This is a genomic window from Streptococcus sp. 3167 (assembly GCF_013277175.1).
Classification (GTDB): Bacteria; Bacillota; Bacilli; order Lactobacillales; family Streptococcaceae; genus Streptococcus; species Streptococcus pseudopneumoniae.
The window spans coordinates 1-49,182 of the sequence record NZ_VMML01000011.1 but is presented as its reverse complement, the minus strand read 5'-3'; the positions used below and the strand labels follow the sequence as shown (position 1 = coordinate 49,182).

The window sequence follows — 49,182 nt, the reverse complement described above, 5'->3', positions numbered from 1 at the left end:
ACGAAGTCAGTAACCATACCTACGGCAAGGTGAAGTTGACGCGGTTTGAAGAGATTTTCGAAGAGTATAAAGGTGTACCGAGATGAACATCTCTTCATCAATGTCTCTGGTCGTGGAGACAAGGACGTAGCTGCGATTGCAGACTACCTAGAAGCTAAAAAATAAAAGATGGAAAAATTACAGTCCTTTCTCTCACAGAGAGCTTGTGGTTGCTGAAAACAAGCAGAGAAAACTGTAAGGTTGGGTCCATCTGAAACGAGAGAAGAAAACATCATTCTCAAGGGAGTGCCCTTTATCGCACAGCCTGTTACAGAATCTTTCTAAGACAGGAATGAGAGATAGGAGAAATCCTATAATTGAGGTGGCACCGCGAATTTCGTCCTCACGCAAGTTATTTTGCGTGGGGATTTTTCATACAGTCGCCACGGACTAGAAGTAGAACTGAAAGGGAAATTACAATGGAACGAATCATTCATGGAGATGTCTTATCACCAATCTTAGCTTATATGCGCTTAAAGGGACAACACAAGGTTATCTTAGAGAGTATTCCGAGAGACAAGGAAACAGCTCGTTTTTCTATCTTAGCCTATAATCCTGTTTTTGAGATTAAGTTTGAAAATGGAGTTCTTTACCAAAATGGGAAAATGATTGATCAGGATCCCTTGGATTTCCTTTATGAAGTGACTCATAAGAGCCAGCACCATTCAGAGCTCCCTTTTGGTGGTGGAGCTATTGGTTTTGTTGGTTACGATATGATTTCGCTTTATGAAGAAATTGGTCAAATTCCTGAAGATACAATTGGAACGCCAGACATGCATTTCTTCGTCTATGAGAGTTACATTGTCTTTGACCACAAGAAGGAAAAAATTCATGTCATCGAGGATGCTCTCTATAGTGAGCGCAGTCAAGAGGCCTTGGAAAAATCCTTGAACCAAGTGCTTGAGGAATTACGCATTCCTGCTCCAAATGAATTTGAAGACTTGGATCTATCTCCGTTAGACTTCAAACCGCATATCGCTCCACATAAGTTTGAGGGAATGGTAGAAACAGCTCGTGACTTGATTCGTAACGGAGATATGTTCCAATGTGTACTCAGCCAGCGTTTCTCAGCAGAAGTTACTGGAAATCCATTTGACTTCTACAGAAATCTCCGCGTGACTAATCCTTCTAATTACCTTTATTTCTATGATTTTGGGGATTATCAAATCATCGGAGCTAGTCCAGAAAGTTTAGTTTCTGTCAAAAATGGCATCGTGACAACCAATCCGATTGCAGGGACGCGACCAAGAGGGGCTACGGATGAAGAAGACAAGACCTTGGCGACTGACCTCCTCTCTGATGAGAAGGAAACAGCAGAACATCGAATGTTGGTAGACTTGGGGCGTAACGATATTGGCCGCATCTCTGAAACGGCCAGTGTCCAAGTTACTAAGTATATGAAGGTGGAGCTCTTCCGCTATGTTATGCATTTGACCAGCGTGGTCAAGGGACGTTTGCTTCCAGAACTCACTGCTATGGATGCCTTGAAATCAACACTTCCTGCTGGAACAGTTTCTGGAGCACCAAAGATTCGAGCTATGAGACGCATCTATGAACTGGAAACAGAAAAACGGGGCGTATACGCGGGAGCAATCGGCTACTTGTCTGCGACGGGTGATATGGATTTGGCCATTGCCATCCGAACCATGATTCTCAAAAATCAAAGAGCCTATGTGCAGGCTGGGGCAGGGATTGTCTACGACTCTATCGCCCAAAACGAATACCAAGAAACCATTAACAAAGCAAAATCTATGACTAGAATTGGAGAACTAAGACCATGATTTTATTGATTGACAACTATGATTCTTTTACCTATAACTTGGCCCAATACATTGGGAATTTTGCAGAAGTTCAGGTTCTGAGAAATGATGATTCCAAGCTGTATGAAGAAGCTGAAAAAGCAGATGGTCTGGTCTTTTCTCCTGGTCCTGGTTGGCCAGTTGATGCTGGAAAGATGGAAGACATGATTTGTGATTTTGCAGGCAAGAAGCCGATTCTAGGGATTTGTTTGGGTCACCAAGCCATTGCAGAAGTCTTTGGTGGTAAGCTAGGTTTGGCTCCAAAAGTCATGCATGGGAAACAGAGCAATATCAACTTTGAAGCGCCATCTGTTTTGTATCAAGGTATTGAGGATGGCCGTGCGGTCATGCGTTATCACAGTATTTTGATTGAGGAAATGCCAGAAGACTTTGAAGTGACAGCTCGTTCGACTGATGACCAAGCCATCATGGGGATTCAACATAAAAACCTACCGATTTATGGCTTCCAGTACCATCCAGAGAGCATTGGAACGCCAGACGGCTTGTCTTCTATTCGGAATTTTATCGAGAAGGTTGTAAAGTGAGGAAACTAGGATGAAAGAGATTATTGAAAAACTAGCAAAATTTGAAAATTTATCAGGTGTGGAAATGATGGATGTCATTGAGCGTATCGTAACTGGGCGTGTAACTGAAGCGCAGATTGCTTCTCTCCTCTTAGCTCTTAAGATGAAGGGGGAAACACCTGAAGAACGCACAGCCATTGCCCAAGTCATGAGAGGACATGCCCAGCATATTCCAACTGAGATTCATGATGCCATGGACAACTGTGGTACAGGTGGGGACAAGTCTTTCAGTTTTAATATTTCCACAACTGCAGCCTTTGTCTTGGCTGGTGGCGGTATTCACATGGCCAAGCATGGTAACCGCTCGATTTCTTCTAAATCTGGCTCCGCAGATGTCCTCGAAGCCTTGGGAATCAATCTTGACCTCAAACCAGCTGAACTAGGTAAGGTCTTTGATAAAACTGGAATCGTCTTTCTCTTCGCTAAAAATATGCACCCAGCTATGAAATACATCATGCCAGCTCGTTTGGAATTGGGAATTCCAACGATTATGAATTTGACTGGTCCACTGATTCATCCAATGGCTTTAGAAACACAGCTTCTTGGAATTAGTCGTCCAGAACTCCTAGAAAGTACAGCTCAGGTTTTGAAAAATATGGGTCGCAAACGTGCCATCGTGGTTGCTGGACCAGAAGGGTTGGATGAAGCTGGCTTGAACGGAACAACCAAGATTGCACTTCTTGAAAATGGCGAAATCAGTTTGTCAAGCTTTACTCCAGAGGATTTGGGAATGGAAGGCTATGCTATGGAAGATATTCGTGGTGGGAATGCTCAGGAAAATGCAGAAATTTTGCTCAGCGTTCTGAAAAACGAAGCAAGTCCATTCTTGGAAACGACAGTCTTGAATGCTGGTCTTGGTTTCTATGCTAATGGTAAGATTGATAGCATCAAGGAAGGAGTTGCCTTGGCCCGTCAAGTGATTGCTAGAGGCAAGGCCCTTGAAAAACTCAGACTGTTACAGGAGTACCAAAAATGAGTCAGGAATTTTTAGCACGAATCTTAGAGCAGAAGGCGCGTGAGGTGGAGCAGATGAAGCTGGAGCAAATCCAGCCTCTGCGCCAGACCTATCGCTTGGCAGAATTTTTGAAGAATCATCAGGACCGCTTGCAGGTAATCGCTGAGGTCAAGAAAGCTAGCCCTAGTTTGGGAGATATCAATCTCGATGTGGATATTGTGCAACAGGCCCAGACTTATGAAGCAAATGGTGCAGTTATGATTTCTGTTTTGACAGATGAGGTTTTCTTTAAAGGTCATTTGGATTATCTAAGGGAGATTTCCAGTCAGGTAAACATTCCGACGCTCAACAAGGACTTTATCATCGATGAAAAGCAAATCATCCGCGCTCGCAATGCAGGTGCGACAGTCATCTTGCTCATTGTGGCAGCCTTGTCAGAAGAACGTCTTAAGGAACTTTATGACTACGCGACGGAACTTGGTCTGGAAGTCTTAGTGGAAACCCACAATCTAGCTGAACTAGAAGTGGCTCACAGACTTGGTGCCCAGATTATCGGGGTCAATAATCGCAATTTGACTACCTTTGAAGTCGACTTGCAGACCAGTGTAGACTTGTCCCAACACTTTAAGGAAGGACGTTATTACATTTCTGAATCTGCTATTTTCACAGGGCAGGATGCGGAACGACTAGCGCCATACTTTAACGGAATTTTAGTAGGGACAGCTCTCATGCAGGCAGAAGATGTAGCCCAGAGAACCAAGGAGTTGCAGATTGACAAAGGTTAAAATTTGTGGACTATCGACCAAAGAAGCGGTGGAAACAGCCGTTTCAGCAGGAGCCGATTATATCGGTTTTGTCTTTGCACCTAGTAAAAGACAGGTGACTTTAGAAGAGGCAGCTGTGCTGGCAAAGCTTATTCCTGCGGATGTGAAAAAGGTTGGTGTATTTGTTTCACCAAGTCGGGCAGAACTGCTAGAAGCGATTGACAAAGTTGGCTTGGACTTGGTTCAAGTTCACGGTCAGGTGGCAGATGATTTATTTGAGAATTTGCCTTGTGCCAGTATTCAGGCTGTGCAGGTAGATGGAAATGGGCATGTCCCCAATTCTCAGGCAGATTATCTACTCTTTGATGCCCCTGTGGCAGGAAGTGGCCAGACCTTTGACTGGGCTCAACTGGATACGACTGGATTAACTCAGTCTTTCTTTATCGCAGGTGGGCTTAATGAAGACAATGTAGTAAAAGCAATTCAACACTTTACTCCCTATGCAGTAGATGTATCAAGCGGAGTGGAGACAGATGGACAAAAAGATCATGAAAAGATTAGAAGATTTATAGAGAGGGTAAAGCATGGCATATCAGGAACCAAATAAAGATGGATTTTACGGAAAATTCGGCGGACGTTTTGTCCCAGAAATATTGATGACAGCAGTTTTGGAGTTGGAGAAGGCCTACCGTGAAAGTCAGGCAGACCCAAGTTTCCAAGAGGAATTAAACCAGCTTTTGCGCCAGTACGTAGGACGTGAAACTCCTCTTTATTACGCAAAAAACTTGACCCAGCATATCGGCGGAGCCAAGATTTATCTCAAACGGGAAGACCTTAACCATACAGGAGCCCACAAGATTAACAATGCCTTAGGACAAGTTTGGCTTGCCAAACGCATGGGTAAAAAGAAAATTATCGCAGAAACGGGTGCTGGTCAGCACGGTGTGGCAACTGCAACTGCTGCGGCCCTCTTTAACATGGAATGTACCATCTACATGGGTGAGGAAGATGTCAAACGCCAAGCCCTCAATGTCTTCCGCATGGAGCTTTTGGGAGCCAAGGTCGAGGCTGTAACAGATGGTTCGCGCGTGCTCAAGGATGCGGTCAATGCAGCCCTTCGTTCATGGGTGGCTAATATCGACGATACCCACTATATCCTTGGTTCTGCCTTGGGGCCTCATCCATTTCCAGAAATCGTTCGTGACTTCCAAAGTGTCATCGGTCGCGAAGCTAAACAACAGTATCGCGATATGACAGGTCAAAATCTGCCCGATGCCCTAGTAGCCTGTGTTGGTGGTGGATCTAATGCTATTGGGCTCTTCCATCCCTTTGTAGAAGATGAGTCTGTAGCTATGTATGGAGCTGAAGCGGCTGGACTTGGTGTGGATACAGAGCACCACGCAGCTACCTTGACCAAGGGTCGTCCAGGTGTCCTTCACGGTTCCCTCATGGATGTGCTCCAAGATGCCCATGGTCAAATTCTTGAAGCCTTCTCTATCTCAGCAGGTTTGGACTATCCTGGTATCGGTCCAGAGCATTCTCACTACCACGATATTAAACGTGCCAGCTATGTCCCTGTAACAGACGAAGAAGCCTTGGAAGGATTCCAACTCTTGTCTCGTGTGGAAGGGATTATCCCAGCCTTGGAATCGAGTCATGCTATCGCCTTTGCGGTGAAATTGGCCAAAGAACTTGGACCAGACAAGTCTATGATTGTCTGTCTATCAGGTCGTGGGGACAAGGATGTGGTTCAAGTCAAGGACCGCTTGGAAGCAGATGCAGCAAAGAAGGGAGAAGCTCATGCCTAAGACACTAACAGAAAAATTAAACGCTATAAAAGCAGCTGGAAAAGGAATTTTCGTTCCCTATATCATGGCTGGAGACCATGAGAAAGGTTTGGATGGACTTGGGGAAACAATTCACTTTTTAGAAGATTTAGGTGTCTCTGCAATTGAAGTGGGCATTCCCTTTTCAGATCCTGTTGCAGATGGACCTGTTATCGAAGAAGCTGGCCTGCGCAGTTTAGCCCACGGGACCTCTACCCAGGCTTTGGTTGAAACCTTGAAAACAATTGAAACAGAGGTTCCACTGGTCATCATGACCTACTTCAACCCCCTCTTTCAGTACGGTGTGGAGAATTTTGTCAAAGATCTGGCTGATACAGCTGTGAAGGGCTTGATTATCCCAGACCTGCCTCATGAGCATGCCAACTTTGTAGAACCATTTTTGGCAGATACAGACATCGCCTTGATTCCTCTAGTTAGTTTGACGACAGGGCTTGAGCGTCAGAAAGAGTTGATTGATGGGGCAGAAGGATTCGTCTATGCGGTTGCCATCAATGGGGTGACAGGGAAATCAGGCAATTACCGCGCAGATTTGGACAAGCACTTGGCACAACTTCATCAAGTGGCCGATATCCCAGTCTTGACAGGATTTGGCGTATCTAGTCAAGCTGATGTAGAACGCTTCAATGCGGTATCGGATGGTGTTATTGTCGGTTCGAAAATTGTAAAAGCCCTCCACCAAGGAGAGCCGATTCAGGACTTTATCAAACAAGCAGTAGCTTACCAAAAATAATCACACAAGCAGCAAGTAAGAGGAAAGGCACAAAAGGAAGTCTTTCCTTTTTCTTTTGCAGGAGAAAAGCTGGTTTTAGATATCATTTGCTAAATTACTCTAATATATAACTTTAAGAAAAAGCTAATTATTGTAGTAATTTCTTTAAGAAAATGATATAATTCATTAAAAAGTATTCGGAGGAGGAAGAATTATGTTGAATCAGGATCTCTTTGATTCGCTTGAGGCACAAAAAATTGTAGATACTTTGATGAAAGGGCAAAAAGATTATGTAGATGAACGTCTAGAAAAAAGAGAGACAATGAAAGTGTCGAATGGTTATGCATGGACGCGACCTAATCATATTGATAATGCATTTGCATCAGCAGATTTGTTTGAGTATAAATTACAATTAGCAGGACAGACTTGGGGATATTTAGAATTTGAAACAAATACAGAAAAATATGGGAAAGTATTGTTAATTATAAAGGGTAAGAAGCGACTTACGAGCCAATTTCCTTTGGTACAAAAAAATAAGAGTGGCTACTTATTTGAATATGCTCGGATGAATACACTTTATCTTAATCAACATTCTTCCTACAAAAATGATGAAGATAGTCATTCTTTTCCAATTCAGATGGAGTTAGTTTCTGATGAAATGATTCAAGAAATTGAACAAGCTACCAAAAATTCGAATATCGAAAAATTTATGATTTTAACTTATGAGGCGGACTCAGAAAACAATATTATATCTGTAGATGTTGTTATGCCTGATGCACGAACTGGTCAGTTACACTTGATTCAGGATTTGTCTGAGTATATTCAATCAAGTTCGTACCATTTCGAAGAAGCTAAATATCAAAATATTCCTAATTTTTCAGAATTATCGGAAACAGAAGATTTTGAAATTATTCCAAGAATAGAAAAACAAGAAGGTCAAAAGTAGTAAGGAGTATGTAAATGTTTAATGGTCGGGTATTGAAAGAATTACGGCTGTTAAATGGTTTAAGTAGAGCAGAATTGGCTCAGAGAATTAATTTAACGGAACAAGCCATTTGGCAGTTTGAGTCCAACGAAACGAAACCTAAATTATCAACCAAAATGCATTTGGCCAACCAATTTCATGTTGATTTAACTTATTTTGAACAGGAAGAAGAGAGCATTCGATTTGATTCTTCTGTAATTGCCTTTAGAAATGCAGATCTAGCAACACGGAAAACAATAGATATTCAAACTATGTATTTACATAAGGTAGATAGTTTGATTGATTATTTTGAAAGTTTTGTAATTATACCTAATATTACAATTCATGACCTAAGTAATGTAGTGAGTGAATCTTATCATAAGGAAGAATCTATTGAGGAATTGGCTCTTTATGCCAGGGAAAAATTAGGTATTTCAAAAGATAATCATGATTTGCTTTATAAATTAGAACGTTCAGGCATCTATATCGTGGAACGATTAATTAATGGTCAAGCTGATGCTTATAGCGCATGGTCAAAATTGGGAAGACCTTATATTGTGTTGGGGACGAATAAATCATCTGTACGTCGAAATTTTGACTTAGCTCATGAGCTAGGACATATTCTTTTACACAAATGTAAAGATATGAATGAAGATGGCGATCGTTTGGAGCAAGAAGCAAATTATTTTGCATCATGTTTTTTATTGCCAAAAGAAGAGTTTTTAGTCAAATTTGAAGAGAAGGTTGGCAAGCGTGTCAGCAATCCTGATAGTTATATTTTATTGAAGTCGGATTTGAATGTTTCGATACAGGCTTTAGAGTATCGAGCTTTTAAGTTAGGATTATTGACTCCAAAGCAACATTCTTACTTTTATCGTCAAATTGCGCAAAAAGGTTACAAAATGATTGAACCTTTGGATGATCAAATTTTTGTAAAAAAACCAAGCAAAGTAAAGAGTATCCTGGACGTCGTTTTGAGTAATCATCTAGTCAGTCTAGCGACTATAATGTCTAAACAAAGTATTCGTTTACAGTTTATAAGCGAAATATTTTCAGTCGAAATGAAATTTTTTGATCAGTATCAAGAAGATAAAAGAACAGATCGATTTGATAACATCATTCCTTTGTACAAAAGAAATAATTTATAATTCAACTGTGAAATAATTTCATGAAGGACATATGGCAAAAATTGGACTTTATCAAACAAGCAGTAGCTTACCAAAAATAATCACACAAGCAGCGAACAAGAGGAAAGGCACGAAAGGAAGTCTTTCCTTTTTCTTTTGCAGGAGAAAGGCTAGAATTCCTGTTGCAGAAGCAAACTGAATCAAGATGAGTAATTCAGTCACACTAAAGACGAGAGTACAAGAAGCTAAAAAGAGAAAATCCCCTGCGCCCATGCGAATATCGATAAAATGAGCCAAAATTCCAAGAACAAGGAAGAAAATCATGACCAGATTCCAGCCAGAGGAAGCCATGAGGATTAGGTGGAAAGTCATCCAGACCAGTAAGGGATATTCCTGATGGCGAAAGTCGTAGATACCCAAGGTCAAACCAGCGGTGATTAGGATGACTTGTCCCAAGGAGAGCCATCCCCAAGAGTAAAGCAGAAATATGAGTCCTAAGCCTAGTTCCAAAAGGGTATACCAGACAGGATAAGGAGCCTTGCAGTAGCGACAGCGAAAGCGATTGAAGACCTGCGAGAGAATCGGAATTAAATCTAAGGGACGCAAGCGAGTCTGACAGGAATCGCAGTGACTAGCCGGTCGGATAATGGATTGCTCTGGAAAGCGGTCAATGACCAAACCAAGAAAGGAAGCGAGAATGCTCCCAACAAGAAAAAAATAAAAATCAATCATACTTATCTATTCGTAAAAAATGGGAGAAGTAGTATAATGGAGAAACATAGATAAGATGGGGAGGAAAAGATGACAATTCGTTTTGAAGAAAAGGTGAGCCCAGAAAACGCTCAGCTCGTATGCCAATGGTCCAACTCCCTAGGCAAATCATTTCAAGAACAATGGATGGGAACAATGATTCCTTTTCCCTTGACAATTCAAGTCTTGCAAGAGTTGGAAGGAATCTTTTCAATCTTTGATGGACACGAGTTTGTCGGGCTTATCCAGAAAATCAGGCTAGAAGACAGCAATCTTCATATTGGAAGATTCTTTATCAACCCCCAGAAACAGGGGCAGGGCTTAGGTAGGCAGGCTTTAAGGAAATTTGTTAGTTTGGCCTTTGAAAATGAAGATATAGACAGTATTTCTTTAAATGTCCTCGAAGCAAATCAAAGAGCTCAGAATCTTTACCAAAAAGAAGGATTTGAAATCGTTCAAATGGTTGAAGCACCTGTACGGAAATATATTATGAAAAAGAGGAGATAGAAAGCAAACAAAGTCTTTTCCTGTGGTTGGTAGATTCCTATATATGAAATTGATGGGATTTTAGAAAGCCGATTGGAGTGATTTTATTCATGATGGGAAAAAGGGTCTGGACAAAAATGATTGAGAAATAGTTGCTAAAAAAGCGTTTGCATGATACTATATATTGAAAGGAGGTGATAAGATGGTAGAACAAAGAAAATCAATTACCATGAAAGATGTTGCTTTAGAAGCAGGAGTTAGTGTTGGAACAGTTTCACGTGTGATTAATAAAGAAAAAGGCATTAAAGAAGTAACCTTGAAAAAAGTGGAGCAAGCGATTAAAACTTTGAATTACATTCCAGATTACTATGCTAGAGGAATGAAAAAAAATCGAACAGAAACGATTGCAATCATTGTACCAAGTATCTGGCATCCCTTCTTTTCAGAATTTGCTATGCATGTGGAAAATGAAGTCTATAAGAGAAATAACAAATTACTCTTATGTTCTATCAATGGTACAAATAGAGAGCAAGACTATCTGGAGATGTTGCGTCATAATAAAGTTGATGGAGTGGTTGCCATTACCTATAGTCCAATTGAACATTACTTGACGTCAGGAATTCCCTTTGTTAGTATTGACCGCACATACTCAGATATTGCCATTCCTTGTGTTTCATCAGATAATGATGCAGGTGGAAGAGAAGCAGCTAAACAATTAATTAGTAAAGGATGTCAGCATTTAGCCTTTGTGGGCGGACATAATACAACCATTAATGAAACCAAACGTCGTAGAATTTCCTTTGAAAAGTATGTCCAAGAGCATAAAATACCTCTTAGTATTTTTGATTTGGATGAGACAGTTACTGACTATCATGGAAAGCTAGAGAGTTTCTTGGAAGACAATCATTCTATAGATGGAATTTTTACAATTAACGACTTTGCAGCTTTAGATGTTATTGATATACTAGAAAAAAATGGTAAACGTATTCCTCATGATGTCCAAATTATTGGATACGATGGAATTAAAATGGCTGGAGATAGAGATTATCTACTTTCAACTATTGAACAACCATTGGAAGAAATGGCAAAAGAAGCGGTTCGGATTTTGTTTGATATTATTGATGGAAAGACTGTTAATTTGCAGACAATCCTACCAGTGAAATTTGTTGAAGGAAAAACAACAAAAAATGAAAATAAGTCTTGACAGAAAACGCTAACAATGTTAGAATGAATTCAGATAAAAAAAGATTTATTTTTTTAAAACAAAAATGAAACGTTTCAAAAACAAAACAAATAGACAGCGCCAAGCGTTATCTTTTTCGACCAAAAATGAAACGTTTCAAAAAAGGAGGTTGCTATGAATAGCAAAGCGAAGCAAGTTTCTCTTTGGGAAAGAATCAAGAAACAAAAACTCTTGTTATTGATGACTGTCCCTGGTTTAGTTTTAACCTTTATCTTTAAATACATTCCTATGTACGGGGTTTTAATCGCATTTAAAGATTCCAATCCCTTAAAAGGAATTTTAGGGAGTGATTGGATTGGTTTTTCTGAGTTTACAAAATTCATATCCTCTCCCAACTTTGGTATCTTGTTAGCCAATACTTTAAAATTAAGTATCTATGGTTTATTGCTTGGCTTTTTACCACCAATCATTCTTGCTATTATGCTCAATCAACTCTTGAGTGAAAAAGTTAAAAAACGAATTCAGCTCATTTTATACGCACCAAACTTTATCTCAGTCGTTGTTATCGTTGGTATGATTTTCCTTTTCTTTTCAGTGGGAGGACCAATTAACAATTTTCTCTCTATGTTTGGAATGAAGGCTGACTTCTTGACAAATCCAGACTTCTTTAGACCTTTATACATCTTTAGTGGTATCTGGCAAGGAATGGGGTGGGCTTCAACGCTCTACACGGCAACGTTGGTAAATGTAGATCCAGCCTTAGTAGAAGCAGCACGACTGGATGGAGCCAATATCTTCCAACGAATCTGGCACATTGATATTCCAGCTCTTAAGCCTATTATGGTTATCCAATTTGTTTTAGCTGCAGGTGGAATCATGAATGTCGGATATGAAAAAGCATTCCTGATGCAGACATCGTTGAACTTGCCAACTTCTGAAATTATCTCTACATATGTCTATAAAGTTGGTCTTGTATCAGGAGACTATTCTTACTCAACAGCGGTTGGTTTGTTTAATGCAGTGATTAACGTAGTATTGCTAGTCGCGGTTAACCAAATCGTTAAACGCGTGAATAATGGTGAAGGAATTTAAGGAGGGAAGCATGAAAAATTCGATTATGGATACAAAATTTGATAGACGTATCTTACTCTTAAATAAAATCATTATTGTCTTTATCGTTTTGATAACCTTACTTCCTTTACTTTATATCGTCGTAGCATCCTTTATGGATCCTAAGGTTCTGGTTAGTAGAGGGATTAGCTTTAATCCAGCCGATTGGACGGTAGAAGGTTACCAGCGTGTATTCAGTGACCAATCTATTCTAAGAGGTTTTATCAATTCTCTACTATACTCTTTTGGCTTTGCGGCTTTAACAGTCTTGCTATCTGTGTTTACAGCTTATCCTCTTTCTAAGAAAGACTTGGTAGGGCGCCGTTGGATTAACTACTTCTTGATTGTAACCATGTTCTTTGGTGGTGGTTTAGTCCCAACTTACTTGCTGGTAAAAGATTTGGGCATGCTGAATACTCCATGGGCTATCATTGTTCCAGGTGCTGTCAATGTTTGGAATATTATTCTTGCTAGGGCTTATTTCCAAGGATTGCCTGAAGAATTAGTTGAAGCAGCGGTCATTGATGGTGCAAATGATTTACAGATTTTCTTCAAAATCATGCTTCCTCTTGCAAAACCAATTATGTTTGTTCTCTTCCTCTATGCTTTTGTCGGCCAGTGGAACTCATACTTTGATGCAATGATTTATATCAAGGATCCAAACTTGGAACCATTGCAACTAGTACTTCGTAAAATTCTCATTCAGAGCCAACCAGGTCAAGACATGATTGGAGCACAAGCGGCTATGAATGAAATGAAACGTTTAGCTGAATTGATTAAATACGCAACTATTGTCATTTCCAGCTTGCCATTGATTGTTATGTATCCATTCTTCCAAAAATACTTTGATAAAGGAATTATGGCTGGTTCACTTAAAGGATAAAAAAAGAAAAAATAAAAGGAGTTTTCTCATGAAATTCAAAACATTCTCAAAATCAGCAGTTTTGTTGACAGCTAGTTTAGCAGTACTTGCAGCCTGTGGCTCAAAAAATACAGCTTCAAGTCCAGATTATAAGTTGGAAGGTGTAACATTCCCGCTTCAAGAAAAGAAAACATTGAAGTTTATGACAGCCAGTTCACCGTTATCTCCTAAAGACCCAAATGAAAAGTTAATTTTGCAACGTTTGGAGAAGGAAACTGGCGTTCATATTGACTGGACCAACTACCAATCCGACTTTGCAGAAAAACGTAACTTGGATATTTCTAGTGGTGATTTACCAGATGCTATCCACAACGACGGAGCTTCAGATGTGGACTTGATGAACTGGGCTAAAAAAGGTGTTATTATTCCAGTTGAAGATTTGATTGATAAATACATGCCAAATCTTAAGAAAATTTTGGATGAGAAACCAGAGTACAAGGCCTTGATGACAGCACCTGATGGGCACATTTACTCATTCCCATGGATTGAAGAGCTTGGAGATGGTAAAGAGTCTATTCAAAGCGTCAACGATATGGCTTGGATTAACAAAGATTGGCTTAAGAAACTTGGTCTTGAAATGCCAAAAACTACTGATGATTTGATTAAAGTCCTAGAAGCTTTCAAAAACGGGGATCCAAATGGAAATGGAGAGGCTGATGAAATTCCATTTTCATTTATTAGTGGTAACGGAAACGAAGATTTTAAATTCCTATTTGCTGCATTTGGTATAGGGGATAACGATGATCATTTAGTAGTAGGAAATGATGGCAAAGTTGATTTCACAGCAGATAACGATAACTATAAAGAAGGTGTCAAATTTATCCGTCAATTGCAAGAAAAAGGCTTGATTGATAAAGAAGCTTTCGAACATGATTGGAATAGTTACATTGCTAAAGGTCATGATCAGAAATTTGGTGTTTACTTTACATGGGATAAGAATAATGTTACTGGAAGTAACGAAAGTTATGATGTTTTACCAGTACTTGCTGGACCAAGTGGTCAAAAACACGTAGCTCGTACAAACGGTATGGGATTTGCACGTGACAAGATGGTTATTACCAGTGTAAACAAAAACCTAGAATTGACAGCTAAATGGATTGATGCACAATACGCTCCACTCCAATCTGTGCAAAATAACTGGGGAACTTACGGAGATGACAAGCAACAAAATATCTTTGAATTTGACCAAGCAACTAACAGCCTCAAACACTTACCACTAAACGGAACTGCACCAGCAGAACTTCGTCAAAAGACTGAAGTAGGAGGACCACTAGCTATCCTAGATTCATACTATGGTAAAGTGACAACTATGCCAGATGATGCCAAATGGCGTTTGGATCTTATCAAAGAATATTATGTTCCTTACATGAGCAATGACAATAACTATCCAAGAGTCTTTATGACACAGGAAGATCTGGATAAGATTGCCCACATCGAGGCAGATATGAATGACTATATCTACCGCAAGCGCGCTGAATGGATTGTAAATGGCAATATTGATGCTGAGTGGGATGATTACAAGAAAGAACTTGAAAAATACGGACTTTCAGATTACCTCGCTATTAAACAAAAATACTACGACCAATACCAAGCAAACAAAAACTAGAGGTTGATTATGGGAGATAAGAAATACACAGTAGAAAAAGCCAATCGTTTTATAGCAGAAAATAAACATCTCGTAAATACTCAATATAAGCCTGAAGAACATTTTTCAGCTGAGATTGGTTGGATCAATGATCCAAATGGATTTGTCTATTTTCGTGGAGAATACCATCTCTTTTATCAATTCTATCCTTATGATAGTGTTTGGGGGCCTATGCACTGGGGACATGCTAAAAGTAAGGACTTGATGACTTGGGAGCACTTGCCGGTGGCACTTGCTCCTGACCAAGATTATGACCGCAATGGATGTTTCTCAGGTTCTGCCATTGTCAAGGATGATCGCCTCTGGCTCATGTATACTGGGCATATCGAAGAAGAAACAGGTGTTCGTCAAGTGCAAAATATAGCATTTTCAGACGACGGGATTCACTTTGAAAAGATTGAACAAAATCCAGTTGCAACTGGAGCAGACTTGCCAGATGAGTTGATTGCTGCTGATTTTCGTGATCCAAAACTCTTTGAAAAAGATGGACGCTATTACTCCGTAGTAGCTGCCAAACACAAGGATAATGTGGGCTGTATCGTTCTACTAGGGTCCGATAACCTAGTAGAATGGCAGTTCGAATCCATCTTTTTAAAAGGGGTAGAACACCAAGGCTTCATGTGGGAATGCCCAGATTACTTCGAGTTAGAGGGGAAAGATTGCCTTATTATGTCACCCATGCGTTATCAGCGTGAGGGAGACTCATATCATAACATCAACTCATCGGTTTTGTTCACGGGTAAGGTAGATTGGGGAGAAAAACGTTTTATCCCAGAATCAGTTCAAGAAATTGATCATGGCCAAGACTTCTATGCGCCTCAAACATTGTTGGACGATCAAAATCGTCGTATCCTGATTGCTTGGATGCAGACATGGGGGCGTACCCTTCCAACCCATGACCAAGAACACAAATGGGCATGTGCCATGACTTTACCTAGAATTCTAAGATTGGAAGATGGCAAACTAAGACAATTCCCTGTTAAAAAAGGCCAATATCAAATCCAAATAGATAAAGATTGTCATTACCGCTTAGGAAATGATACAGATTATCTTGAATTTGGTTATGTCAGTAATGCGCAGCAAGTTTACATTGATCGTAGCCATCTTGTTCAAAAAATTCTAGGTGAAGAAGAACAGGATACAAGCCGACGGTATGTAGATATTGAAGCTAAAGAATTGGATGTTATTTTAGATAAAAATTCCATCGAGATTTTTGTTAATCAAGGCAAAGCAAGCTTGACTGCAACTTATTACTTAACAGTGCCAGCTGAGCTATCACGAATCGATTAAAAATAAAGTTATTTCTCCTAAAGAAAAAGTTCTCTTTCTAAAATAGTGGAAAGAGGACTTTTTGTGTTTTGGGTATATAAGCTTAGTTTATGGTATTTGTAAAATTGGTGTTGGATTATGATTTAAACTAGTTTTCTAAAGAATTTGAAAAAAATTTTATTTAAGCAAAAAAAACCTTGGTTCCAAGGCTTTTCCTGTTGTATGTAGATGCCCCCTACAGGGATCGAACCTGTGACCCACGGATTAAGAGTCCGCTGCTCTGCCAGCTGAGCTAAGGAGGCAAAGAAAAAAGCTGTATTGGTGCCGAAACTTCACGGTTTGTATTGAACCCGCGCAATTAAGCAGGTGGGCAACTCGCTCTAACTGAAGCTGTTTCCGTGTGAGACGGCCTACATGCTGTTAGAAGACTTTTGTTTCCCTAATAATACAAAAAATAGTCGGTCAACACTTAAGTGTGAAGTCGTACACCACAGCGTTTCTATACTTATATGATACCACTTTTTCAAAAAAAATCAAGAGGAAAGTGCAATTTTTTGAAAAGGATTTCAGATTTTTCGCAAACGGTCGATAGCTTCCTTTCTTTGAGCCAAGGCCCGTTCATATTTACCAGTATCTTCTGCTTGGAAATAGTGATGATTACGAATTTTTTCTGGCAGATAGTCTTGCTTGACCCAATTTCCAGGATAGTTGTGTGGATAGAGATAGTCTTGGGCATTGCCAAGTTCCTTGCTTCCACTGTAGTGCCCATCACGCAGGTGTCGCGGAATAGGCAAGTGCCCTGATGTTTTGAGGTCAGCAAGTGCCTTATCCATAGCTACATAGGCTGAGTTGGATTTTGGAGAAAGGGCCAAATCAATCACGACATTGGCAATGAGAATGCGGGCTTCTGGGAACCCAATCTTCTGGGCAGCATCCAGAGCAGTCACGGTATGAATCTGGGCCTCAGGATTGGCTAAGCCAATATCTTCATAGGCGATAACAGTCAAGCGACGAGCGAGACTAGGCAGATCCCCAGCCTCAATCAAGCGGGCAGCATAGTGGAGACTGGCATCCACATCTGAGCCACGGATAGACTTTTGCAGGGCAGATAGAACATCATAGTGACCGTCTCCATCCTTGTCCATAGTGATGTAGCTTCTCTGAAGACTATTTTCCATGATGTCTAAGGTGATGTGGCGAATGCCCTTGTCATTCTCAGGGGTAGAGAGAACAGCCAAGTCCAGTGAGTTAAAGGCAGAGCGAAGGTCTCCGTTTGTAGAGGTTGCGATGAAATCCAGCGCATCCTCATCTAGTTCTATTGGAAAATCAAAACCACGTTCAGGGTTACTTAGAGCTATCTGCAGGGCCTCTTTGACGTCTTGGTTAGACAGAGGTTCCAACTCGAAAATTTGAACACGGCTACGAATGGCAGGAGTGACAGAGAAGAAAGGATTTTCAGTCGTTGCTCCAATCATGATGACCAGTCCACTTTCCAAGAGAGGCAAGAGGAAGTCTTGCTTGGTCTTATCTAGTCGATGAATTTCGTCTAGCAATAGGACGAGACCACCAGAAAATTTAGCTTCTTCCGAGATTTCTTGCAGTCGCTTTTTACTATCAACTGTCGCATTGAAAGTTCGAAAGGCATACTTGGTCGTTCCAGCGATGGCAGAGGCAATACTGGTTTTGCCGATTCCCGGAGGGCCATATAGAATCATGGAGGACAGGCGGTTGGCTTCCACCATGCGGCGGATGATTTTTCCAGGTCCGACCAGATGCTCCTGACCGATGACCTGGTCGATGGTTTTAGGGCGCATGCGAAGCGCGAGATTGTCTGGCATAGCAGTCCTTTCTAGCGTGGATTTGAGTAGAATGACTGATCTACTATATCCATTCTAGCCTATTAGTTGTGATATTTCAATGGTTTTGTAATAATCAGGGAGTGAGATAGAATCTTTTTTACTATTTAATTTAATGAGGAGAGGTATCAGCATGAGAGATTTGATTTTCTTTAAAGCTCAAAATAGGATAGTTGAGCCTAAAGAAGTGGAAGTGCTGACTTGAGAAATAATATTGCTGAATGTCATTGTATGAACTATAATGAAAAGAGAGGTGATAAGCAATGGAAATGATGGAACTACCAAGTCAGGAAATTTTGATTTTTACAAAACAAATTCGTCATTGGATTCTTAGTGATCAAGTTATTTCAGGGAAAAGAAAACTTTTCTTCCGGGAAGATACTCCAAAAGAGATTTTAGATTTGTACGAAAACATTAAATCTAAACTTGATTTTGCTTACCAAGAAGTTCATTCTAATAATGGGTTGAAAAAATATGAAAAATAGAATAATTGATGTTTTTGAAGTAGTAAATCGCCTCCTTGTAATAACTGTTGAAAATCCTGATTTTGAATACTTGAGAGTTAATCATACTCAATGAAAATCAAAGAGCAAACTAGGAAACTAGCCGCAGGCTGTACTTGAGTACGGTAAGGCGACGTTGACGTGGTTTGAAGAGATTTTCGAAGAGTATCAGTTTGTAAAAATTGGAGATAAAAAATATAGAGTACGCAGTGTTCCTATGATTCATTCAACTCCGCCTCAATCTGTCTTAGATCGAGATACTTTTACAATTGACTATACAGATGATGAATTGCTCGATAAAGAAGCAGTTTTTACTACTCATTAGAAAAATAGGTATGAATAAATTGGCTTCCCTTAGAACCACATCTAAGGGTTTTTATGTATAATAGAATAATAAGTATCACTCCTTTACAATACGTGTAACACGTGTTATAATGGTGTTGTCAGGAGGTAAAAGCGCTATGCCTATGACACAAAAAGAGATGGTTAAACTCCTTACGGCCCATGGTTGGATAAAGACTAGAGGCGGTAAAGGCTCCCATATTAAAATCGAGAAGCAAGGGGAAAGACCTATCACAATCCTTCATGGTGAGCTGAATAAGTACACTGAAAGAGGGATAAGAAAGCAAGCTGGGTTGTAAAATTCAGCCCCTGCTTTTTGATATGGAGGTAGTGAAATGTTAGTTACGTATCCAGCTTTATTTTATTATGACGACACAGACGGAACAGAAGCGACTTATTTTGTCCATTTCCCAGATTTTGAATACTCAGCTACACAAGGAGAGGGGATTTCTGAGGCTTTGGCTATGGGGTCGGAGTGGCTAGGGATAACTGTTGCAGATTTGATAGAGAGTGATGGAGAGTTACCTCAGCCATCAGATATCAATAGCTTGTCTTTAATTGATAATGATCCTTTTAAAGATGATGAAGATTTCGTGTCAACCTATGACCTTGATAAATCTTTTATTTCTATGGTATCTGTTGATGTATCAGAATACCTAGGAAGTCAGGAACCCATTAAAAAGACTTTGACCATACCAAAATGGGCAGATAAGTTGGGACGAGAAATGGGACTTAACTTTTCTCAGACTTTGACAGACGCTATTGCAGATAAGAAAGTTCAAGCCTAAGATTAAGCGTGGTATCGTGGTAATAGTCAATAAAAAAGCACGTCCACTTGTGCTAGTTACTCGCCTATTGATTTTATAGATTTATTAGCCCTTTCGCGGGCTTTTTATATTGATTTTTATGAGAAATGAAGAAATCAGACTTTTAAGAAAATCACTGATACCAAGGGTTTAAATGAGGTAATATGGTATAATTAGGACATAAAATAATTTTGTGGTAAGATGGTAGTATCTATTTTAGCATATTTCCGAGCAATCGGGGCGATTAAAGAGTCGCATAGAAAGAGGACAAAATGGCAACATACGGATTTTTAGATGTTTTAGAGGAAGAGTTGGACAAGAACTTTCCCTTTGACTTTGAGATTAGCTGGGACAAACGCAACCATGCGGTAGAAGTGAGTTTTCTATTGGAAGCGCAAAATGCTGCAGGTGTGGAGATGGTGGATGAAGACGGAGAGGTTTCATCAGATGACATTCTTTTTGAGGAAGCGGTCCTTTTCTACAATCCTGCCAAGTCAACAGTCAATGAGGAAGACTATTTGACTGTTATTCCTTACCTGCCTAAAAAAGGATTTTCCCGTGAATTTTTAGCTTATTTTGCCCTTTTCCTTAAAGATACTGCTGAGGTTGGGCTAGATACCCTCATGGACTTTTTGGAAGATCCAGAAGCAGAGGAATTTGTTATGGAATGGAATCAAGAAGTCTTTGAAGAAGGAAAAGTTGGCTTGGAAGAGGGAGAATTTTATCCTTATCCAAGATACTAGGAGTTGGTTGGAGGTGTTATGAAGAAAATTGGGACTTATTTGGTTTATGTGCTAGCTGTTGTCTTTATTATGCTAGCTTTTGCTTGTGGAACAATCGCATTTGCAGAGTTGGGGTATTCCGCAGTTTTAGCCTTTACTTTTGGTTATGCCTTCGCTCTTCTAAGCATGTATTTAATCTTTATTCTTCATGAACTGGGTCATGCTTTTTGTGGCTACTTGACAGGCTATCGGCTGGTGGCTTTTGGATTAGGACATTTTATTTTGACCAAAAAGTCAGGCAGGTTTCATCTTAGTAGAACAGCCATTCTGAAAAATGTTGGTGCTCAATACATTGGTTTAAAAGAGGATGAAAGCGATCAAAGAATCATCCTGATGCTTTCAGGAGGCTTGATGGTTCATCTCGGCTTGATATTATTGGCGATAGTGTTTGGATTTTTGACAAGAAGCTGGTATTTTGCAGGGACTTGGATTTTTCTTAATTTATCTTTCTTCCTAAATAACATTTTGCCAGTCGACATCACCGATGGAGCAAAAATTTGGGAATTACTACAACACCCTGAAAATACCAAATACGCCTACCTGGTATTGAGACATTCTGCTCAAACTTTGCTGGCTCCTCAAGAATATGATTTGAAAGACTTTGTTCAAGCAGTTCCTGAGGATGCACGAGGGAGTTTTGCGGATGGTGTATTAGGTATGCAAGGTGAAGTTTCCATTTTGGAAGGGAAGGAAGAAGTAGCTAAACAGCAGTTTCAAGCATTACTTGAGAGGACAACTACTCCGATGATGCAGACAGTTGCCCAACTATCCCTGCTTCATATCGCCTTGTTGGAAGGAGATTTTGAGCAAGCGGAGCAATATGCTAGTATTCGACAGGTCAAATCGTTTCTGTCTCTCAAACTGTCCAATCTTCAAGTGATACAAGCCTGGTATCAATTAAAGGTGAAGAAAGATGTAGATCGAACTCGTAAGGCTCTCAAGATTGCTAGACAGAAAATGGATAGTAGTCGAATGTTGAGGGACGAGAAACGCTATTATGAAAACTTGTTAGCAGAGCTGGAAAAGGAAATGTTAGAAGGAACTGAAGATGGAACTAGAAATTTCTGATTTCCAAGGTTGCAAGATTGCCCTCTTTTGTGGGGATAAGCTACTGACGATTTTGCGTGATGACAAGGACGATATCCCTTGTCCCAACATGTGGGAGTTGCCAGGTGGTGGCCGTGAAGGGGACGAAAGCCCTTTTGAATGCGCTCGGCGTGAAGTTTATGAGGAACTGGGAATTCATTTAGATGAAGACTGTCTGCTTTGGAGCAAGATTTATCCTAGCGTAATTTTTAAAGGCAAGAAATCGGTCTTTATGGTTGGTCAGCTAAGACAAGAACAATTTGACAATATCATCTTCGGAGATGAAGGACAGGGCTATCAGCTGATGAATGTTGAGGAATTTCTTAGTTCCAGTCAAGTTGTGCCTCAGTTGCAAGAGAGATTAAAAGATTATTTAAAAGTAAGTGATTAGAAAGGATGGTTCAGTTACATTTCTAAACTGAACCCGCCCTAAACACTGTGCCAAAAAGATAAACTTCTCTTAGACACAAACGTCTTCAGAGAGTTTCCTATTTTGGCTTTGTGTTTTACGGGCTTGGTATCTTAATAATGGAAACATGGCAAGAGTTAAAAGTTACAGTGAAGCGTGAGGGAGAGGAGTTGGTTTCCAATCTCTTGATTGAGCTGGGAGCGCAAGGGGTAGCAATTGAAGACAGCATGGACTATGTGGGAAATGTGGACCGATTCGGTGAAATTTTCCCAGAGGTGGAGCAACAGGAAGAAATCGTAGTGACCGCCTACTACCCTGAAACGGTTGATGTAGCAGCAGTTGAAGCGGATTTGCAGGCTCGTCTGGCAGAATTGACCGACTTTATGGACCTAGGAGAAGTCAAGATGGGCACGACTGCCTTGGCTGAGGAAGACTGGGCTGACAACTGGAAGAAGTATTATGAACCGGCACGCATCACCCATGACCTGACCATCGTACCGTCATGGACGGACTATGAGGCAACAGCAGGAGAAAAGATTATCAAGCTGGATCCTGGTATGGCCTTTGGGACAGGGACCCACCCAACAACCAAGATGAGCCTCTTTGCCTTGGAACAGGTTCTTCGTGGTGGCGAAACAGTGCTAGATGTAGGGACTGGTTCAGGGGTTCTTTCTATTGCAAGCTCACTCCTAGGTGCCAAGGAGATTTTCGCCTATGACTTGGATGATGTGGCGGTTCGTGTGGCTCAGGAAAATATTGAGCTCAACACTGGTATGGAAAATATCCATGTAGCAGCAGGAGACTTGCTTAAGGGAGTTGAGATTGAAGCAGATGTCATCGTGGCTAATATCTTGGCGGATATTCTCATTCATCTGACGGAGGATGCTTATCGCTTGGTAAAGGATGAAGGCTACCTCATCATGAGTGGCATTATCAAGGACAAGTGGGACATGGTGCGCGAGTCGGCTGAGTCAGCTGGATTTTTCCTTGAAACCCACATGGTTCAAGGGGAATGGAATGCCTGTGTCTTTAAGAAAACCAAGGATATTTCAGGTGTGATTGGAGGCTAGCATGCAGCAGTATTTTGTCAAGGGGAGTGCAGTCTCTCCTGTCACCATCGAGGACAAGGAAACCAGCAAGCATATGTTTCAGGTTATGCGCCTGAAAGAAGATGATGAAGTGACCTTGGTCTTTGATGATGGCATAAAACGTTTGGCGTGCGTGCTGGATGTGGAAGCCCGTCAGTTTGAGTTGGTCCAAGAATTAGCTGACAATGTGGAATTACCAATCCAAGTGACCATCGCATCTGGATTTCCCAAGGGAGACAAGCTGGAGTTCATCGCTCAAAAAGTAACCGAACTGGGTGCTAGCCAAATCTGGGCCTTTCCTGCCGACTGGTCAGTTACCAAGTGGGATGGCAAGAAATTGGGTAAAAAGGTTGAAAAATTAGAAAAAATTGCCCTTGGAGCAGCAGAACAAAGCAAGCGTAATGTTGTTCCAAGTATCAAGCTTTTCGAGAAAAAAGCCGATTTTCTAGCTCAGTTGGACCAGTTTGACTCTATCATAGTAGCTTATGAAGAGTCTGCTAAAGACGGTGAAGCCACTGCTCTCTTGCAAGCAGTCTCTGGTCTTGAAAAAGGAGCCAAATTGCTCTTTATATTTGGACCAGAAGGCGGTCTGTCACCTGCAGAAATTGAGAGTTTCGAAGCTAAGGGAGCAGTATTGGCAGGACTTGGCCCTCGTATCTTGCGAGCAGAAACAGCACCGCTTTACGCCTTATCAGCCCTTAGTGTTTTAGTAGAATTAGAGAAATAAGAGGAAGAAAATGGAACAAAAACACCGTTCAGAATTTCCAGAGAAGGAACTCTGGGACTTAACAGCCCTATACCAAGACCGTGAGGATTTCTTGCGTGCAATCGAGAAAGCTCGCGAAGACATCAACCAGTTTAGCCGTGATTACAAGGGCAATCTTCACACTTTTGAGGATTTCGAGAAGGCCTTTGCGGAATTGGAACAGATCTACATTCAGATGAGCCATATTGGCAACTATGCTTTTATGCCTCAGACGACGGACTATAGCAATGACGAATTTGCCAATATTGCCCAAGCTGGGATGGAATTTGAAACAGCTGCCAGCGTAGCCTTGACCTTCTTTGACGATGCCTTGGTGGCAGCAGACGAGGAAGTCTTGGACCGTTTGGGTAAATTGCCACATTTAACAGCTGCCATTCGTCAGGCTAAAATCAAAAAAGCCCACTATCTAGGGGCTGATGTGGAGAAGGCCTTGACAAATCTCGGTGAAGTTTTCTATAGTCCGCAGGACATTTATACTAAGATGCGCGCTGGGGATTTTGAAATGGCTGACTTTGAAGCCCATGGCAAGACCTATAAAAACAGCTTTGTCACCTATGAGAATTTCTACCAAAATCACGAGGATGCTGAGGTTCGTGAGAAATCCTTCCGTTCCTTCTCAGAGGGACTTCGTAAGCACCAAAATACGGCTGCAGCAGCCTATCTGGCTCAGGTCAAGTCTGAAAAACTCTTGGCTGATATGAAGGGATATGACTCTGTCTTTGACTATCTTCTAGCTGAACAAGAAGTGGACCGTGTCATGTTTGATCGCCAGATTGACCTCATCATGAAGGACTTTGCACCAGTCGCTCAGAGATACCTCAAGCATGTTGCCAAGGTAAATGGTCTTGAAAAGATGACCTTTGCAGACTGGAAATTGGACTTGGACAGCGCCCTCAATCCTGAAGTGACTATTGACGATGCCTATGATTTGGTCATGAAGTCGGTAGAACCTTTGGGGCAAGAATATTGTCAGGAAGTTGCTCGTTACCAAGAAGAGCGCTGGGTGGACTTTGCTGCTAACAGTGGCAAGGATTCCGGTGGTTATGCGGCGGACCCATATCGCGTACACCCTTATGTCCTCATGAGCTGGACAGGCCGTTTGAGCGATGTCTATACCTTGATTCATGAAATCGGGCATTCTGGTCAATTCATCTTTTCAGACAATCATCAAAGCTATTTCAACGCCCACATGTCGACCTATTATGTTGAAGCACCGTCGACCTTCAATGAATTGCTACTCAGTGATTACTTAGAGAACCAGTCTAATGACCCACGTCAAAAACGCTTCGCTCTGGCTCATCGCTTGACAGACACCTACTTCCATAATTTCATCACCCACCTCTTGGAAGCCGCCTTCCAGCGTAAGGTGTATACATTGATTGAAGAAGGGGAGACCTTTGGAGCAAGCAAGCTCAACAGCATTATGAAGGAAGTTTTGACGGATTTCTGGGGAGATGCTATTGAAATTGACGATGATGCAGCTTTGACTTGGATGCGCCAAGCTCACTACTATATGGGCTTGTATAGTTACACTTACTCTGCTGGTCTTGTCATCTCGACAGCTGGTTACCTTCATCTAAAACATTCTGAAACTGGAGCTGAAGACTGGCTCAATCTCCTTAAATCAGGTGGTAGCAAGACACCACTTGAGTCAGCCATGATTATCGGTGCTGATATTTCAACAGACAAACCACTCCGTGATACCATCCAATTCTTGTCTGACACAGTTGACCAGATTATCGCCTACAGTGCTGAGTTGGGGGAGTAAGGGGATAGAGAGGTTGTTATAGAATGGGTATGGACAGTTATTTGCTTAAAAGTCCATGTTTAAATCCCCCATTCCCTTTCGAGGAATTCTTTTCCCTTCTCTGTAATGGTAAGTGAACGTGGCGTTTGTGCAGGGATGACCAATTGTTTTTCACTGAAAAATTCTAAAAGAGCATTGCCGAGAGCTCCGCCGACATGATTTTTACGTTCGCTCCAATCCAAACATTTAGGGCAAAATTTCCGTTTTTTCTTTTTCAATTCATCCGTATCAATGTGTAATTTTCTTTGGAAATAAGACTTCCCAGCTTCAGTGAGTTGGAAGTCTTTTTCTGATTCGCTGAGGAGATTTTCTTGCAAGAGATAATTGGTAATGGAAATGCCAAGCTCACCAGCAATATGGTCATAGCAGGTGCGAGCGACCTTTAATTCCTTTTTGTGAATGTGTTGTTTATAACTTTTGACATCACGCTGAGGAGAGTAGAAGCTGAGAAATTCCAGCATTTCTGCAATGGCAGCACTTTTTAAAGAATAATAATGAAAACGTCCATAGGTTTGTAGAGTGGTTACCTGTGCTTCGGTAAGTAATTTGAGGTGATAGCTGACAGTATGTTGCTTGATTTTGGTAAAGCTGGCAATTTCGTTAACCGTGTGAGCTTTTCCATCCATTAGAATATCTAAAATGTGCATCCGAGAAGGGTCTGATAAGAGTTTTGTGATGATGAAAATATCTGGTTCCATAAAAATTTTCTCCAAATTTCATATATCGATGATTTTCTATCTTTTATTATACTATAATTAAAGCACAAGATAAATAGATTTTTAAAATGTTTTACTAGAGAATATTTTAAATTTTATTGTCTGAGTTTAAATGGAGGTAAAATTACAAAAGTAATTGCAGCAGTATCCACAGTTGAAGGACGTTAATCTTAAGATTACATTCTCAACATTTTTTCAAAAGTGAATGGATTTTTCCATTCCTTTTGTCTATTTTAGGAGGAAATAGAATTGAATTTACCTAAAATTAAAGATATTCATAGTGTCCTATTTTTAAAGGATAAAATTAGATTAGGTATAGGAAAAGATTATGGTATTGAGATTGAGAATCTGGATGAGAAGTATACTCAGCTCATTAAGCTCCTCAATGGACAATACACAATCAATGAAATTTGTAGTTTAGTTGATAACTTGTCTTCTAATGATGTAGAAGAAAGTATTTCTTTACTAGATACACTAGGGTATTTGGAGGATAATTTTGTTACTACAACTGAATTAACTTCAGAAGAATTGGACAGATATTCCGTAAATCTTAACTTTTTTAATACTTTAGATACATTATCTTTAACAAAATATGATTATCAGTTAAAATTAAAAAAGACGCGTATTTTGCTCTTAGGTATTGGCGGTATAGGAAGTAATATCTGTCTAGCATTGGCTGAATTAGGTATAGGGCATATTACAGCAGTTGATTTTGATACGGTCGAAGCTAGTAATCTCAATAGACAAATTTTGTATTCGACATCTGATATTGGAAAAAGAAAAGTAGAGGCTGCAAAAGAGTCGCTTAGAAAGTTTAATCCTTTAATTGAATTTGAGGTACTTGATAAAGAGATAGGTTCAAAAGAGGATGTCGATGAGTTAATAAAAACTTCAAAATGTGATATCGTAGTAAATGTTGCAGATTATCCAACAGGCTATATTGATTTTTGGGTCAATGAAGCCTGTGTTCAATACAATAAATTATGTCTGTCTGCTGTGGTTGGTAAGAAAAATGGGAAAGTATATTCAATTATTCCGTATAAAGCAGCGTGCTATTACTGTCAGTTTTTAGAGGATTTGGAAAAAATTCCTGAGTATGCTGAAGAGTTGGAGACCGTTCGTACAATGACAAATTCATTGGAACTAGAGATGTTCAGAACTCCGAATGGTGCTTTAGGTCCTGCTTATCTATTTCAAGGGTATTTTATTTCGTTTGAAATTTTAAGATATATTTTTTGGGGAGACGAAGCATTGCTAACATTTAATAAAAGATTCTCAATTGACTTTATAACATTCGAACAACATTTTGATGAATTAACAAAGTATCCAACATGCTCTATTTGTGGGGGAAAGAAAGAGTGAAGAAGTTAAGTGTTAAAAATCTAAAAAAGCAATATGGTTCTTATGAAGCTGTCAAGGGAATTAGCTTTGAATTGGGAGAAGGAGAGTGTTTGGGGATCTTGGGAATCAACGGTGCTGGCAAAACATCCACTTTAAAGATGATTTACTCACTGACCTCAATTTCCTCAGGAGAGATTGATATCTTGGGGCAAAATATTGAAACCAATCGTCGTAAGAGTAAATCTTGTCTGGGTATTGTAGGGCAGGAGGATATGCTGGACATGACCTTGAATGTTTATGATAATCTTTTTGCTCACGGTCTATGTTATGGTATCTCATCTGTCGAACTTAGGAAGAGAATCGATTCTCTCTTGGATTTTGTTCAACTGAGCAAACATGCGCAAAAGATGGTGAATCAGCTGTCGGGTGGGATGCGACGACGTCTTGTCTTGGCAAGAGCTCTCATCAATCGGCCTGATATTATCATTTTAGATGAACCGACAGTTGGTTTAGACATTCAATCCCGCAATATTATTTGGGATAAACTTTTGGAGTTGAAGGAATTAGGTGTTTCTATCATTATTACTTCCCACTATATGAATGAGATTGAATATTTGACAGATAGGGTGCTGATGCTCCACCAAGGGACTATCAAAGAAGAAGGAACTGTAGAAGACTTGCTCATCAAGTATGATGCTGACAACCTTGAGACGCTTTTTTTGGGGTTGACTGGGACAGAGAAGGAGGACTTGCATGTTTAAGTTATCATTTCAGTCCATCGGACACGTTGTGGTACGCAACTACATGAGTTTTAGAAATTTATTTAAAATTTCAATTGTCCCCAACCTTATCGACCCCCTCTTTTATCTTTTAGCAATGGGATTTGGAGTTGGTGCCTACTTGACGCATGTTAACGGTATGCTCTACCGTGATTTTGTCATTACAGGTTTAATTGCTGCGACTGCCATGTCTGCGGCCACCGCAGAAACAACGGTCAATGCCTTTATCCAGTATAAGATTGAAAAGACTTATGATGCTATGTTGATGACGCCAATCAATACGAGTGATATTGTGGTGGGTCAGGCTATCTGGGCAGGTATTCGTGCAGTGATTTTCGGTGGGATTTTTTGGCTGATTTCCATGCTTATCACAGCGCATTTTCATGTCTTGATGTTATTGATTCCTCTGATTTTATTTATAGTGGGTTATTTGTTTGGTGTTTTAGGACTAATCTTTACCTACTTGGCACCGTCTAGGGAATTTCTGAATTACTACAATGTTTTGGTAATCCGTCCTCTTTATATGTTTTCAGATACCTTCTTTCCCATTACTTCCTTGCCCCCAATACTTGGTGATTTGACTTGGTTTTCTCCCTTGTATCACGCTACCTGCATGATTCGTATTATATGGGGAGGTGAGGTGACAGGTTTGTATCTTCATCTTATCTGGTTGATAGCCTTGGCGCTCTTGATAACGGTGCTTCCTATGTATATGTTACATCGTAGATATTATAGATAGTCTAATTATTTGTGATGTTGTAGTCATATTCTAATTTATACTAAACGTTATTCGAATTTGGACAGGTATGGGAACTGTGCCTATCAATATTGTAATGTATGGAAGTTGAAATAGTACGGTTCAGTTTTTAAAATATTGTTAGAAATTATAGTGAAATGAAATAAGAACAGGATAAATCGATCAGGACAGTCAAATCGATTTCTAAGAATGTTTTAGAAGTAGAGGTGTACTATTCTAGTTTCAATCTACTATGTTTTAAATTCCCTAATCAATTTGTATAGTCTTTATTTCATTGCCAAATTTCAAGTTCTCCATCAAGAAGTCTTCTCTGGGGGACTTGTAGTTCAAGTGTTTTTTAGGATAGTTATTAATCCAATTTTCGATGAATGCGACTTCTTTGGGAGTCGTTTTCTTAGTTCCTTTAGGTAACCATCTCCGAATGAGCCTATTGTGATTCTCATTAGTTCCCCTTTCCCAAGAGACATAGGGGGGTGCATAATAGATATGCTCCTTAGCACTGCTTTGAGGTTGTNNACCATACCTACGGCAAGGTGAAGCTGATGTAGTTTGAAGAGATTTTCGAAGAGTATTAATTGGTTAGAAGGATTCGTCTGTAAGATAAAGTTAGACGGAAAATGAGATAAAATCAAAAAGGATAGCCTCTCTGTGATGAGATGTTATCCTTTTTGATTTTAAAACTATTGCAAGTTAACCTTGTTTCTCAAAATATAGTAGGTTCCGAGATAAAAGATAGCTATGAATATGAGTTCTTCAACAATGCCTATGCTTGCTCCCATATAGAAATTATCATTAAATCCTGCAAGTGAATTGACATAGAAGTTAGTACTGGTATTGAAGAAGACTTCAATAAAGCCAATGACGATTTGGATCCCAATGTAGGCTGCAACAGCGAGTGCTGTACGGTATTCATTGAAAAGCTGTCCAATGGAAATAGCCAAGTAGATGCAGAGGATTCCAGAAACGGTATTTAGTAGGAAGGATAACCCCACAAGAGAGAGTTGAGGAAGGTATGTTCCTACAAGTGGGAACAAGTCATAATGTGACATCCATTCTGGAACCGTTATAGTCACAATAAGAAAAGCACTTAGAGCCAGTACAGCCGAGCTAAGTATAGACCAGATAAAGGCTCCGACTAATTTAGCAGTGATGATATAGTGCTCAGAAACTGGCAAGGTCAAAGTCAGATAGCCTTGGCGGTCATAGACACTACCTTTGAAGCGTTTGATAATCAAGAAAATGGTTGAAATCCCAAGTGTAATTATCAAGCCACCAAAGACGAGAGCCAGAAAGATAAATAGGAAAGGTTGGCTATCTTTGAAAGATATATAATTATAGTAGTGTCCTTGCATTCCTAGGGGGACTGAAAGGACTAGCACGGCTGCGTAGAGGGCTAAATACCACTTGTTAACATTTTTAAATTCGTAGCGAACTAAATTCCAAAACATAAATAATCTCCTTTGCTTAGGCCTTAAATTCCTGACGGAAGAGCTGGTCAATGGATTCACCAGACTCATAGCGAATATCATCTACATTGCCTTGACGGACGACTTTTCCGTCTTTGAGGAAGACAATTTCATCCAAGATTGGCTCGATATCAGAAATCAAGTGGGTAGAAATCAAAACGGTAGAAGTTGGGGAGTAGTTGTTGATAATGGTATTGAGGATATACTCACGGGCTGCTGGATCCACCCCACCAATGGGTTCGTCCAGAACGTAAAGACGAGCATCACGGCTCATAACCAAAATCAGTTGTACCTTTTCCTTGTTTCCTTTTGATAGTTTCTTGAGACGACTATTTTCATCAATGCCGAGGTCTGCAAGTAGATGATGGGCGCGTTCAAGATTGAAATCTTTATAGAAGGTCTTGAAGTAGGTTAGGGCTTCTTTGACCTTCATTTGCTCATTGAGATAGGTGGTATCAGGCAAATAAGCTACGATAGCCTTGGTTGCTGGGCTTGGGTCCATGTCGTTGATAAGGACGCGTCCTTGATCTGGTTGTAAGAGGCCGTTGATTAGTTTAATCAGGGTTGTTTTTCCTGAGCCGTTTGGGCCAAGGAGACCAACAATTTTTCCAGCTGGGATCTCAAGGGAAACATTTTCAAGGGCTGGGGTTGCTCCATAAGATTTGGATACATTTTCAAATGCTAGTAATGACATAGGCTTAAACTCCTTTAATATAATCGCCGACTACGCTTGGTAGTTCTTCTTTTTCATAGCCAAAATGGGTCATGGAGGAAACGAAGTGTTCCAATTCTTCTTCTGATAATTGTTTGCGCGATTGGGCGATCAGCTCTTTATCTTCAGTCACAAATCGTCCAGTTGTGCGCTTGCTGTAGACAAATCCTTCTCGTTCAAGGTCTGACAAGGCTCTTTGGATGGTGTTTGGATTGACACCGGCCTCGCTCGCTAGCTCTCTCACGGTTGGAAGTTGTTGATTGGCTTCCAGTGTATGGGAAACAATCTGAAGCTTGATTTTCTCCATAATCTGTAAATAGATGGGTTTTTTGTTGTCAAATGTCCAGGACATCTTGGTCTCCTTTCTTTTATCTTTTTGTCTCAATTAAATAATACAATAAAACAAAAAACTTGTCAAGCAAAAAGAAGAATTGTTTTGGGAATCGTTTAAAAAATGGTATAATGAAAAGAAAACGATAAGGAGGGAAAGGATGCGTTGTCCAAAATGTGGGGCTACCAAGTCAAGTGTTATCGATAGTCGCCAAGCAGAAGAAGGGAACACCATTCGTAGAAGACGTGAGTGCGACGAATGCCAACACCGTTTTACAACCTACGAACGGGTAGAAGAAAGAACCTTAGTGGTTGTTAAAAAAGATGGCACACGGGAACAATTCTCCAGAGATAAAATCTTTAATGGGATTATCCGCTCAGCCCAGAAACGTCCTGTGTCAAGTGATGAAATCAACATGGTAGTCAATCGTATCGAACAGAAACTCCGTGGTCGAAATGAAAATGAAATTCAAAGTGAGGACATTGGGTCACTCGTCATGGAGGAGTTGGCTGAATTGGACGAGATTACCTATGTACGTTTTGCTAGTGTCTATCGTAGTTTTAAGGATGTCAGTGAGTTAGAGAGTCTGCTCCAACAAATCACCCAGTCCTCTAAAAAGAAAAAGGAAAGATAAATGAAGCCAATTGACCGTTTTTCTTATCTAAAGAATAATCGGGTGTCGCAAGATACCTCATCTCTGGTACAGTGCTACCTCCCGATTATCGGTCAGGAGGCACTGAGCCTTTATCTTTATACAATCAGTTTTTGGGATAATGGCAGAAAGGAATATCTCTTTTCAAGTATTCTCAACCATCTCAACTTTGGGATGGACAGATTTTTAAAATCCTTGAAAATCTTATCGGCTTTTAATCTCTTAACCCTCTATCAAAAGGGGGATGTTTATCAGCTAGCCCTCCATGCTCCTCTTTCAAGTCAAGATTTCTTGGAGCATCCTGTGTATCGCAGACTTTTGGAGAAGAAGATTGGTGATGCCGCTGTGGAGGATTTGAAAGATGAAAGTGCTGAGGGTGAAGAAATACCTGTCTCACTCAATCAAGTCTTTCCAGACTTAGCAGAACTGGGAAGTCAAGAAGACCTTAGTCTCAAGAAGAAAGTGGCCAACGATTTTGACTTGGATCATTTTCGTCAGCTTATGGCTCGAGATGGGCTTCGCTTTGCGGATGAGCAGTCCGATGTCTTAAACCTCTTTGCCATTGCCGAGGAGAAGAAATGGACTTGGTTTGAAACTTATCAATTGGCTAAGTCAACAGCTGTTTCCCAAGTCATTTCAACCAAACGCATGCGGGAAAAAATCGCTCAAAAACCTGTTTCCTCTGACTTTAGTCCTAAGGAAACAACCATTATCAAAGAAGCCAAAAGTAAAACTGCCCTGCAGTTCTTGGCAGAAATCAAGCAAACACGCAAGGGAACCATCACCCAAACAGAAAGAGAACTCTTGCAACAGATGACTGGTTTGGGCTTGCTGGACGAAGTCATCAATATCATTCTCTTATTGACCTTTAATAAGGTGGATTCGGCAAACATCAATGAGAAATATGCCATGAAGGTGGCTAATGATTATGCCTATCAAAAGATTCATTCGGCAGAAGAGGCAGTCTTGCGAATCCGTGAGCGTGGGCAGAAGAATCAGGCTCAAAAAAGCAGTACCCCTAGTCCTGCCAAGTCCAATGTACCCAAGTGGAGCAATCCAGATTATAAAAATGAAACCAGCGAGGAAACTCGTCTGGAACTAGAACGTAAGAAACAAGAACTATTAGCTCGATTAGAAAAAGGAGGAGATTAGATGGAAAGTGTCGGAGACGTACTCAAGCGTCAACCTAGCCGTTTTCATTATCAAGATTTGGTCCAGAAAATCATGAAGGACCCTGATGTTGCGGCCTTTATCCAGCAAGAATCCTTGACCCCAGAGGAATTGAATCGCAGTATCTCCAAGTTTAATCAGTACATCACCGAGCGCGACAAGTTTCTCCGTGGTGATACGGATTATATTGCCAAAGGCTACAAGCCGATTTTGGTTATGAATCATGGCTATGCGGATGTTTCTTATGAAGAAACTCCTGAACTAATCGCAGCGGAAAAAGAAGCGGCTATTAAGAACCGTCTCAAGTTAATCAATCTGCCAGCCAGTCTCAAGCAAGCTAGTTTGGCTCAAGTAGACTTGGATGATTTGGGGCGCTTACCAGTTTTTGAAAAGCTATTAGCCTTCGTGGAGCAATATCCAGCTATTCGAAAAGGTCTTTACTTATATGGAGACTTTGGTGTGGGTAAAAGTTTCATGGTGGCTGCCTTAGCCCATGATTTGTCAGAAAAACGTGGTGTTTCCTCCACTCTCCTCCACTATCCTAGTTTTGTCATCGATGTCAAAAATGCTATCGGTGATGGCAATGTTAAGACCTTGGTAGATGAGATTAAGCTTTCTGAAGTCCTGATTTTAGATGATATTGGTGCCGAGCAATCAACAGCTTGGGTGCGGGATGAAATCCTGCAAGTCATTCTCCAATATCGGATGCAGGAAAACTTACCGACCTTTTTCACTTCCAACTTCAACTTTGAAGACTTGGAGCTGCATTTCGCTAAAGGGAAGCATGGAAATGACGAAACCTGGGAAGCCAGACGCGTCATGGAACGCATCCGTTATTTGGCTGAGGAGACTCGTTTAGAAGGAGTAAACCGTCGATGACAGAAACCATTAAACTGATGAAAGCTCATAAGTCTGTTCGAAGATTTAAGGAGCAAGCCCTCCCTCAGGAAGACTTGACTGAAATCCTGACAGCAGCCCAGATGGCCTCGTCTTGGAAGAATTTCCAATCCTACTCTGTGATTGTGGTACGAAGTCAAGAAAAGAAAGATGCTCTGTATGAATTGGTACCTCAAGAAGCTATTCGCCAGTCTGCTGTTTTCCTTCTCTTTGTCGGAGACTTGAACCGAGCAGAAAAGGGAGCCCAGCTTCATACCGATTCATTCCAACCCCAAGGTGTAGAAGGTCTCTTGATTAGTTCAGTCGATGCGGCTCTTGCTGGTCAAAATGCCCTGCTGGCAGCTGAAAGCTTGGGCTATGGTGGTGTCATTATTGGCTTGGTGCGTTACAAATCAGAAGAAGTGGCAGAGCTCTTTAACCTGCCTGACTACACCTATCCTGTTTTTGGGATGGCACTGGGTGTGCCAAATCAAGAACATGAAGTTAAACCTCGCTTGCCATTGAATCAAGTGGTGTTTGAGGAAGAATATCAGGAACAAACAGTTGATGTGATTGAGGCTTATGACCGTGTACAGGCTGACTATGCTGGGGCGCGTGCGACCACAAGCTGGAGTCAGCGTCTAGCAGAACAGTTTGGTCAAGCTGAACCAAGCTCAACTAGAAAAAATCTTGAACAGAAGAAGTTATTGTAGAAAGTGAGAAATTATGGCCCTACCAACTATTGCCATTGTAGGACGTCCCAATGTTGGGAAATCAACCCTATTTAATCGGATCGCTGGTGAGCGAATCTCCATTGTAGAAGATGTCGAAGGAGTGACACGTGACCGTATTTATGCAACGGGTGAGTGGCTCAATCGTTCTTTTAGCATGATTGATACAGGAGGAATTGATGATGTCGATGCTCCTTTCATGGAACAAATCAAGCACCAGGCAGAAATTGCCATGGAAGAAGCAGATGTTATCGTCTTTGTCGTGTCCGGTAAGGAAGGAATTACCGATGCAGACGAATACGTAGCCCGTAAGCTTTATAAGACCCACAAACCAGTTATCCTCGCAGTTAACAAGGTGGACAACCCTGAGATGCGAAATGATATCTATGATTTCTATGCCCTCGGTTTGGGTGAACCACTGCCTATCTCATCTGTCCATGGTATCGGTACAGGGGATGTACTAGATGCGATTGTGGAAAACCTTCCAAATGAATATGAAGAAGAAAATCCAGATGTCATTAAGTTTAGCCTGATTGGTCGTCCAAACGTTGGAAAATCAAGTTTGATCAATGCTATCTTGGGCGAAGACCGTGTTATTGCTAGTCCTGTTGCTGGAACAACTCGTGATGCCATTGATACCCACTTTACAGATACAGATGGTCAAGAGTTTACCATGATTGATACGGCTGGTATGCGTAAGTCTGGTAAGGTTTATGAAAATACCGAGAAATACTCTGTTATGCGTGCCATGCGTGCTATTGACCGTTCAGATGTGGTCTTGATGGTCATCAATGCGGAAGAAGGCATTCGTGAGTACGACAAGCGTATCGCAGGATTTGCCCATGAAGCTGGTAAAGGGATGATTATCGTGGTCAACAAGTGGGATACGCTTGAAAAAGATAACCACACTATGAAAAACTGGGAAGAAGATATCCGTGAGCAGTTCCAATACCTGCCTTACGCACCGATTATCTTTGTATCCGCTTTGACCAAGCAACGTCTCCACAAACTTCCTGAGATGATTAAGCAAATCAGCGAAAGTCAAAATACACGTATTCCATCAGCTGTCTTGAACGATGTCATCATGGATGCCATTGCCATCAACCCAACACCGACAGACAAAGGAAAACGTCTCAAGATTTTCTATGCGACCCAAGTGGCAACCAAACCACCAACCTTTGTCATCTTTGTCAATGAAGAAGAACTCATGCACTTTTCTTACCTGCGTTTCTTGGAAAATCAAATCCGCAAGGCCTTTGTTTTTGAGGGAACACCGATTCATCTCATCGCAAGAAAACGCAAATAAAAAGTAGAATCTGGAATGACATTTCCAGATTTTTTTGATATAATAAAATAATAGAAAACGCTATCAAAAAGGAGGTATCGATGAAACATTTGTTTAAATTTATAATCTTATTGCCCTGGTTTTACTTTTTCAATTGGATTGAAAAGGATAATAGAGAAAGTAAATTTTTCCCAATTTTTTACTATTTTTACTGGTTTTACATCCCCCTCTATGCTCTTTTTAGCCTTGCTTGGACAGTTATTTCAGTTCTGTTTTTCAATATCGTCTTGAGAAATTTGACAGATATCAAGTTATGGGGCATTTGGTTTCTTTTTATTCTGCTAGCTATTGGTCTGAATAGGTTAACTTATTCTTGTTTCAAAAAAATGCTTAGACTAAGAAAGGAGTTAGGGAAGTCTAAAGCGGGGAGGCATTGATTTATATCGGTTTTTTAATAGGAGGTGGCTTATGAAGATTCCTCTCTTAACTTTGGCAAGGCATAAATTTGTTTATGTCTTGCTTACTTTGCTTTTTCTTGCTTTGGTTTATCGTGATGTTTTGATGACTTATTTCTTTTTTGATATTCATGCGCCCGATCTAGCTAAATTCGATGGACAAGCAATTAAAAATGACTTATTAAAATCAGCATTAGATTTTCGTATTCTCCAGTTCAATCTAGGTTTTTATCAATCATTTATTATTCCAATCATCATTGTTTTGCTAGGTTTTCAATATATTGAGCTGAAAAATAAAGTTTTACGATTGAGTATTGGAAGAGAAGTGAGTTATCAAGGGGTAAAAAGAAAGTTGACTTTGCAAGTTGCAAGTATCCCTTGTGTGATATATTTAGTGACTGTGCTGATAATTGCAATTTTAACTTATTTCTTTGGGACTTTTTCTCCTCTTGAATGGAATTCTCTATTTTCTGATGGGAGTAGTTTACAAAGGCTCCTAGATGGAGAGATAACAAGCTATTTGTTCTTTACTTGTGTCCTACTAATCGGTATTTTCATCAATGCAGTCTATTTTTTAAAAATAGTTGATTATGTGGGGAATGTGACTCGTTCGGCAATTGCCTATTTGATGTTTCTTTGGCTTGGTTCTATGTTACTCTATAGTGCCTTGCCTTACTATATGGTTCCTATGACGAGTTTGATGCAAGCTAGCTATGGGGATGTCAGTTTGATGAAACTCTTTACTCCTTATATCCTTTATATTGTCCCTTATATGGTGCTTGAAAAATATGAAGATAATGTTTAAGAATTTTAACAATATTTTGCTAAAGAGAAAGATCGTTTTACTACTTCGTATAGTTCTGATGATGATTTTGATAAACTATCTATTGTCAACAGCGGTTCAAAAGCAGGATGTTTTTCTCTTTTTCAAGAGAGAATTGATTTCAATCTTTTCCTATAATGACTATTCTGAAGTGAATTTAGAAATCCCCAAACTCTTGTTAAACCTTTCGCTTTTCATGGTAGGATGGCTCTCTGTCATTTTGCTTGAAAGTGATTTGGCAGACCATTACCATCACTTGATTCGCTATCAATCAAGCTCCTTTTTCGATTATACAAGGAAACGATTGGTTGTCATCTCTAAATTTTTTACTCAAGATTTATTTGTCTGGTTCCTTGGTTTACTTCCTCTAGGAATTCATTTCAAAACAGTCGTACTTTTCTTTTTACTTGCTCAGTTAATGATGTTGTACTTGCTACTGTCTTATCTGATAGCACTGATTAGTGCGGGCGCTGGTTTTTCCTTTTTTCTCTATTTTTTAGCATTTGTGGGACAAGAATGGATGATGGATCATATTGTAATAGTATATTTAGGACTCCTAAGTTTATTGGTTATCTTGATTGTTAGTCGTTTGGAAGAGAAATTTAAGAAAGGATAAACGATGAGACTTGAAATTATAGATGGACAGAAAAATTACGCGAAAAGACCTATTTTAAATCAGTTGAATTTGGTGTTTCAATCAGGAAAAATTTATGGCCTTAAAGGTGATAATGGATCTGGCAAGACGGTTCTTTTAAAGGTACTTGCTGGTTATATTAAGCTTGACAAAGGAAAAGTTCTTCAAGATGGGGAAGTCTACGGGATAAAAAATCATTATATTCAGGATGCAGGGATTTTAATTGAAAAGGTAGAGTTTCTATCTCATTTATCCCTGAGAGAAAATTTGGAACTGTTAAGGTATTTTTCATCTAAAGTTACGGAAAAAAGAATTGCCTATTGGATTCAATACTATGATTTACAGGAATTTGAAGACGTTGAGTACCGTCATTTATCCTTAGGAACGAAACAAAAAATGGCTTTGATCCAAGCCTTTATTGCCGAACCATCTATACTCTTTCTCGATGAACCTATGAATGCTTTGGATGAGAAGAGTGTGAGGTTAACCAAACAGGTCATTTTATCTTACCTTAAAAAAGAAAATGGTCTGGTTATCCTGACATCACACATATCGGAAGATATTTCAGACCTTTGTACAGATGTATTAGTTGTCGAAAATGGGCATATACAGTATTCAAAAGATATACAAGCTTAGGAGGTAGCTTATGGTACATCTAAAATCATTTATTACACGCTATTCCAAGGTCTATATTGGTTTAGTTCTGTTAATATGGATTGCTTTCTTCTTTCTTCCTTGGGGCAGTCCGATTCTGGGGGGAAGATTGACCTCTTCAGCATATAGAAAGTCTTGCTAGTTTTTGGCATTCTGTCCATTTTGATGGCCTTGCTGTCCAAGAAAGTCAGTCTCTTTGTTTTTGGATTGATCTGCTGTCTTTCTCTTTGGATTAACTTATTTATCCTATTTGCTATTTTGCCGATTCTTGGCAATTAAAGTATCATAAAAGTCAGAGAGGTTAGCTTGAAAACTAGCCTCTTTTTCCTTTTCAAAATGGGGATTCTTCCTTGAAAATAATCAGTAATTGTGCTAAAATTAAAAGAACATTCTAAAATATTCGGAATTTAAAGTAAGGAAAAACATGGCTAATATTTTAAAAACAATTATCGAAAATGATAAAGGAGAAATCCGTCGTCTGGAAAAGATGGCTGACAAGGTTTTCAAATACGAAGACCAAATGGCTGCTTTGACTGATGACCAACTAAAAGCAAAAACAGTTGAATTTAAAGAACGTTATCAAAATGGAGAATCGCTGGATTCATTGCTTTATGAAGCATTTGCGGTTGTCCGTGAGGGTGCCAAACGTGTCCTAGGTCTCTTCCCATATAAGGTTCAGGTCATGGGGGGAATCGTTCTTCACCATGGTGACGTGCCAGAGATGCGTACAGGGGAAGGGAAAACCTTGACTGCGACTATGCCGGTATACCTCAATGCCCTTTCAGGCAAAGGGGTTCACGTAGTTACGGTTAACGAATACCTATCAGAACGTGACGCGACTGAGATGGGTGAATTGTACTCATGGCTTGGTTTGTCAGTAGGGATTAACTTGGCTGCCAAATCTCCAATGGAGAAAAAAGAAGCCTATGAGTGTGATATTACTTACTCAACCAACTCAGAAATCGGATTTGACTACCTTCGTGACAACATGGTCGTTCGTGCTGAAAACATGGTACAACGTCCGCTTAACTATGCCTTGGTCGATGAGGTTGACTCTATCTTGATTGACGAGGCCCGTACACCTTTGATTGTATCAGGTGCTAATGCAGTTGAAACCAGTCAGCTCTACCATATGGCAGACCACTATGTAAAATCGTTGGACAAAGACGACTACATCATCGATGTGCAGTCTAAGACTATTGGTTTGTCTGATTCAGGGATTGACAAGGCTGAAAGCTACTTCAAGCTTGAAAATCTCTATGACATCGAAAACGTGGCTTTGACTCACTTTATCGATAACGCCCTTCGTGCCAACTACATCATGCTTCTCGATATTGACTATGTGGTGAGCGAAGAGCAAGAAATCTTGATTGTCGACCAATTTACAGGTCGTACCATGGAAGGTCGTCGTTATTCTGATGGCTTGCACCAAGCTATTGAAGCCAAAGAAGGTGTGCCAATCCAGGATGAAACCAAGACATCTGCCTCAATCACGTATCAAAACCTTTTCCGTATGTACAAGAAATTGTCTGGTATGACGGGTACAGGTAAGACTGAAGAAGAAGAATTCCGTGAAATCTACAACATTCGTGTTATTCCAATCCCAACAAACCGTCCTGTTCAACGGATTGACCACTCAGACCTTCTTTATGCAAGTATCGAATCTAAGTTTAAAGCGGTTGTCGAAGACGTTAAGGCTCGTTACCAAAAGGGTCAGCCTGTCTTGGTTGGTACAGTAGCGGTTGAAACTAGTGACTATATTTCTAAGAAATTGGTCGCAGCTGGTGTTCCTCACGAAGTCTTGAATGCCAAAAATCACTATAGAGAAGCCCAAATCATCATGAATGCTGGTCAACGTGGTGCCGTTACCATCGCAACCAACATGGCGGGTCGTGGTACCGACATCAAGCTTGGTGAAGGTGTTCGTGAACTTGGAGGACTTTGTGTGATTGGTACAGAACGTCATGAAAGTCGTCGTATCGATAACCAGCTTCGTGGACGTTCAGGTCGTCAAGGAGATCCAGGTGAGTCACAATTCTACCTCTCTCTTGAAGATGATTTGATGAAACGTTTTGGTTCTGAACGCTTGAAAGGCATATTTGAACGCTTGAATATGTCTGAAGAGGCCATTGAGTCTCGTATGTTGACGCGTCAGGTTGAGGCAGCTCAGAAACGTGTCGAAGGAAATAACTACGATACCCGTAAACAAGTCCTTCAATACGACGATGTCATGCGTGAACAACGTGAGATTATCTATGCTCAACGTTACGATGTCATCACTGCAGACCGTGACTTGGCACCTGAAATTCAGGCTATGCACAAACGCACGATTGAACGTGTCGTCGATGGTCATGCGCGTGCCAAACAAGATGAAAAACTTGAAGCAATTTTGAACTTTGCTAAGTACAACTTGCTTCCAGAAGATTCTATTACGATGGAAGATTTGTCAGGCTTGTCTGATAAGGCCATCAAGGAAGAGCTTTTTCAACGTGCCTTGAAGGTTTATGATAGTCAGGTTTCAAAACTACGCGATGAAGAAGCAGTTAAAGAATTCCAAAAAGTTTTGATTCTACGAGTGGTGGATAACAAGTGGACAGATCATATCGATGCCCTTGATCAATTGCGTAACGCGGTTGGACTTCGTGGTTATGCTCAGAACAACCCTGTTGTTGAGTATCAGGCAGAAGGTTTCCGTATGTTTAATGATATGATTGGTTCGATTGAGTTTGATGTGACACGCTTGATGATGAAAGCACAAATTCATGAACAAGAAAGACCACAGGCAGAACGCCATATCAGTACAACAGCGACTCGCAATATCGCTGCTCACCAAGCAAGTATGCCAGAAGATTTGGATTTGAGCCAGATTGGACGCAATCAACTTTGCCCATGTGGTTCTGGTAAGAAGTTTAAAAATTGTCACGGTAAAAGACAATAAAATGAGATAGTTTAGAGGCGGATATCTTGTGAAAAGTAAATTTTTACTTGGTATCCGTTTGCTTTATAAGGAGATGACTTATGGTATTTACAGCAAAAAGTCCTAAAATAAATATCGAAGAAGTTCGTGCCTTATCAAAATTAGAAGGCCAAGCTTTGGAGAGAAAATCACAGCGCGATCAAGAGCTAGAAGCCATCATGCGTGGAGAAGACCAGCGAATTCTCTTGGTAATCGGTCCGTGCTCATCTGACAACGAAGAAGCTGTCCTTGAATACGCTAAGCGTTTGGCAGTCCTACAAGAAGAAGTGGCAGATCGTATCTTTATGGTTATGCGTGTTTATACTGCCAAACCCCGTACCAACGGAGATGGCTATAAGGGCTTGATTCACCAGCCTAACGCGACAGAAGCGCCTAGTCTTATCAATGGAATCAAAGCCGTTCGCCATCTTCACTATCGTGTCATCACAGAAACAGGGATGACAACTGCTGATGAAATGCTTTATCCTGAAAACCTTCCGCTTGTAGATGATTTGATTTCTTACATGGCAGTTGGTGCCCGTTCAGTTGAAGACCAGCAACACCGCTTTGTGGCAAGTGGGGCAGGATTTTCTACTGGTTTTAAAAATCCAACCTCTGGAAATCTCAATGTCATGTTTAATGGGATTTATGCTGCTCAAAACAAACAAAGTTTCCTTTTCTTAGGAAAAGAAGTAGAAACAACTGGGAACCCGCTTTCACACGCTATTCTTCGTGGTGCTCTTAATGAGTATGGTAACAATATTCCCAACTACTATTATGACAATTTAATTGAGACCATTGCCCAGTATGAGAAAATGGGCTTGGAAAATCCTTTTATCATCATTGATACCAATCATGACAATTCTGGTAAGCAGTATATTGAACAGATCCGAATTGTCCGCCAGACCTTGATTAACCGTGCTTGGAATGAAAAAATTAAGCAGTTCGTTCGTGGTTTTATGATTGAGTCTTATCTGGAAGATGGTCGACAAAATGAGCCAGAAGTATTTGGTAAGTCTATCACAGACCCTTGCTTGGGTTGGGATAACACAGAAGCTCTTGTCAGAGAAATTTACAAAACGTTAGGAGAATAAGATGGCATTTATTGAAAAAGGTCAAGAAATCGATATGGAAGTCATTAAGGCTGAAACCCAATTGTCTGCGGAAGCCTTGAGACTCAAGGAAAGCCGTGACAGGGAATTGGCAGACATTATTTCAGGGGAAGATGACCGTCTCCTTTTGGTAATTGGTCCTTGCTCTTCTGATAATGAAGAAGCTGTCTTGGAATATGCCCGCCGCTTGTCAGCCTTGCAAAAGAAGGTAGCGGACAAGATTTTCATGGTTATGCGCGTTTATACTGCTAAGCCTCGTACCAACGGAGACGGCTATAAAGGGTTGGTTCACCAGCCAGACACTTCTAAGGCTCCAAGCCTGATTAACGGTTTGCAGGCTGTGCGCCAGTTGCACTACCGAGTGATTACAGAGACTGGTTTGACGACGGCAGATGAGATGCTTTATCCGTCAAATCTAATTTTGGTGGATGACTTGGTCAGCTACCATGCTGTTGGAGCTCGTTCTGTGGAAGACCAAGAGCACCGCTTTGTGGCTTCTGGGATTGATGCACCAGTAGGGATGAAAAATCCAACCTCAGGAAATTTGGGTGTTATGTTTAACGCCATCTATGCTGCTCAAAATAAGCAAACCTTCCTTTATCATGGGCAGGAAGTTGAGACTTCAGGTAATCCTTTGTCCCATGTCATCCTCCGTGGAGCAGTTAACGAGTATGGCAATTATATGCCGAATTACTACTATGAAAACCTACTCCAAGCCATTGAACGCTATGAAACCATGGGACTTGAAAATCCCTTTATCCTCATTGATACCAACCATGATAACTCAGGCAAGCAGTATATGGAGCAGATTCGAATTGTTCGCCAGACCTTGCAAAATCGTGATTGGAATGAGAAAATTAAAAAGACAGTTCGAGGATTTATGATTGAATCTTACCTAGCAGATGGTCGTCAAAACCAACCAGAGGTCTTTGGCTGCTCTATTACAGATCCTTGCCTAGGTTGGGAAAATACAGAGGCTTTGGTAGAAGAAATCTATGCTACCTTGGCAGAATAAGTGAAAAGGATGGAGTTGGGGAATCTCAACTCCTTTTGATGAGAATGATAGTTGGACACGGAATTGACATCGAAGAATTGGCTTCGATAGAAAGAGCGGCTGCACGACATGAAGGCTTTGCCAAGCGCGTGCTGACAGCCAAGGAAATGGAACGGTTTAACAGTCTTAAAGGGCGCAGGCAAATCGAATATTTGGCTGGTCGCTGGTCGGCTAAAGAAGCCTTTTCCAAGGCCATGGGAACGGGAATTGGCAAGCTCGGTTTTCAGGATTTAGAAGTCTTAAACAATGAACGCGGGGCGCCTTATTTTAGTCAGTCACCATTTTCAGGAAAAATTTGGCTATCTATCAGCCATACCGATCAGTTTGTGACAGCCAGTGTCATTTTGGAGGAAAATCATGCAAGCTAGTCCGCATAGACCAACCAAGGCTCTGATTCATCTGGGAGCTATTCGACACAATATTCAGCAAATGGGGGCTCATATCCCTGAGGGGACACTCAAGTGGGCAGTGGTCAAAGCCAATGCCTATGGGCATGGGGCAGTAGCTGTTGCCAATGCGATTCAAGATGATGTCGATGGCTTCTGCGTTTCCAATATTGATGAAGCTATTGAACTCAGACAAGCTGGACTCAGCAAGCCAATCCTCATTTTAGGAGTTTCTGAGCTAGAAGTTGTTGCTCTAGCTAAAGAATATGACATCACCTTGACAGTGGCTGGACTGGAGTGGATTCAAGCACTCTTAGATAAGGAAGCGGACCTAACTGGATTGACAGTTCACCTCAAGATTGACTCAGGGATGGGACGGATTGGTTTTAGAGAGGCTAGTGAGGCTGATCAGGCTCAAGACTTGCTCCAACAACACGGTGTTCGTGTTGAAGGAATCTTTACCCACTTTGCGACTGCTGATGAGGAATCAGATGACTATTTTAATGCCCAGTTAGAACGGTTTAAAACCATTCTATCAAGTATGAAAGGTCTTCCAGAGCTGGTTCATGCCAGTAATTCGGCAACGACCCTTTGGCATGCAGAGACTATTTTTAATGCGATCCGTATGGGAGATGCCATGTATGGTCTTAATCCTAGCGGAGAGGTCTTGGATTTACCCTATGACTTGATTCCAGCCTTGACCTTGGAGTCTGCTCTGGTTCATGTCAAGACAGTTTCAGCTGGAGCTTGCATGGGCTACGGGGCGACCTATCAGGCAGATAGCGAGCAGGTCATCGCGACCGTGCCAATCGGCTATGCAGATGGATGGACAAGAGACATGGAAAATTTCTCTGTCTTGGTAGATGGCCAAGCTTGCCCAATTGTCGGCAGGGTTTCGATGGACCAAATCACTATTCGATTGCCTAAGCCTTACCCACTCGGAACCAAGGTAACCTTGATTGGCTCCAATGGGGATAAGGAAATCACTGCAACTCAGGTAGCGTCCTACCGTGGGACTATTAACTATGAGGTGGTTTGTCTTCTCAGCGACCGCATTCCGAGAGAATATGATTAGAAAAGAAAGGAGTGGAGCATGAATCTACATCAACCCTTGCATGTCTTACCTGGTGTGGGACCAAAGTCAGCAGAAAAATACGCCAAACTAGGAATTGAAAATTTGCAAGATCTCTTGCTCTACTTTCCTTTCCGTTATGAAGATTTTAAGACTAAGCAGGTGCTAGATCTGGAAGACGGTGAAAAGGCAGTTCTTTCTGGTCAAGTCGTGACTCCTGCCAGTGTCCAGTATTATGGTTTTAAGCGCAATCGCCTGCGTTTTAGCCTCAAACAGGGAGAAGTCGTTTTTGCGGTGAACTTCTTTAACCAGCCTTATCTAGCTGATAAGATAGAGTTGGGAGCAACTCTTGCTGTCTTTGGAAAATGGGACCGCGCTAAGGCTAGTCTGACTGGGATGAAGGTTCTGGCTCAGGTAGAAGATGACCTCCAGCCTGTCTATCGTCTGGCTCAGGGAATCAGTCAGGCCAGTCTGGTCAAAGTTATCAAGACAGCCTTTGATCAGGGACTGGACCTCTTGATTGAGGAAAATCTTCCCCAGTCTTTGCTGGACAAATACAAACTCATGTCCCGTTGTCAGGCTGTTCGTGCCATGCATTTCCCCAAGGATTTGGCAGAATACAAGCAGGCTCTTCGCCGTATCAAATTTGAGGAACTCTTTTATTTTCAAATGCAATTGCAGACGCTCAAGTCTGAAAATAGAGTTCAGGGAAGTGGTCTGGTTCTGAATTGGTCTCAGGAAAAAGTGACAGTAGTTAAAGAAAATCTACCTTTTTCCTTGACCCCAGCTCAAGAAAAGAGTTTACAGGAAATTTTGACAGACATGAAGTCGGATCACCACATGAATCGTCTCTTGCAAGGGGATGTGGGGAGCGGAAAAACGGTGGTCGCTGGCTTGGCTATGTTTGCGGCAGTGACAGCTGGCTACCAATCAGCCCTCATGGTACCAACAGAAATTCTCGCAGAGCAACACTTTGAGAGTCTACAGAGTCTCTTTCCAGACCTAAAACTGGCTCTCTTGACAGGTTCCTTAAAAGCTGCAGAAAAGAGAGAAGTCTTGGAGACCATTGCCAAGGGTGAGGCTGATTTGATTATCGGAACCCACGCTCTGATTCAGGATGGAGTGGATTATGCTCGCCTTGGCTTGATTATCATCGATGAACAGCACCGTTTTGGTGTGGGGCAAAGGCGTATTTTACGGGAAAAAGGCGACAATCCAGATGTCCTCATGATGACGGCGACTCCCATTCCACGGACGCTTGCCATCACAGCCTTTGGAGATATGGATGTTTCCATTATCGACCAGATGCCAGCAGGTCGGAAGCCTATTGTGACGCGCTGGATCAAACATGAGCAACTAGCTCAGGTTTTGACTTGGTTAGAGGGGGAAATCCAAAAAGGTTCTCAAGCCTATGTCATCTCTCCTTTGATTGAAGAATCAGAAGCTCTAGATTTGAAAAATGCCATTGCCTTATCAGAAGAGCTGACGGCTCATTTTGCAGGTAAGGCAGAAGTGGCTCTTCTACATGGTAAGATGAAGAGTGACGAAAAAGACCAGATCATGCAGGATTTCAAAGAGAGAAAGACGGATATTCTGGTTTCGACGACGGTTATCGAGGTTGGGGTCAACGTTCCTAATGCTACGGTCATGATTATCATGGATGCCGACCGTTTCGGTCTCAGTCAGCTTCACCAGCTTAGAGGTCGTGTCGGTCGGGGGGACAAGCAGTCCTATGCTGTTCTCGTTGCCAATCCCAAGACTGATTCTGGGAACGACCGCATGCGCATCATGACAGAAACGACCAATGGATTTGTCCTGGCCGAAGAAGATTTGAAAATGCGTGGTTCAGGTGAAATTTTTGGAACCAGACAGTCAGGACTCCCAGAGTTTCAAGTAGCTGATATTATCGAAGATTTTCCGATTTTAGAAGAAGCCAGAAAGGTTGCTAGCTACATTAGTTCTATTGAAGGCTGGCAAGAGGATCCAGAGTGGCGCATGATTGCCCTTCATTTGGAAAAGAAAGAACATCTGGATTAAGCTTTCTCTAAGGAAAACTTAAGCTAGCTTTCAGGTTTGACCCTTATACTAGAGTCATCAAAAAGAAACGAGGACTCTCATATGACAGTAACGATTAAAGTAAATTACCAAACTACTTTCCAAAAGAAAGAAGCAAAAAACTAAGATTGAATAAAGGAAGAAGAGCGAAATGCTCTTTTTTCGTTTCTAAAACTACTTTCAGTCAATAGGCTTGAAGGAGGAAAAGCTAAATTCACTTTCTATTTATCCTTCTTTCTTGCATTGCTTTCTTAGATGTGCTACAGTTGTGGTAGCGATTACAAAATAAAAGGAGCATGCTATGAAAAATCCAGCTTTGTTAGAAGAAATGAAGACTTATAAAGGCAGGGACGAGGTTCCGGAAGATTTTGATGCTTTCTGGGATGAGGAAGTGAAAAAAGTTTCCACGCTTCCAGCCTACCACTTGGAGGAAAGAGATTTCCACATTCCTCAAGTCAAGTGCTATGAACTAACCTTTGAAGGAAGCAATGAAGGCAAGGTCTATGCACGCGTCGTTCTTCCAAAGAGTGAGGAGAAGGTTCCGCTAATCTTCCATTTCCATGGTTATATGGGACGTGGTTGGGATTGGGCCGACATGCTGGGCTTCACCGTAGCTGGTTACGGTGTTGTTTCCATGGATGTTCGAGGCCAGTCGGGCTATTCACAAGACGGTTTGCGTTCTCCTCTAGGAAATACGGTTAAGGGACATATTATCCGTGGTGCTGTGGAGGGTCGGGATCACCTCTTTTATAAGGATGTTTATCTGGACATTTACCAGTTGGTTGAAATTATTGCTAATCTGCCTGAGGTAGATGAGAAGCGTCTTTCTAGCTATGGTGCCTCTCAAGGTGGTGCTCTAGCTTTGGTTGCAGCAGCGCTCAATCCTCGAATTCAGAAAACAGTTTCCATCTATCCCTTCTTGTCAGACTTCAGACGGGTGATTGAGATTGGCAATACTAGTGAGGCTTATGATGAACTTTTCCGTTATTTCAAGTTCCACGATCCTTTTCATGAAACAGAGGAGGAAATCATGGCGACCCTTGCCTATATCGATGTCAAAAATCTTGCCCATCGTATCCAAGGTGAGGTTAAGATGATTACGGGCTTGGACGACGATGTTTGCTATCCCATTACCCAGTTTGCGATTTACAATCGTTTGATCTGCGATAAGGCTTATCGCATCATGCCTGAGTATGCCCACGAAGCCATGAATGTTTTTGTCAATGACCAGGTTTATAACTGGCTCTGTGGGAGTGAGATTCCTTTCAAATATCTAAAATAAGGAGTCGACTCTAGGCACAAAATCTTAAAAATCACAAACACGCATAGTATCAGGTGTTGAACAAGCTTGATACTATGCGTTTTATAGTGGGAATATTTATAGAATTTTTTGTTGCTAGCTTTGTCAAATTGCTTAAAATAATTTTTTCAGAAAGCAAAAGCCGATACCTATCGAGTAGGGTAGTTCTTGCTATCGTCAGGCTTGTCTGTAGGTGTTAATACTTTCCAAAAATCTCTTCAAACCACGTCAGCTTCGCCTTGCCGTAGGTATGGTTACTGACTTCGT

50 protein-coding genes, 1 tRNA gene, 3 pseudogenes and 1 other annotated feature are annotated in these 49,182 nt (G+C 40.9%); of the genes and pseudogenes, 45 read left to right on the top strand and 9 right to left on the bottom strand.

Annotated features, from left to right (window positions below; translation table 11 throughout):
- Window positions 1–161 precede the first annotated feature (161 nt).
- Window positions 162–387 (top strand) — a binding site (T-box leader).
- A 71-nt stretch (window positions 388–458) separates the two neighbouring features.
- Genes trpE through trpA form a run of 7 tightly spaced genes read left to right on the top strand, consistent with a single transcriptional unit; the run spans window position 459 to window position 6,718 of the window.
- Complete coding sequence (gene trpE / locus HT678_RS01910) at window positions 459–1,820, top strand: anthranilate synthase component I (protein WP_000439608.1); 1,362 nt, start codon at window positions 459–461, stop codon at window positions 1,818–1,820.
- On the top strand, window positions 1,817–2,383 hold the full coding sequence (locus HT678_RS01905) for an aminodeoxychorismate/anthranilate synthase component II (RefSeq protein ID WP_000601921.1): 567 nt from the start codon (window positions 1,817–1,819) through the stop codon (window positions 2,381–2,383). Before trpE ends, HT678_RS01905 begins: the two co-directional genes overlap by 4 nt.
- 10 nt (window positions 2,384–2,393) lie before the next feature.
- Window positions 2,394–3,398 carry an anthranilate phosphoribosyltransferase gene (trpD, locus tag HT678_RS01900; RefSeq protein ID WP_050207425.1) on the top strand — a complete coding sequence of 335 codons (1,005 nt, stop codon included), beginning with the start codon at window positions 2,394–2,396 and terminating at the stop codon, window positions 3,396–3,398.
- Entirely contained in the window at window positions 3,395–4,162 is a 768-nt protein-coding gene (gene trpC, locus HT678_RS01895; RefSeq protein ID WP_000076540.1) for an indole-3-glycerol phosphate synthase TrpC, read from the top strand. The genes trpD and trpC overlap by 4 nt, the downstream gene beginning before the upstream one ends.
- The gene (locus tag HT678_RS01890; RefSeq protein ID WP_000169908.1) at window positions 4,149–4,748 is read left to right on the top strand and encodes a phosphoribosylanthranilate isomerase; all 600 of its coding nucleotides are present in this window, start codon (window positions 4,149–4,151) and stop codon (window positions 4,746–4,748) included. Before trpC ends, HT678_RS01890 begins: the two co-directional genes overlap by 14 nt.
- On the top strand, window positions 4,726–5,949 hold the full coding sequence (trpB, locus tag HT678_RS01885) for a tryptophan synthase subunit beta (protein ID WP_023940760.1): 1,224 nt from the start codon (window positions 4,726–4,728) through the stop codon (window positions 5,947–5,949). Before HT678_RS01890 ends, trpB begins: the two co-directional genes overlap by 23 nt.
- Complete coding sequence (trpA, locus tag HT678_RS01880) at window positions 5,942–6,718, top strand: tryptophan synthase subunit alpha (RefSeq protein ID WP_001127013.1); 777 nt, start codon at window positions 5,942–5,944, stop codon at window positions 6,716–6,718. Before trpB ends, trpA begins: the two co-directional genes overlap by 8 nt.
- Here trpA and HT678_RS01875 read toward each other — a convergent pair.
- Window positions 6,690–6,788 (bottom strand): annotated as a pseudogene (locus tag HT678_RS01875) (prepilin peptidase); the annotation flags it as partial. The gene trpA and the pseudogene HT678_RS01875 sit on opposite strands and share 29 nt — an antisense overlap.
- A 123-nt stretch (window positions 6,789–6,911) precedes the next feature.
- Between HT678_RS01875 and HT678_RS01870 the strand changes: the two are divergent.
- The gene (locus tag HT678_RS01870; RefSeq protein WP_023940758.1) at window positions 6,912–7,643 is read left to right on the top strand and encodes a hypothetical protein; all 732 of its coding nucleotides are present in this window, start codon (window positions 6,912–6,914) and stop codon (window positions 7,641–7,643) included.
- A gap of 14 nt (window positions 7,644–7,657) precedes the next feature.
- Entirely contained in the window at window positions 7,658–8,809 is a 1,152-nt protein-coding gene (locus tag HT678_RS01865; RefSeq protein WP_023932622.1) for an XRE family transcriptional regulator, read from the top strand.
- Window positions 8,810–8,860: 51 nt separating this feature from the next.
- On the opposite strand, the gene HT678_RS01860 is transcribed toward HT678_RS01865, so the two are convergent.
- The gene (locus HT678_RS01860) at window positions 8,861–9,520 is read right to left on the bottom strand and encodes an A24 family peptidase (protein ID WP_023932624.1); all 660 of its coding nucleotides are present in this window, start codon (window positions 9,518–9,520) and stop codon (window positions 8,861–8,863) included.
- Between the two features lie 69 nt (window positions 9,521–9,589).
- On the opposite strand from HT678_RS01860, the gene HT678_RS01855 reads away from it, so the two are divergent.
- From HT678_RS01855 to HT678_RS01830, 6 genes are all read left to right on the top strand, one after another.
- Window positions 9,590–10,045 (top strand): GNAT family N-acetyltransferase, encoded by a 456-nt coding sequence (locus tag HT678_RS01855; protein ID WP_172924550.1) that lies wholly within the window; start codon window positions 9,590–9,592, stop codon window positions 10,043–10,045.
- A 181-nt stretch (window positions 10,046–10,226) separates the two neighbouring features.
- Complete coding sequence (locus HT678_RS01850) at window positions 10,227–11,228, top strand: LacI family DNA-binding transcriptional regulator (RefSeq protein ID WP_000230199.1); 1,002 nt, start codon at window positions 10,227–10,229, stop codon at window positions 11,226–11,228.
- A gap of 153 nt (window positions 11,229–11,381) precedes the next feature.
- Window positions 11,382–12,299, top strand: coding sequence for a sugar ABC transporter permease (locus HT678_RS01845; RefSeq protein WP_172924549.1), 918 nt, complete (start codon window positions 11,382–11,384; stop codon window positions 12,297–12,299).
- Window positions 12,300–12,309: 10 nt separating this feature from the next.
- Window positions 12,310–13,200, top strand: a complete 891-nt coding sequence (locus HT678_RS01840) for a carbohydrate ABC transporter permease (protein ID WP_000797956.1) — start codon at window positions 12,310–12,312, stop codon at window positions 13,198–13,200.
- Window positions 13,201–13,228: 28 nt separating this feature from the next.
- On the top strand, window positions 13,229–14,845 hold the full coding sequence (locus tag HT678_RS01835; RefSeq protein ID WP_000669750.1) for an ABC transporter substrate-binding protein: 1,617 nt from the start codon (window positions 13,229–13,231) through the stop codon (window positions 14,843–14,845).
- Window positions 14,846–14,854: 9 nt separating this feature from the next.
- Entirely contained in the window at window positions 14,855–16,174 is a 1,320-nt protein-coding gene (locus HT678_RS01830) for a glycoside hydrolase family 32 protein (protein WP_000502536.1), read from the top strand.
- Window positions 16,175–16,382: 208 nt separating this feature from the next.
- Here the strand turns inward: HT678_RS01830 and HT678_RS01825 are convergent.
- Window positions 16,383–16,455, bottom strand: a tRNA-Lys gene (locus HT678_RS01825).
- 264 nt (window positions 16,456–16,719) lie between these two features.
- Window positions 16,720–17,991 (bottom strand): replication-associated recombination protein A, encoded by a 1,272-nt coding sequence (locus tag HT678_RS01820; RefSeq protein ID WP_001113218.1) that lies wholly within the window; start codon window positions 17,989–17,991, stop codon window positions 16,720–16,722.
- Between the two features lie 281 nt (window positions 17,992–18,272).
- On the opposite strand from HT678_RS01820, the gene HT678_RS01815 reads away from it, so the two are divergent.
- The 10 genes from HT678_RS01815 (at window position 18,273) to pepF (ending at window position 25,559) form a co-directional block, all read left to right on the top strand.
- Window positions 18,273–18,494 carry a hypothetical protein gene (locus HT678_RS01815; protein ID WP_000425689.1) on the top strand — a complete coding sequence of 74 codons (222 nt, stop codon included), beginning with the start codon at window positions 18,273–18,275 and terminating at the stop codon, window positions 18,492–18,494.
- 154 nt (window positions 18,495–18,648) lie between these two features.
- The gene (locus HT678_RS01810; RefSeq protein ID WP_001862821.1) at window positions 18,649–18,837 is read left to right on the top strand and encodes a hypothetical protein; all 189 of its coding nucleotides are present in this window, start codon (window positions 18,649–18,651) and stop codon (window positions 18,835–18,837) included.
- A gap of 136 nt (window positions 18,838–18,973) precedes the next feature.
- Window positions 18,974–19,153, top strand: a complete 180-nt coding sequence (locus HT678_RS01805; RefSeq protein ID WP_001132281.1) for a type II toxin-antitoxin system HicA family toxin — start codon at window positions 18,974–18,976, stop codon at window positions 19,151–19,153.
- Between the two features lie 36 nt (window positions 19,154–19,189).
- Entirely contained in the window at window positions 19,190–19,642 is a 453-nt protein-coding gene (locus tag HT678_RS01800; RefSeq protein WP_000961810.1) for a type II toxin-antitoxin system HicB family antitoxin, read from the top strand.
- Window positions 19,643–19,932: 290 nt separating this feature from the next.
- Window positions 19,933–20,403, top strand: coding sequence for a DUF3013 family protein (locus HT678_RS01795; RefSeq protein ID WP_000257101.1), 471 nt, complete (start codon window positions 19,933–19,935; stop codon window positions 20,401–20,403).
- An 18-nt stretch (window positions 20,404–20,421) separates the two neighbouring features.
- Complete coding sequence (locus HT678_RS01790) at window positions 20,422–21,510, top strand: site-2 protease family protein (RefSeq protein WP_000719722.1); 1,089 nt, start codon at window positions 20,422–20,424, stop codon at window positions 21,508–21,510.
- The gene (locus HT678_RS01785; protein WP_000418168.1) at window positions 21,491–21,919 is read left to right on the top strand and encodes an NUDIX hydrolase; all 429 of its coding nucleotides are present in this window, start codon (window positions 21,491–21,493) and stop codon (window positions 21,917–21,919) included. The genes HT678_RS01790 and HT678_RS01785 overlap by 20 nt, the downstream gene beginning before the upstream one ends.
- A 137-nt stretch (window positions 21,920–22,056) precedes the next feature.
- Window positions 22,057–23,007, top strand: coding sequence for a 50S ribosomal protein L11 methyltransferase (gene prmA / locus HT678_RS01780; protein WP_000451162.1), 951 nt, complete (start codon window positions 22,057–22,059; stop codon window positions 23,005–23,007).
- Window position 23,008: 1 nt separating this feature from the next.
- Window positions 23,009–23,752, top strand: coding sequence for a 16S rRNA (uracil(1498)-N(3))-methyltransferase (locus HT678_RS01775; protein ID WP_172924548.1), 744 nt, complete (start codon window positions 23,009–23,011; stop codon window positions 23,750–23,752).
- Window positions 23,753–23,762: 10 nt separating this feature from the next.
- Window positions 23,763–25,559, top strand: coding sequence for an oligoendopeptidase F (pepF, locus tag HT678_RS01770; RefSeq protein ID WP_050221100.1), 1,797 nt, complete (start codon window positions 23,763–23,765; stop codon window positions 25,557–25,559).
- Between the two features lie 59 nt (window positions 25,560–25,618).
- On the opposite strand, the gene HT678_RS01765 is transcribed toward pepF, so the two are convergent.
- A complete protein-coding gene (locus tag HT678_RS01765; protein ID WP_166731364.1) occupies window positions 25,619–26,296 on the bottom strand; it encodes a metalloregulator ArsR/SmtB family transcription factor in 678 nt (225 codons plus the stop codon).
- A 267-nt stretch (window positions 26,297–26,563) separates the two neighbouring features.
- Here HT678_RS01765 and HT678_RS01760 point away from each other — a divergent pair, with 267 nt between their 5' ends.
- The 3 genes from HT678_RS01760 to HT678_RS01750 are packed head-to-tail and all read left to right on the top strand — an operon-like array spanning window position 26,564 to window position 29,173.
- Window positions 26,564–27,676, top strand: coding sequence for a ThiF family adenylyltransferase (locus HT678_RS01760; protein ID WP_172924547.1), 1,113 nt, complete (start codon window positions 26,564–26,566; stop codon window positions 27,674–27,676).
- Entirely contained in the window at window positions 27,646–28,416 is a 771-nt protein-coding gene (locus HT678_RS01755) for an ABC transporter ATP-binding protein (protein ID WP_000966495.1), read from the top strand. Before HT678_RS01760 ends, HT678_RS01755 begins: the two co-directional genes overlap by 31 nt.
- Window positions 28,409–29,173 carry an ABC transporter permease gene (locus HT678_RS01750; RefSeq protein ID WP_000475591.1) on the top strand — a complete coding sequence of 255 codons (765 nt, stop codon included), beginning with the start codon at window positions 28,409–28,411 and terminating at the stop codon, window positions 29,171–29,173. Before HT678_RS01755 ends, HT678_RS01750 begins: the two co-directional genes overlap by 8 nt.
- Before the next feature lie 264 nt (window positions 29,174–29,437).
- Here the strand turns inward: HT678_RS01750 and HT678_RS01745 are convergent.
- From HT678_RS01745 to HT678_RS01730, 4 genes and pseudogenes are all read right to left on the bottom strand, one after another.
- Window positions 29,438–29,686: pseudogene (locus HT678_RS01745) on the bottom strand (hypothetical protein); the annotation flags it as partial.
- Between the two features lie 185 nt (window positions 29,687–29,871).
- On the bottom strand, window positions 29,872–30,639 hold the full coding sequence (locus tag HT678_RS01740) for a hypothetical protein (protein WP_055356752.1): 768 nt from the start codon (window positions 30,637–30,639) through the stop codon (window positions 29,872–29,874).
- Window positions 30,640–30,655: 16 nt separating this feature from the next.
- Entirely contained in the window at window positions 30,656–31,351 is a 696-nt protein-coding gene (locus tag HT678_RS01735; protein WP_000054205.1) for an ABC transporter ATP-binding protein, read from the bottom strand.
- 4 nt (window positions 31,352–31,355) lie between these two features.
- Window positions 31,356–31,721: a GntR family transcriptional regulator gene (locus tag HT678_RS01730; RefSeq protein ID WP_000119148.1), complete on the bottom strand. Its 366-nt coding sequence runs from the start codon at window positions 31,719–31,721 to the stop codon at window positions 31,356–31,358.
- Between the two features lie 139 nt (window positions 31,722–31,860).
- On the opposite strand from HT678_RS01730, the gene nrdR reads away from it, so the two are divergent.
- The 17 genes and pseudogenes from nrdR (at window position 31,861) to HT678_RS01655 (ending at window position 48,897) form a co-directional block, all read left to right on the top strand.
- Entirely contained in the window at window positions 31,861–32,334 is a 474-nt protein-coding gene (gene nrdR, locus HT678_RS01725; RefSeq protein ID WP_001203672.1) for a transcriptional regulator NrdR, read from the top strand.
- Window positions 32,335–33,504 carry a replication initiation and membrane attachment family protein gene (locus HT678_RS01720; RefSeq protein ID WP_172924546.1) on the top strand — a complete coding sequence of 390 codons (1,170 nt, stop codon included), beginning with the start codon at window positions 32,335–32,337 and terminating at the stop codon, window positions 33,502–33,504.
- Window positions 33,505–34,401 (top strand): primosomal protein DnaI, encoded by an 897-nt coding sequence (gene dnaI, locus HT678_RS01715; RefSeq protein WP_000446507.1) that lies wholly within the window; start codon window positions 33,505–33,507, stop codon window positions 34,399–34,401.
- The gene (locus tag HT678_RS01710) at window positions 34,398–35,111 is read left to right on the top strand and encodes an NADPH-dependent oxidoreductase (protein ID WP_000140813.1); all 714 of its coding nucleotides are present in this window, start codon (window positions 34,398–34,400) and stop codon (window positions 35,109–35,111) included. Before dnaI ends, HT678_RS01710 begins: the two co-directional genes overlap by 4 nt.
- A gap of 13 nt (window positions 35,112–35,124) precedes the next feature.
- Window positions 35,125–36,435 carry a ribosome biogenesis GTPase Der gene (gene der, locus HT678_RS01705; RefSeq protein ID WP_001207696.1) on the top strand — a complete coding sequence of 437 codons (1,311 nt, stop codon included), beginning with the start codon at window positions 35,125–35,127 and terminating at the stop codon, window positions 36,433–36,435.
- 80 nt (window positions 36,436–36,515) lie between these two features.
- Window positions 36,516–36,851 (top strand): hypothetical protein, encoded by a 336-nt coding sequence (locus tag HT678_RS11400; RefSeq protein ID WP_000681324.1) that lies wholly within the window; start codon window positions 36,516–36,518, stop codon window positions 36,849–36,851.
- 31 nt (window positions 36,852–36,882) lie between these two features.
- A complete protein-coding gene (locus tag HT678_RS01700; protein ID WP_050389830.1) occupies window positions 36,883–37,674 on the top strand; it encodes a hypothetical protein in 792 nt (263 codons plus the stop codon).
- On the top strand, window positions 37,667–38,308 hold the full coding sequence (locus HT678_RS01695; RefSeq protein ID WP_050389831.1) for a hypothetical protein: 642 nt from the start codon (window positions 37,667–37,669) through the stop codon (window positions 38,306–38,308). The genes HT678_RS01700 and HT678_RS01695 overlap by 8 nt, the downstream gene beginning before the upstream one ends.
- Before the next feature lie 3 nt (window positions 38,309–38,311).
- Entirely contained in the window at window positions 38,312–38,962 is a 651-nt protein-coding gene (locus HT678_RS01690) for an ATP-binding cassette domain-containing protein (RefSeq protein WP_050389832.1), read from the top strand.
- A gap of 10 nt (window positions 38,963–38,972) precedes the next feature.
- Window positions 38,973–39,259 (top strand): annotated as a pseudogene (locus HT678_RS11870) (hypothetical protein).
- 145 nt (window positions 39,260–39,404) lie between these two features.
- On the top strand, window positions 39,405–41,918 hold the full coding sequence (secA, locus tag HT678_RS01685) for a preprotein translocase subunit SecA (protein WP_001274079.1): 2,514 nt from the start codon (window positions 39,405–39,407) through the stop codon (window positions 41,916–41,918).
- Window positions 41,919–41,998: 80 nt separating this feature from the next.
- On the top strand, window positions 41,999–43,030 hold the full coding sequence (locus HT678_RS01680; protein ID WP_000232197.1) for a 3-deoxy-7-phosphoheptulonate synthase: 1,032 nt from the start codon (window positions 41,999–42,001) through the stop codon (window positions 43,028–43,030).
- 1 nt (window position 43,031) lies between these two features.
- Window positions 43,032–44,063, top strand: a complete 1,032-nt coding sequence (locus tag HT678_RS01675) for a 3-deoxy-7-phosphoheptulonate synthase (protein WP_000864063.1) — start codon at window positions 43,032–43,034, stop codon at window positions 44,061–44,063.
- 44 nt (window positions 44,064–44,107) lie between these two features.
- Window positions 44,108–44,470, top strand: coding sequence for a holo-ACP synthase (gene acpS / locus HT678_RS01670; RefSeq protein WP_031233486.1), 363 nt, complete (start codon window positions 44,108–44,110; stop codon window positions 44,468–44,470).
- Complete coding sequence (gene alr, locus HT678_RS01665; protein WP_023935689.1) at window positions 44,460–45,563, top strand: alanine racemase; 1,104 nt, start codon at window positions 44,460–44,462, stop codon at window positions 45,561–45,563. The genes acpS and alr overlap by 11 nt, the downstream gene beginning before the upstream one ends.
- Before the next feature lie 18 nt (window positions 45,564–45,581).
- Window positions 45,582–47,597, top strand: coding sequence for an ATP-dependent DNA helicase RecG (recG, locus tag HT678_RS01660; protein ID WP_172922056.1), 2,016 nt, complete (start codon window positions 45,582–45,584; stop codon window positions 47,595–47,597).
- Window positions 47,598–47,916: 319 nt separating this feature from the next.
- Complete coding sequence (locus HT678_RS01655; protein ID WP_023940720.1) at window positions 47,917–48,897, top strand: acetylxylan esterase; 981 nt, start codon at window positions 47,917–47,919, stop codon at window positions 48,895–48,897.
- The last annotated feature ends 285 nt before the right edge of the window (window positions 48,898–49,182 follow it).

Coding starts and splice junctions, on each gene's coding strand:
- HT678_RS01800 (WP_000961810.1), top strand. CDS start 19,190: ATGTTAGTTACGTATCCAGCTTTATTTTATTATGACGACACAGACGGA.
- dnaI (WP_000446507.1), top strand. CDS start 33,505: ATGGAAAGTGTCGGAGACGTACTCAAGCGTCAACCTAGCCGTTTTCAT.
- HT678_RS01675 (WP_000864063.1), top strand. CDS start 43,032: ATGGCATTTATTGAAAAAGGTCAAGAAATCGATATGGAAGTCATTAAG.
- HT678_RS01785 (WP_000418168.1), top strand. CDS start 21,491: ATGGAACTAGAAATTTCTGATTTCCAAGGTTGCAAGATTGCCCTCTTT.
- trpD (WP_050207425.1), top strand. CDS start 2,394: ATGAAAGAGATTATTGAAAAACTAGCAAAATTTGAAAATTTATCAGGT.
- acpS (WP_031233486.1), top strand. CDS start 44,108: ATGATAGTTGGACACGGAATTGACATCGAAGAATTGGCTTCGATAGAA.
- HT678_RS01775 (WP_172924548.1), top strand. CDS start 23,009: ATGCAGCAGTATTTTGTCAAGGGGAGTGCAGTCTCTCCTGTCACCATC.
- alr (WP_023935689.1), top strand. CDS start 44,460: ATGCAAGCTAGTCCGCATAGACCAACCAAGGCTCTGATTCATCTGGGA.
- HT678_RS01860 (WP_023932624.1), bottom strand. CDS start 9,520: ATGATTGATTTTTATTTTTTTCTTGTTGGGAGCATTCTCGCTTCCTTT.
- trpB (WP_023940760.1), top strand. CDS start 4,726: ATGGCATATCAGGAACCAAATAAAGATGGATTTTACGGAAAATTCGGC.
- HT678_RS01830 (WP_000502536.1), top strand. CDS start 14,855: ATGGGAGATAAGAAATACACAGTAGAAAAAGCCAATCGTTTTATAGCA.
- trpC (WP_000076540.1), top strand. CDS start 3,395: ATGAGTCAGGAATTTTTAGCACGAATCTTAGAGCAGAAGGCGCGTGAG.
- secA (WP_001274079.1), top strand. CDS start 39,405: ATGGCTAATATTTTAAAAACAATTATCGAAAATGATAAAGGAGAAATC.
- HT678_RS01735 (WP_000054205.1), bottom strand. CDS start 31,351: ATGTCATTACTAGCATTTGAAAATGTATCCAAATCTTATGGAGCAACC.
- HT678_RS01865 (WP_023932622.1), top strand. CDS start 7,658: ATGTTTAATGGTCGGGTATTGAAAGAATTACGGCTGTTAAATGGTTTA.
- HT678_RS01740 (WP_055356752.1), bottom strand. CDS start 30,639: ATGTTTTGGAATTTAGTTCGCTACGAATTTAAAAATGTTAACAAGTGG.
- HT678_RS01840 (WP_000797956.1), top strand. CDS start 12,310: ATGAAAAATTCGATTATGGATACAAAATTTGATAGACGTATCTTACTC.
- HT678_RS01835 (WP_000669750.1), top strand. CDS start 13,229: ATGAAATTCAAAACATTCTCAAAATCAGCAGTTTTGTTGACAGCTAGT.
- HT678_RS01655 (WP_023940720.1), top strand. CDS start 47,917: ATGAAAAATCCAGCTTTGTTAGAAGAAATGAAGACTTATAAAGGCAGG.
- pepF (WP_050221100.1), top strand. CDS start 23,763: ATGGAACAAAAACACCGTTCAGAATTTCCAGAGAAGGAACTCTGGGAC.
- prmA (WP_000451162.1), top strand. CDS start 22,057: ATGGAAACATGGCAAGAGTTAAAAGTTACAGTGAAGCGTGAGGGAGAG.
- HT678_RS01855 (WP_172924550.1), top strand. CDS start 9,590: ATGACAATTCGTTTTGAAGAAAAGGTGAGCCCAGAAAACGCTCAGCTC.
- HT678_RS11400 (WP_000681324.1), top strand. CDS start 36,516: ATGAAACATTTGTTTAAATTTATAATCTTATTGCCCTGGTTTTACTTT.
- HT678_RS01710 (WP_000140813.1), top strand. CDS start 34,398: ATGACAGAAACCATTAAACTGATGAAAGCTCATAAGTCTGTTCGAAGA.
- HT678_RS01790 (WP_000719722.1), top strand. CDS start 20,422: ATGAAGAAAATTGGGACTTATTTGGTTTATGTGCTAGCTGTTGTCTTT.
- HT678_RS01720 (WP_172924546.1), top strand. CDS start 32,335: ATGAAGCCAATTGACCGTTTTTCTTATCTAAAGAATAATCGGGTGTCG.
- HT678_RS01680 (WP_000232197.1), top strand. CDS start 41,999: ATGGTATTTACAGCAAAAAGTCCTAAAATAAATATCGAAGAAGTTCGT.
- HT678_RS01755 (WP_000966495.1), top strand. CDS start 27,646: ATGCTCTATTTGTGGGGGAAAGAAAGAGTGAAGAAGTTAAGTGTTAAA.
- trpE (WP_000439608.1), top strand. CDS start 459: ATGGAACGAATCATTCATGGAGATGTCTTATCACCAATCTTAGCTTAT.
- HT678_RS01820 (WP_001113218.1), bottom strand. CDS start 17,991: ATGCCAGACAATCTCGCGCTTCGCATGCGCCCTAAAACCATCGACCAG.
- HT678_RS01845 (WP_172924549.1), top strand. CDS start 11,382: ATGAATAGCAAAGCGAAGCAAGTTTCTCTTTGGGAAAGAATCAAGAAA.
- HT678_RS01695 (WP_050389831.1), top strand. CDS start 37,667: ATGTTTAAGAATTTTAACAATATTTTGCTAAAGAGAAAGATCGTTTTA.
- recG (WP_172922056.1), top strand. CDS start 45,582: ATGAATCTACATCAACCCTTGCATGTCTTACCTGGTGTGGGACCAAAG.
- der (WP_001207696.1), top strand. CDS start 35,125: ATGGCCCTACCAACTATTGCCATTGTAGGACGTCCCAATGTTGGGAAA.
- HT678_RS01730 (WP_000119148.1), bottom strand. CDS start 31,721: ATGTCCTGGACATTTGACAACAAAAAACCCATCTATTTACAGATTATG.
- HT678_RS01750 (WP_000475591.1), top strand. CDS start 28,409: ATGTTTAAGTTATCATTTCAGTCCATCGGACACGTTGTGGTACGCAAC.
- HT678_RS01765 (WP_166731364.1), bottom strand. CDS start 26,296: ATGGAACCAGATATTTTCATCATCACAAAACTCTTATCAGACCCTTCT.
- HT678_RS01795 (WP_000257101.1), top strand. CDS start 19,933: ATGGCAACATACGGATTTTTAGATGTTTTAGAGGAAGAGTTGGACAAG.
- nrdR (WP_001203672.1), top strand. CDS start 31,861: ATGCGTTGTCCAAAATGTGGGGCTACCAAGTCAAGTGTTATCGATAGT.
- HT678_RS01805 (WP_001132281.1), top strand. CDS start 18,974: ATGCCTATGACACAAAAAGAGATGGTTAAACTCCTTACGGCCCATGGT.
- HT678_RS01905 (WP_000601921.1), top strand. CDS start 1,817: ATGATTTTATTGATTGACAACTATGATTCTTTTACCTATAACTTGGCC.
- HT678_RS01690 (WP_050389832.1), top strand. CDS start 38,312: ATGAGACTTGAAATTATAGATGGACAGAAAAATTACGCGAAAAGACCT.
- HT678_RS01870 (WP_023940758.1), top strand. CDS start 6,912: ATGTTGAATCAGGATCTCTTTGATTCGCTTGAGGCACAAAAAATTGTA.
- HT678_RS01700 (WP_050389830.1), top strand. CDS start 36,883: ATGAAGATTCCTCTCTTAACTTTGGCAAGGCATAAATTTGTTTATGTC.
- HT678_RS01850 (WP_000230199.1), top strand. CDS start 10,227: ATGGTAGAACAAAGAAAATCAATTACCATGAAAGATGTTGCTTTAGAA.
- HT678_RS01815 (WP_000425689.1), top strand. CDS start 18,273: ATGGAAATGATGGAACTACCAAGTCAGGAAATTTTGATTTTTACAAAA.
- trpA (WP_001127013.1), top strand. CDS start 5,942: ATGCCTAAGACACTAACAGAAAAATTAAACGCTATAAAAGCAGCTGGA.